Below are 57671 nucleotides of genomic sequence, written 5' to 3'. Positions count from 1 at the left end.
AGCGCCACAGCACGCTCACCGGCGCGGTCGAGGAGCAGCGCGCGGCCGTCGACTCCGGATTGGAGCAGGCCCGAAACGAGCTGGCCGAGCGGGTGGACCGCCACCTGGAGGCGATCAACAGCCAGTTCGAGCGCGGGCTGGGCCGCCTCACCGACCGGTTCGACACCTTCGAGGGGCACTTCGACGGCAGCTTCGAGGGCGTCGAGGGCAAGATCGACGGGGTCGGCGGTCGGCTCGACGGGATCGAAGGGCGGGTCAACGGCGTCGAGGGCCAGTTCGAGGGCGTCAACGGCAAGATCGACGGTGTGGACGGCCGCCTGGAGGCAGTCGACGACCGCATGGAGGCGCTCAACCAGCGCCTCGCCCAGCTCCCGGCCACCCTGGAGTTCAGCGAGGTGCACCGCCGCCTGACCGAGCTGTTGGAGCGCCCGGCGGTCGACCCCACCGAGAAGCTGGACGGCCTCGAAGGCCGGCTCAAGGAAGGCTTCGACCCGCTGCTGCGCGAGGTCCAGGCCCGCCCCGACCGCCACGAGTTCGACGAGGCCATCACCGAGGCCGTCGAGACCTCGCACGATGACATCACCAAGCGCCTGGCCGCGCTGGAGGAGACCATGCTCGCCCTCGCCGAGGCTCTACTGCGCCCCGGCCGCGACGGCAAGAAGAAGCGCCGCCGCGACGAGGACGACGAGGACGAGTAACCGCCGCCGCAGCGAGGAAAGGGGCGGGGCGAGCGCCGGTCGGGCGCTCCCCCGCCCCTTCGCCGTCGTCGGGGGCGCTGCCGGCTACGCCGCCAAGGGTCGGTCCACCGGGAGGGACGTGTCGGTGGCCAGGTGCAAGGAGGACGGCGGGAGGTCGGCGGCCACGAGCTCCGCGCCGAGCGCGGCGATCATGGCGCCGTTGTCGGTGCACAGGCGGGGCCGGGGCACGCGCAGGGTGATGCCTGCGTCGGCGCAGCGCTCCTCGGCGAGCGAGCGCAGGCGGGAGTTGGCCGCCACTCCGCCGCTGATCACCAGGTGCTCCACACCGTGCTCCAGGCAGGCGTCGACGGCCTTGCGCGTGAGCACGTCGACCACCGACTCCTGGAACGCGGCCGCGATGTCGGCCACCGGGAGGTCGCGCCCCTCGCGGACCCCGTCCTCGACCCAGCGGGCGACCGCGGTCTTCAGCCCCGAGAAGGAGAAGTCGTGGGTGCCGTCGCCCCACTTGCCGCGCGGAAAGCGGATCGCCCGGGCGCTTCCCTCGCGCGCGGCCCTGTCGATCGGCGGGCCGCCCGGGTAGGGCAGGCCGAGCAGCCGGGCGACCTTGTCGTAGGCCTCCCCCGCCGCGTCGTCGACGGTGTCGCCGAGCTGCTGCACGTCGGTGGCCAGGTGGCGCACCAGCAGCAGCGAGGTGTGCCCGCCCGATACCAGCAGCGCGATGGCGGGCTTGGGCAGCGGCCCGTGCTCCAGTTGGTCCACGGCGACGTGGCCGACGAGGTGGTTGACGCCGTAGAGGGGCTTGCCCAGGGCCATGGCGTAGGCCTTGGCCGCCGAGACCCCCACCAGCAGCGCGCCGGCCAGTCCCGGGCCGGCGGTGACCGAGACCGCGTCCACGTCGGCGAGGGAGACCCCCGCCCTGTCGAGGGCACGGTGCACGGTCGGGGTCATGGCCTCCAGGTGCGCACGGCTGGCGACCTCGGGCACGACGCCTCCGAAGCGGGCGTGCTGGTCGACGCTGGACGCGACCTCGTCGCTGAGCAGCTCGCAGCCGCGCACCAGGCCGACCCCGGTCTCGTCGCAGGACGTCTCGATCCCCATGACCAGGGGCAGGTCCCCCGCACTCATCACGCCTTCTCCTCTTCGCCGGACCCGTCGTCCCCATCGGCGGCATCGCCGAACTCCAGGGCCTCGCCCTGCTCGCCGCCGTGCGTGCCCGCGATCGCCGCGGCGGGCTCCTGGCAGCGCATCACGAGGGCGTCCACGCCCTCCCGGTAGTAGCGGCGCCGCACCCCGATCTCGGTGAAGCCGAACCTGCGGTAGAGCTCCTGGGCGCGAGGGTTGTCCGAGCGGACTTCCAGGAACACCTCGTCGACCCCGCGGCTGTAGGCGTGGCCGAGCAGCTCGGTCAGGAGCGCGCGGCCGATCCCGCGGCCCCACCACCGGCGGTCGACCGCGATGGTCTGCACGTCGCCCTGCGGCGGCACCGCGCGCAGGCCCGCGTACGCCACGACCGGGCCCTCGCCCTCGCCGCCGTCGCCCCGGTGATCGCTGCGGCAGGCGACGAAGTAGTGGCGGCTGGGCTCGGCCAGCTCCGAGCGGACCATGCCCTCGGTCCAGGCGTCGTCGGGGAACACGGCGCGCTCCAGGTCCATCACGGCCGGAACGTCGAACTCGGTCATCGGCCGGATGCGGTATCCGGCGTTCACGCCTGCCACTGGCGCACCTTCTTCGGCGCGCCCGGCTCGGCGGCGTCCGGGCGCCGCAGGTAGAGCGGGCGCGGTTCGGCGAGCTCCTCGCCCGCGGCCAGCCGGCGCAGCGCGACCTCGCCGAGGGCCGCAGCGGTCGGGTAGTCCGGTGCGGACTCAGCCGCCTGGGGGCCGAACACGTCGGCGTAGAGCCGGGCACCGTGGCCGATCACCGGCAGCCCGCCGGTGTCCACGGCGGCCGGGACGTCCACGGCGATCTCGCCGGTGCGGGTCCGCGCGTCGGCGTAGCGCGCCCAGAACACCTCCTTGCGGCGGGCATCGGTGGCGGCGACGAAGGGCTTCTCGCGCCCGGACGCGAACGCGACCGCGTCCAGCGTGGCGACGCCGTGGCAGCCGATGCCCAGAGCCTCGGCCAGGGCGTGCGCGGTGGCCAGGCCCACGCGCAGGCCGGTGTAGGGGCCGGGACCGATTCCCACGGCGATGTGTGTGAGGTCGCCGAAGGCGGCGCCCGCCTGCGCCAGCACGTCGTCGATCTGAGGGCTGAGCAGCTCGCCGTGGTGGCGGGCGTCCACGGTGGAGGCGGCGGCGCGCACGCGCACCCCGTCGTCACCCGCTTCGCAGACGGCGCTGGTGATGGCCGGAGTCGCAGTGTCGAAAGCCAGGAGGAGCACGGTGATCCAGCCTATTCCGCATCCAGGGCGACATGGGCCCAGCGCGAGCCGACCCCGGTCAGCGTCACACCGCGGGTGTCGTCTGGGCGGCGGGAGATGGTGATCTCCAGTCGGTCGTCGGTCAGGCGCTCGGCGATGCCCTCGCCCCATTCGACGGCGGTCACGGATTCGTCGAGCCCGGTGTCGAGGTCGAGGTCGTCGAGCTCGTCGACGCCGCCGAGGCGGTAGGCGTCGGCGTGCACGAGTGCGGGCCCGCCGGTCAGCGACGGGTGCACGCGCGCGATGACGAAGGTCGGCGAGGTGATGGGACCGCGTGCGCCCAGCCCTTCGCCGATCCCCTGCGTCAGAGTGGTCTTTCCGGCACCCAGGGGACCGCTGAGGATCAGCAGGTCGCCGGCGTGCAGCTGTGCGGCGAGGCGGCGGCCGAGCGCGCGCATGGCGGCGTCGGTCTCAGCCGTCACGAACGCCGTGTTCGGTGCGGCCGCGGATTCGGCGCGGGTGGTTTCGGTCATGGGCTCGCAGCGTCGTCTCGGTGGGATGCGGTGGTGGCGTCCACATACCCAGGGTAGGCGGCCCGGGCGAGCGGGTCGGACGCCGTCGGCCGCAGGTCTCAGCGACTGTAGGACGGATTTCACCGTTGATCTTGTAGCTATCGCAAATGGAAATCGCTTGCATTCACGATAGCTACAAGATCGGCGGAGTTCTGTCAGCGCGCATCATAGACGCGCGGAACGCGCGGGGAGATCCGGGTGACGATCTCGTAGGGGATGGTCCCCAGCACGTCGGCCCAGTCCTGCGCGGTGGGCTCGCCGTCGCCGCCCGGTCCGAAGAGTACGGCCTCGGCGTCGGTTCCGAGGGTGTCGTCGCCGATGTCGACCATGAACTGGTCCATGCACACGGTTCCCGAGACCGTGCGGCGCCGGCCGCCCACCTGTACCGGCCCGACGTTGGTGGCGGCCCGGGGCACGCCGTCGCCGTAGCCGAGCGGTACCAGCGCCAGACTGGCCGCGCGCTCGGTGGTGTAGCGGTGCCCATAGGAGACCCCGCTGCCGGCGGGCACCCGCTTGACCAGGGCAACCGCGGCGCGCAGGGTCATGGCGGGGCGCAGGCCGGTGCCGGCGAGGCCCGGGATGGGGCTCAGCCCGTAGCTCGCGATGCCGGGGCGGACCAGGTCGAAGTGCGTCTCGGGCAGGGTGAGGGTGGCCGCGGAGTTGGCCAGGTGGCGCACCTCGGGCTCCAGTCCGGCCTTGCCGGCGATCTCCAGCGCCTCGTGGAAGGCGGAGGTCTGCGCTGCGATGGAGGGATGGCCCGGCTCGTCGGCGCAGGCGAAGTGGGAGAACACGCCGCTGACGCGGATGAGCCCGTCGGCTTCGGCGCGTGCGGCCGCGGCGACGGTCTCGGGCCACTGGTCGGCGGTGAGGCCGCCGCGGTTGAGTCCCGTGTCGGCCTTGAGGTGCACGCGCGCCCTGCGGCCGGTCTCGGCGGCGGCGGTACGGATGCCGGCGACCAGGCCGGGCGTGCTGACGCCCAGGTCGATGTCGGCGGCGACGGCGGCGGAAAGCGGCGCGTGCGGCGGCAGGATCCAGGCCACGACGGGGCAGGAGATTCCCGCGCCGCGCAGTTCCAGGGCCTCCTCGATGAAGGCGGTGCCCAGCCACTCGGCGCCGCCGGCCAGCATGGCGCGGGCGGCGGGCAGCATGCCGTGGCCGTAGCCGTCGGCCTTGACCACGCCCATGACCCCGGCGCCGGGCGCGCGCCGCGCGAGGGCGGCGGTGTTCTCACTGATGGCGCCCAGGTCGACGCGGGCTTCAGCGAACGAGGATGGCATGGCCCAAGTCTGGCACGCCCGCGTCGGCGCCGCCGCGCTCCCGTCCCGCGCGCCCCGCGGCGCGCAGCGGGACCGCGGTCCGCCGCACCGCGGATGCGGCCGCCTACTCCGCGCTCCCGACCGCGCCGTCGTCCGGCGTGGGCTCCTCGGCCAAGCGCTTGAGGCGCGGCAGCGTCTGCTCGATGCCGCGGGCGTTGCGGGCCGGGTAGCCGATGAGGATGTAGGCGGCGGACATCCGGGTGTAGTCGAAGGTCTCGGTGACCCGGGTGGTGCCGTCGTCCAGGGGCTCCAGGCGCCAGCGCCAGATGTGCGTGCCGGCGTGGCGCCACGCGATCAGCCGGTTCTCCTCGTATTCCACGACGCGGTTGGCGGTGCGGTACCGCAGGCCCATGCGCATCTCCATGCCGAAGCGCGAACCGGGGCCCAGCGGCCCCGCGTCGCACCGGGCCCGCTGGACGGTGCCCGAGCCGTCGAACTCGTGGTGGCGTCGGGGGTCGCTGATGATGCGGAAGATCCGCTCCGCCGAGGCGTCGATCACCACACTGCGCGATACCTGGTGTTTGGCCATGGCCGAATCCTCTCAGCTTCGGGCGGAGCCCAGAATCCGGGCTGTGCTGCGGCTCCCGCCTCCTGCGGCGCGCGCTCGAACACCGTTGATCCGCGCGGCCGCCCGGTTGCCCCGCGGTCTCTCAGCCGCGGGCGGCGTGGCGCTCCATCGCGGCCAGGCAGCGGTCCGCGCGGGACACGTGCAGCACCCAGAGGGTGCCCTTGCGCAGCGAGAGCTGCTGGGGCGCGGGGGCGCCGAGCCGGGCGAGGGCGGCGCGCAGCAGGGCCGCGACCACCTCGCCGTGCGTGCACACCACGGTGGGCAGCCCGTCGTCGATCAGGGCCGCGAAGGCCGCGTCCGCGGCCGCGGCGTCGGCGAACGTCTCGTCGCCCGCGGTCTGCAGGGTGAAGGCGCGCTCGGTGCGGATCCCGGTGCCGTGGGCCGCCGCGTAGGGCATCACGGTCTCGGCGCAGCGCACCGCATGCGAGGTGACGACTCGCGGGGTGCCCAGCGCGGACAGGACGCGGACGAGCTCGTCGGCGTCGGCGCGGCCGGAGGGGTCCAGCGGGCGCAGCAGGTCGTCGCCGTTCCAGCCGCCCTTGCTGCCCGCCGATCCGTGCCTGAGTACGACCAGCGGGAACGTCTCGGCGGGGCCGCTGGCGAAGTTGTCCAGCACCTGGATGTCGTGGCCGTAGGTGACGCGGCGCCGGGCCGCCTCCAGGGGCAGCCACTCCAGCGCGTCGATCTCGTCGTTGGGCTGGAAGCCGGAGGTCGGGGCGCCGGCGCCGGTGTCCGGCGCGGGTGTCGCGGCCCACCATTCGACCTGCTTGGGCCAGCCGTCCTTGAGGTAGCGCTGCGGCGGCAGGCGCCGCCCCAGTACCGGGCGCACCCCCGTCTCCTCCAAGCCCTCGCGCACGGCGGCGCTGAAGAGGTGCTCGCTGCTCTTGAGCTTTCCCTTGGGCAGGCTCCAGTCGGCGCGGTCGGGCCGGTGCACGAGCGCGACCTCGCGCTCCTCGGGCGTTTCGCCGCGCCACAGCACGGTTCCGGCGGCGCGGATGGGCTCCAGGTAGCCGCCGGGGGCCGTGTCGCGCGGGGGGAAGGCGCTGGTCGTGGTGATCGGGTCGTCCGGGTGGTCAGCCATCTGCTACGGACCGCAGGCGGCGGTCGCTGCGCAGCGCACTCTGCGGTTCCAGGAGCCGCTCGCCCGCGCCGTCGCGGGTGGCCCGGTCCCAGGTGCCGTCGGACGCCATCCGCCACGAGGCGGTGCCGTCGGCCATGGCCAGGTCCATCAGCTCCACCAGGCGGGCGCGCTGGGCGGGATCCTCGATCCTGATCAGCGCCTCGACCCGCCGGTCCAGGTTGCGCGGCATGAGGTCGGCGCTGCCGATCCACACCTGCGGTTGCCCTCCGTTCTCGAAGACGAAGATCCTGGAGTGTTCCAGGAATCGTCCGAGGATACTGCGCACCCGGATCGTCTCGGATACCCCCTCCAGGCCGGGCCGCAGGACGCAGCTGCCGCGCACCCACAGGTCGACGGGCACGCCCGCCCGCGAGGCCTCGTAGAGGGCGTCGACGATCTCCTCGTCGACCAGGGAGTTGACCTTGATCCGGATGCGGGCGGGTGCGCCGTGCGCGTGGCCGGCCATCTCACGGCGGATGCTGCGCAGCAGTCCCTCGCGCAGTCCGGTGGGCGCCACCATCAGCCGGCGGTACTCGGACTTGCGGGAGAAGCCGGTGAGGTGGTTGAAGAGGTCGCTGAGGTCCTCGCCGACCTGGGGTTCGGCGCTGAGGAGCCCGAAGTCCTCGTAGACGCGGGCGGTGCCGGGGTTGTAGTTGCCGGTGCCGACGTGGCAGTACCGGCGCAATACGCCGTCGTCGTCGCGGCGCACGACCAGGGCGAGCTTGCAGTGGGTCTTCAGGCCGACGACGCCGTAGACGACGTGGCAGCCCGCCTCTTCGAGCTTGCGCGCCCAGCGGATGTTGTTCTGTTCGTCGAACCGCGCCTTGATCTCGACGAGGACCACGACCTCCTTGCCGGCGCGGGCGGCCTCGATGAGGGACTCCACGATCGGGGAGTCTCCGCTGGTGCGGTAGAGGGTCTGCTTCACCGCGACCACTTCGGGGTCGGCGGCGGCCAAGGCGAGGAACCGCTCGGTCGTGGTGGTGAAGGACTCGTAGGGGTGGTGGATCAGAAGCTCGCCGCTGCGGACGGCGTCGAAGAAGCCGTCCTGGGCCAGGGCGGGGGGCTCGGCCGGCGCCACCGGGGGGAACCGCAGCTCCGGGCGCGGGAGGTCGGCGATCTGATCCAGCCCGGCGAGGTCGAGCGGTCCCGGCACCCGGTAGACCTCGCGCTCCTCGGCACCCAGCTCGCGGCGCAGGATGTCCAGGACGTCCTCGGAGATGGTCCGCTCGACCTCCAGACGCACGAGCGGGCCGAAGCGGCGCCGCCGCAGCTCGTTCTCCAGGGCCTGCACGAGGTCGTCGGCCTCGTCCTCGTCGACCTCCAGGTCGGCGTTGCGGGTCACGCGGAAGGCGTGGTGCTCCATCACCTCCATACCTTCGAACAGCACGGGCAGATGGCCCGCGACGACGTCCTCGGTGGGCACGAACCGGTCGCCGCCGAGGTCGATGAAGCGCGGCAGCGCCGAGGGCATCTTGACGCGGGCGAACATCGTCCGCCCGGTCCGGGGGTCGCGGACGGTGACCGCGAGGTTGAGCGAACGGCCGGAGATGTAGGGGAAGGGGTGCGCGGGGTCGACGGCGAAGGGGGTGAGCAGGGGGTACACAGAGCTGTGGAAGAGGGTCTGCATTCGCGTCCGCTCGTCGGCGCCGAGCTCGTCCCAGCGCACGATGCGGATGCCGGTGTCGGCCAGCGCGGGCGCCACCGAATCGTGCAGGCACCGCGCCTGGCGCTGCATCAGCTCGCGGGAAGCGTCGGAGACGCGCTGAAGCACTTCGCCGGGGTGGTGGCGGGTGGCGGAGGTGACGGCCACGCCGGTTGCCAGGCGCCGCTTGAGCCCGGCGACGCGGACCATGAAGAACTCGTCCAGGTTGCCGGAGAAGATCGCCAGGAAGCGGGTGCGCTCCAGCAGTGGGATCTGCGCGTCCTCGGCCAGTTCCAGGACCCGCTGGTTGAACCGCAGCCAGCCCTCCTCGCGGTCGAGGAAGCGATCAGCGGGAAGATCGCCGCTTTGTCCCGTAGCAACCGGTTCAGCACTCACGCCGGCAGGTTCCCCCATTCCGCTGAATGCGGGTCGGCCACCCGGTGTCCGCGCGGTGACGCGGACCGGCAGGCCGCTGCCCGCGCCCGTACCGATCTCGGGATTGTTCCCGCTCAGGACGTCGCGAACGCCGATATGAGGACGTAAGTGGAAATCTCCGTCACATGGGGCGACGCGGGACGCAACGGCGCCCGCGCGTCAGCTTCCCCCTCCGGCGGCCGCCCCGCCGGCGGCGACCGCGGCGACGACGGCGCCCTCGATCGACTGGATCACGTCGCGCACCGCGCGCCCGATGTCGTCGCCCGCCATGGCCGCCTTGATGCGGCGGCGCCGGTCGCCGCCCGGGATGTCGGGGAACAGCTTGGCGTCCAGCCTGACAGCGCCGACCAGCGCGACCAGTGCCGCCGAGCGGGGGTCCGGCCTGCTGCGGCCCGTCAGCACCGAGCGGAGCCGTTCGACGGCCTCCTCGCGGCTTCCCGGCCGGGCCGGGCGGTAGTCGTCGGTCGGGAAGATCCCCAGGGCGCGGCCCTGCTCGTGCGCCAGGGCGCCCACGGACACGGCGCGGCCCAGGAGCCGCTTGCGCAGCGCGCCCTTGTTCATTCGCTGCACCCACCACTTGGCCTTCCGCGCCTTGGGCTGGGAGGCGATCTGCTCGACGGCGCCGTCGACATCGGGGTCGCCGGTGCGGTGGCGGCCGGACGCGCGCAGGTGCCCGCCGTCGTCGAGCGAGGCCGTCCCGGCCAGCACGGTCTCGGCGATCAGGGCGCCGGCCAGACCGCACTGCAGCCGGTTGGCGTCGACCATGGGGCGCCCCGTGTCGGGCCGGTAGGCGAGCAGCAGCAGGTCGTCGGTGAGGATGCGGGGGTGGGCCGGCGGGTTCATCGTCCTCCTGCCGTAACGGGGTCTCCCGGCCATTGTCCCAGCGCGCAACCGCCTGTCCGGGGCCGGATCCGGCCACCCGGTACTACGCCGCGCGCGGTCGCTACATGAGCTGCAGCGCCGGCAGGACCCGGAGCAGCACGATGGCGCTGCGCAACAGGATGTTCAGCCAGATATTGCGGTACGACGCCCAGATGTAGCTCATCAGCAGCCCGACGACCGTGTAGAACACCGCGGCGTGCCCGACGTTGAAGTCGACCAGCTCGGACTCGGACGAGAAGTCGCCGTACTCCGACAGGAACACGCTGACGGTCGTAAACAGCGCGACCGACAGCAGGATTCCGGGCCAGCGGCCGACCACGCATTCCAGGCGCGTCTGCACCAGAGCGCGGAAGAAGATCTCCTCGGGTACCGACACTGCGGCCACGATCGCCAGCACGGCCGCGGCCGCGACCACCGGACCGGGCACCGGGGACTCGACGAACCGCGATGTCGCGAATACGGACAGGGCCACCACCACGGCGCCGGGGACGAGCCCCATCCACCGCCAGCCCTCGGTCACCCGCATCGCCACCGAAGGCATCACCGTGCTGTAACCGGTGATCGTGAACCCGCCGAGGTCCACCACGATCAGCGGGAGCACGAACAGGAACAGGATGCGCACGGGAGGCATCATCACCTCCCAGCTCACGCCCGGTAAGAAGATCTCGGCGAAATAGGAGACCCCGAGGGTGGCCACGAGGAAGACGGCGAGCAACAGGAAGAGCCAGGTCAGCTCGTAGGGCATCGAATGCCCTTCCAGGGACGCCCGCACCCGCTTGTCGAGCCTCCTGCGCTGGGTCCCGTCGGCGAGCAGCGCGGCGACCGCGATGCCGGTCACCATCGGGGCCAGTAGCGCACCGTGCGTGGCCGCCCCGACTGCGCCGCCGTGCAGCGGCGTGGGCCAGACGGCGACGGACACGGCAGCCAGGGCCGCCACCCCCGCCGCGGCGAGCCACCTCAGCAACCGTCCGAATGCCTTCGCCACCGGCCTCCCCCCAGTTCAGGCCTTCAGTCTCTCCTCTATGGAGGGAAAGGTGACGCAATGGCAACGGTATGTCGTTACTCTCCGTTTTTTTACTTTCCGCTGAGGAAAGTCGCGGTACGGCAGCCGCGGAAGCGCTGACGCGGCGGCGCGCGAGGAGGAGTCGAACGCCGGCGGGAGGGCGGGGGAAAGGCAGCGCAGAGCAGCCGCGAGGCGCAGGGGGCGCCGCGGAACCGCCGCGGCACGGCTCCCTGCAGGGAGGGGGTGCAGGGAGCCGCGCCGGGTCGGGCAGGGTCAGCCGTGTTCGAGCACGGCCTTGAGGAACTGCTTGGTGCGGTCCTCCTGGGGGTCGCCGAAGATCTGGTCGGGCGGGCCCTCTTCTGCGACCTGGCCCTGGTCGAACATCAGCACCCGGTGCGAGACGTCGCGCGCGAAACTCATCTCGTGGGTCACGCACAGCATGGTGATGTCGGTGGTCTGCGCGATGTTGCGCAGCACGTCCAGCACGCCGGCGACGAGCTCGGGGTCAAGCGCCGAGGTGACCTCGTCCAGCAGCAGGATCTGCGGCCGCATGGCCAGAGCGCGGGCGATCGCCACGCGCTGCTGCTGGCCGCCGGAGAGCTGCGTGGGGTGGGCGTCGATCTTGTCGCTCAGCCCCACCAGGTCCAGCAGCTCCTCGGCCCGGTGGTTGGCCTCGGCCTTGTCGACGCCGAGGCTGTGCACGGGGCCTTCGGTGATGTTCTTGCGCACGCTCATGTTCGGGAACAGGTTGAACTGCTGGAAGACCATCCCGATGCTCTGGCGTGCGCGGCGCAGGTAGCCCTCGTTGGCCTTCACCAGCCTGCCGCCGCGCTCCATGTGCGACAGCGGCCGGCCGTTGACCCAGATGACGCCGCCGTTGATGTGCTCCAGCGTCATGAGCAGGCGCAGGATCGTCGTCTTGCCCGACCCGCTGGGGCCGATGAGCGTGACCCGCTCCCCCGGCTCGACGCGGAAGTCCAGCTCGTTGAGCACGACATTGCTGCCGTACTGCTTGACCACCTTGTCGAACCGGATGATCTCCTTGCCGGGTGCCTCGGGTGCCTCGGGTGCCTCCTGCGCGGACTGCACGCCGGCGGTCTCCGTACTCTCAGACTGCTGCATATCGGCGCTCCAGACGTCGGATGATGACCGCGGAGGGGATGCTCACGGCCAGGAAGAACAGTCCCGCCAGTGTGTAGGCCTCCATGCTGCGGAAGGACTCGGTGCCGATCGCCTTGGCCACGAACATCATCTCGGGCACGGTGATGGCGAACAGGTAGGGCGTGTCCTTGAACATGGAGATGAGGTAGTTGCCCAGGGCCGGGATGACCTTGCGGATGGCCTGCGGCAGCACTACGGCGCCCCACACCCGGATCGGCGGCAGGCTCAGCGCCCGGCAGGCTTCCCATTGGCCCTTGGCCACGCCCTCGATCCCCGAACGGTAGACCTCGGCGGTGTAGGCCGCGTAGTGCACGCCCATCACCGTGATGCCGATGGTCAGCGGGGTGATACTCGGCGGTGCCAGCGCGAACACGAACAGCAGCTGCACCAGCAGCGGCGTGGTCCGGATGAACTCGAAGACCGCGAAGACCACCGGGCCGACGTAGTCGACCCTGCGCAGGACGGCCACGAGCAGGCCCAGGATCAGCGCCACGACGTAGCCGATGACCGTCGCCTGGATGGTCACGACCAGCCCTTGCAGCAGCTGCGGGATGATGCCGATCGCGAACTCGGTGTCCCAGTTCACTTGGCCGCCCCCACTTTCGTTCCGGGTGTCGGCGGGCGGATCAGGGAAAGCAGACCGCCGCCGGCCGGCGCCCGGCCCAACCGCCGGTTGGCCTGGCGCTCCAGCATCCGCATTCCGAAGATCAGCACCTGGGCGATGATGAAGTACATGACGAGGGCGCTGACGAAGGCCGGAATGGTCTCACCGGTGGTCTGCCGCAGCTCGTCGGCGACGTGGGTGAGGTCGACGACGTTGATCAGCGACACGATCGCCGAGGCCTTCATCAGCTCGATGACCAGGTTGCCGAAGGTGGGCAGCATCTGGGCCCACGCCTGCGGCAGCAGCACCAGCCACATCCGCCGAGGCCACGACATGTTCAGCGCGATCGTCGCCTCGGTCTGGGCTCTGGGCACCGCGTTGATCGCCGCCCGGACGACTTCGGCCCCGTAGGCGCCCACGTTCAGCCCCAGCGCCAGGATTCCGGCGAACATCGGGGACAGTTCGTAGGCCGTGATCTGCGGGATCGCGTAGGCGAACCAGAAGAGCAGCACCAGCGCCGCCACACCGCGAAACGCCTCGGTGTAGGCGGTGGCGACGGCGCGCGCCGCCGCATTGCGCGTCGTGCCCAGGATGCCGACCACCATCGCCAGGACGAACGCCAGCAGCGAGCCCAGGACGGTGATCAGCAGAGTCGTGAGGGCCCCGTCAAGGAAAAGCGGGAACCTGTTGAAGAAGAGTTCCACGGGGCGGCCCTACTCCGCGCACAGCTCTTCGGTGGTGAGGTCGCCGGGGTGGGCGGCCTCGTCGAACCCGAACTCCTTGCCGATCTCGGTCAGCCGGCCGCTCTCCTTGAAGTCGGCCAGGACCTTGTTGAACTCCGCGAGGAACTCCTTGTTCTCCTTGCGGAAGGCGAACCCGCCCGCGGGCTTGACCTCCTCGCCGTCGACCACCGGGGTGAATCCCTCGGTGACCTCGTAGCCGTCCTGCATGCCGCGCTGCTCCATCTGGTAGTTCAGCGAGAACGTGCTCAGCCCCACGGCGTCCACGCGGCCGTTCTCCAGCAGGTCGAGCATCTGCACGGCGTTGTCGCCCAGGGTCATCTGGTTCTTCTTGACCCCCGCTCCCTCGGCGTAGTTCTGCTCCACCGAGGCGTTGAGCACCGCGACCGTGACGTCGGGCTTCTCGGCGATCGACTGGTAGGTCTCAAGCTTCTTGGGGTTGCCCTTGGGCACCATGAACGCTTCGAGGACCTTGTAGTCGGGCTCCGCGAAGGCGACCTCCGCGCAGCGCTCCGGCGTGATGTACATGCCGGCGGCGACGACGTCGTAGCGGCCCGCCTTCAAGCCGGGGATCAGCCCGTCCCAGCTGACCGTCTCCGCTTCGATCTTGTCGATGCCCATCTCCTTGGCGATGGCCCGCAGCAGCTCCGGCGCCTCGCCGGTGACCTGGCCGTTGTCGTCCTTGTAGCCGAAGGGGGGCTCGTTGTTGATCGCCGCCTTGATGGTGCCCTTCTCGCGCAAGCTCTCCAGCAGGGTCTGACCCTCGGCGGGCTCGGTGCGTGAGCACGCGGCAAGCCCCGGCCCCGCCGCCAGCGCTGCGGCGGTGACGCCGCCGGCGCGGAGCAGGTCGCGGCGGCCGAGGGGCCCCAGGGGACTGCTGTTGCTCATAGCTTCTCTCCTCGTCGCGAAACTAAGGGGTAGGCGAACAGCGCGGCGCTCCCTCCCGTGCGGGGAGAGAGCGCCGTGCGGTGGTACGGACATGCGTGGCCCAGAGACGGATCCCGACCGGGTCAGGGGGGCGGCTCCGTCTCAGTACCCCCGGTCACGCGGGGCGCCCGGCACCAACCGGCGCCTGCGTCTTCCGTGCCCATGATCGAGCAGGGCTAACAGCGTCGGAATAGCACGTTATGCACTGGTTATCGCTGCGCGTGGCCGGGTCCGGCCCCGTAACGATCGGGCCACGGAGGCCGCGCCCCGCCCGCTTCGGCCGGCCCCGCTATTCCACCGGGGTGAAGTCGCGGGAGCCCAGGTAACGCGGCCGCGGCTCGGAGGCGGCGAACGGCGCCTCGCACGCGTTCTCGACGCTGTTGTAGACGACGAACACGTTTGAGCGCGGGAACGGCGTGATGTTGCCGCTGGAGCCGTGCATGCAGTTGGCGTCGAGGATGTGGGCCCCGCCCGCCGGTCCGGTCAGCACGTCGATGCCGTGCTGTTCGGCCAGGATCGACAGGCTGTTCTGGTCGGGCGTGCCGATCTCCTGCTGCTTGGGCGGCTCCCGGTAGTGATCCCCGGGGGTCTCGCCGACGCAGGAGACGAAGGTCCGGTGCGACCCCGGCATGACCATCGGCGAGCCGTTGTGCCCGTGGGCGTCGTCGAGCGCGACGGAGAAGCCCACTGCCCGCATCCGGGGCATGCCGTCCTCGGCGTGCCAGGTCTCGAAGTCGGAGTTCCAGAAGGCGCCGGTGCCCGAGAACCCGGGCTCGTGGTTCAGACGGCTCTGGTGGATGTAGACGTCGGAGCCCAGGATCTGGCGCGCGCGGTCGACGAGCCGCGGGTCGCGCGCCAGTTCGGCGAAGACCGGACTGATCCTGTGCACCTCGAAGACGGACCGAACCTCGTCGGAGGCCTGGTCGACGACGACGCGCTCATCCTTCTTCAGCTCGTCGTCGGAGCCGATCCGTGCCAGCTCGGCGCGATAGGCCTCCAGCTCGTCCCGGGTGATCAGGGACTCGATCTGCAGGTAGCCCTTCGCGTCATAGGAGGCCAGCGTCTCGGTGTCGATCGGGCCGCTCGCCGCGTCGCCGTAGACGGCGGGGTCCTTGCGGTAGAGCAGCGCCGGAGTCTGCTCCTTGCGGGTCGGGTAGTCGTCCATGGTCGGCTGCTCGATTTTCGACGTCAACGCACTCATGGCCATACCCCGGAGGGATTCGCTCCTTTCCTGGCTGCGCGGCGTTCGGTGGCCGCGTCACCTTCGCTGTCGTGCTCGTCTGGCTCCTTTGCGACGTGCCGCGGGCGCTCGCGGTCCGAGCGCCCGCCGTCCGGGCCGCCGCTCGCGCGGCCGGGCCGACGAAGCCGGGGCCGGTGCGGCGCGCGTACCGGCCCCGGAGGCCGGGTGCGGGGGACGCGCGCCGGCCGGGTCTGCGGCTACGGGGAGGGGGTCTCCTCGGTCAGCAGGGGGTACACACCGTTCTCGTCGTGGACCTCGCGGCCGGTGACCGGCGGGTTGAACACGCACAGCACCCGGAAGTCGGTCTTGGGGCGAACCGTGTGGTGCTCGTGGCCGTTGAGGAGGTACAGCGTGCCCGGTGTGATGAGGTGCGTCTCACCGGTCTCGTCGTTGGTGACCTCGGCCTCGCCCTCGATGCAGTGGACCAGCTCGATGTGGTTGGCGTACCACATGCTGGTCTCGGTGCCCGCGTAGAGGACGGTCTCGTGGAACGAAAACCCGACCTTGTCCTTGGCCAGGACGATCCGGCGGCTGCGCCAGGTCTCGGTCTTGATGTCGGCGTCGGTTCCGTCGACGTCGCTCATGCTGCGCACGATCACGGTGCATGCTCCTCTTGCTTGCTCGTGTTGGCCGAAGTGCGGGGTCCCGGACGGGCCGTCCGGGACCCCGCTGTGCCTTCACAACCAATTGTGGGGCCGCCGCGCCCCTGATACCACCGCTGGTCAGGCGAGCTGGGGGGCCTTCATCGCGGCGCGGGCCGCCTCGGCGATGATCTCCAGGCCCTGCTCCAGCTCCTCTTCGGTGGTGGTCAGCGCCGGCAGCAGCTTGGCGACCTCGTCCTCGGGACCGGAGGTCTCCAGCAGCAGGCCGCGCTCGAAGGCCTCGCTGCTGAGGACATTGGCCGCGCCCGGGCGCTCCAGCACCAGGCCGCGGGCCATCCCGCGGCCGCGCGTGTGGGCCTCGTCGGGGCCCAGCTCCTCGGCGAGGGCGCGCAGGCGGCGGTCGATGAGCCGGCCCTTGGCCTCGGTGGCCTTCTGCAGGGAGTCGTCGCTCCAGTAGGTGCGCATGGCGGCGGTTCCGGTGACGAACCCGGGGTTGGGCCCGCGGAAGGTGCCGTTGTGCTCACCGGGCTCCCACACGTCCAGCTCGCGCTTGAACAGCGTGAGCGCCATCGGCAGGCCGTAGCCGCTGATGGACTTGGACAGCGTGACGATGTCGGGCTTCACGCCGGCGTGCTCGAAGCTGAAGAACGGGCCGGTGCGGCCGCAGCCCATCTGGATGTCGTCGACGATGAACAGCATGTCGTACTCGTGGCAGACCTCCTGGAGGCCGCGCAGCCACTCGGCGCTGGCGACGTTGATGCCGCCCTCGCCCTGCACCGTCTCGACGATCACCGCGGCGGGCGCGTCGAGTCCGCTGCCGCTGTCCTCCAGCATGCTGCGGAACCAAAGGAAGTCCGGCGTCTGGCCGTCCATGTACTTGTCGAAGGGCATGGTGGCCGAGTGGCTCAGCGGGACGCCGGCGCCGCCGCGCTTCATCGAGTTGCCGGTGACCGCGAGCGCACCCAGGGTCATGCCGTGGAAGCCGTTGGTGAAGCTGATGACGGTCTCGCGGCCGGTGTACTTGCGGGCCAGCTTGAGCGCCGCTTCGACGGCGTTGTTTCCGGCGGGGCCGGGGAACTGCACCTTGTAGTCGAGCCCGCGCGGTTCGAGGATCGTCTCGCCGAAGGTCTCCAGGAAGTCGCGTTTGGCGGTCGAGTACGCGTCGAGGCTGTGCACGATCGCGTCGCTCATCAGATAGTCGATGAGTTTGGATTTCAGCTCCGGGTTGTTGTGCCCGTAGTTGAGGGAACCGGCACCCGCGAAGAAGTCGAGGTAGGGTCGCCCCGACTCGTCGTAGACGTAGCTGCCCCGCGCCTCGTTGAAGACGACCGGCCAGCTACGGCAGTAGCTGCGGACTTCGGATTCGAGGCGTTCGAAGATCTCCATCGTGAGTTCCTTGAGTCCTTTCCCCAGTTCATGGGGTCACTGTGGTGACGCGTGGGGGTCGGGGTCGGTCAGGATCGGGTGTCAGGTCGGATGTCAGATTCCGGCGGACGGCTTGCGGTCGGTGTCGGTGCCCGGTAGGCCCAGCGGGCCGATTCGGACCAGGTCCTCCGGTTCGTGTCCGTCGCCGTCATCGGGGAAGTGCTCCCGGCCGAACAACGGGCTCCACTCCGCTGAGCATCCCCGGGACCGGGCAAAGGATTCGAACAGCGCGCGCGAGGCGGCGTTGTCCGGCGTCACCGTGGCCTCCAGGTTCGACAGCCCGCGTGCGGCGATCCGGTCGCCGATCTCGTCGAGCATGCGGCGTGCCAGCCGCCGACCGCGGAAGCCTGGGTCCACGCCCACCTGCCACAGGAAGTACGTGTCGGGATGGTCGGGCCGGATGAACCCGGTGACGAAGCCGCGCGCCCGCCCTTCACCGTCGCGGGCGACGACGCTCGTCGAGGCGAAGTCCCGGCTCCACAGCGTGTACGCGTAGGGCGAGTTGACGTCGAGTCCGGAGTCCCGGGCCAGCCGCCACATGTCGGGGCCGTCGGCTGCGGACGGCTGTCGCAGGCGGACGCCGTCGGTCGCCGCCGGGCCTCCGACTACAGCGGGCTTATCCCCGGAGCCGGAATCGGCGCTGGTGTCGTCGTCGGTCTGTTGGTCACGCACGTCGATGGAACATAGCGAACGTTCCTGAGCAGCGTTTCCGGGCGTCGGACGGCGTATGTTTCAGCCCTGATTCACGGGGTATGACTCGCCTATTTTGCCCCGGTCGTCACTTTGCGTCGCCATGAGCGGGGACCGGGCGCCTGCCCGATCGGCGCCGCATCCGCCATGCTCACCAGGAAGTTCGAACAACCGCCCGAGATCAGCTGAGGGCAGGGTCGGCGGGAGCCGGTAGAGGCGATTGTGCCTGCTGGCAGGCAAACATAGGGAGACTGCGAGCGGATTTTAAGGGTGTTTTAAGTCACACGAATTCGGATGAATCCTCGCGACACAGCGCCCCGGACGACCCCCGCGGGCACTGCTCTCCTGCGGCGCCGCGGGGAGAACGCCGCGCTCCGCCGTGTTCGCGGGCTTCACCGCTGAACGCTTCGCACCGGCGCGGCTGTGCCGCAGCCGGACGCGGCTCCGCGCGAATCGGGGTACCCCCATCCTCGGAGCGGGCCGCCCTCCCGGTCTCGGGGGGCGGCGAATCCGGGATGCGTGCGGACTTGAAGCGAGCCGAAGAATTTTGGCAGACTTTTCGTAGTACGACTATCCGTAGTACTACGATGGGTCGCATCGCGATGGAGCGGCGGCGACCGCCCCTCCGCCTCGCGACCAGACACGTCCGCCGCGCGCCATCCGGCCACGGGCGCCCCGCGCGAAGGACCGGCCAGGGAACGGAGGCTCCTGGTGAACCGCCTTTACCACGACAGCGAAGACTGGGTCGAGCAGGGCGCTTGCCGCCAGTACGACCCGGAACTCTTCTTCCCCGTCAGCACGACGGGCCCCGGGCAGACCGACGCGGAGCTGGCCAAGGCCGTCTGCCGCACCTGCGCGGTGCGCTCGGAGTGCCTGAGCTGGGCCCTGCGGGCGGGCGAGCCGCACGGGGTCTGGGGCGGCACGACGCCCGAGGACCGCCGCTACATGCGCCGCCAACCCCTGCCCGTGGCCTCGTAGACAGCCCTGCTCCGGACACTCCCCTCATCGGTGGCGCCTACCGACCGACCTGCCCCGGATGGGAGGGCGGCGGACGGCGGCCGCCCGACGGCGGGGTGCCGTCGGCTAGGTTGTGGAGTCGCGCGGCCCCGCGAGAGCCGGCTGCGCGGTGTCGCGTGCGCCGCCGGGCGCCCGTGCGCCGGGCGGCGCACTGCACTCCGGGCGCGCTCCCGCCACACCGCACCCCCACCCTTGAAGGGACCCCGCCGATGAACCTGGCCACCCACGCAGCGCCCGCACCGGACGGCCGACGGCACCCCTCGGCAGCACGGCGCCCGGCGGTCGTCGCCGCCGCCCTGCTGGGATCTCTGGCGCTCGCTACCGCGACGGCACCCGGCGCCCTCGCGCACGACTCCCTCATCGACTCCTCGCCGAAGGACGGCGCCGAGCTGGACACCGCGCCCGGCGAGGTGGTGCTGACCTTCAGCAGCGACATGGGGCAGGGCTCCAACGCGATCGTGGTGACCGGCCCCGAGGGCGAGAACCACGAGGAGGGGGAGGTCGAGGTCGACGGCGCCGAGGCCGCGATCGGCGTGGGCGAGCTGCCCGCCGCCGGCGAGTACACCGTCGCCTACCGCACCGTGTCCTCCGACGGCCACACGCTGGAGGACGAGATCACCTTCTCCCTCACCGAGGAGGCGGTGCCGGAACCCGACCCCTCGCCCGAGGGGGAGGCCTCGGCCCAGGGCGGCGACGGGAGCACAGGCGGCGCCGAGGCCGAGGAGCCGCCCGCGGCCCAGTCGCCGACCGACCCCTCGAATTCCCTGCTGGGGCCGGTCGGCGCCGTGGTCGCCGGGATCGCCGTCCTCGCGCTGATCGCGATCCTGCTCATCCGAATGCGCAACCGCCCCGGCTCGGGTGGCGGGAACGGCTGAGGCCCGCGCCCCGCCCGGGGGCGGTCGGCGGCCGGCGTCGCGGCGCGCGTGCGCACGTGGCGCCGGCCACCGGATCAACGGTCCGCAGGCGGCCGTCCGCCGCCGTCGATCAGACGCGGCGGGCCAGCAGGATGCTGATGTTGTCGCGGCCGGAGGCCTCCATGGCGGCCTGCCACAGGCCGTGCACCGCGCCCTCGTCGCTGCCCGCCTCGGCGATGATGCGCTCCATCTCCTCCAGCGGTACCAGGTCGGAGAGGCCGTCGCTGCACATCAGCCAGGCGCTCGGGTCCGGCTCGTTGTCGCGGCCCACGTGCGGCACCATCGCGGTACTGCCGCTGCCGCCCAGCGACTGGGTGATGAAATTCGTTGTAACGGGCTTGCCGTCGTCGGAGGGCGGCAGCGGCGGGGAGTCGTCCTGGGAAAGCTGGCGCAGCCGGGTGCCCTCCAGCCGGTAGGTGCGGGAGTCGCCGACGTTGAACCAGAAGTTTCCGTCGGTGTTGAGGAGCAGGCCCGCCACCGTCGTGCCCATCCCGGAGAACTCCGTGTGCTGGGTGGCGTGGTCCTTGATCTCCTCGTCGATGTTCTTGAGCAGGACGTCGACGTCGTCCGGGCTCGCCAGGCGCGGGCTCATCTCCGCCATGCGGTGCACCGCGTGCTCGGAGGCGATCTCGCCGGCGGCGTGCCCGCCGAGCCCGTCGGCGACCGCCAGGATCACCGGCTCGCCCACCGGCAGCACGCACCGCACCGGCATGGTCATGTTGGCGCTGGCGATGGTGAGCGCACCCATGACGACGGCGTCCTCGTTGGCCGTGCGTACAGCGCCCCGGTGCGTGAGGGCCGTGACCGTGACTTCCCCACCAGCGACACCCATACGCCCAACCTCCTGTTTCAACGGCAGTACCTGCCGAACAGTCCCAAGCGGCGCCTGGCCGTACGGGAGGCCGCGGCGCGTAGATCATGCAACCGTATCGGGGGACCGCTGATCGTGGTCAAAATCCGCCTACATCATGGCGGAAATCGCCCTCATACGCAGTTCCCGATCCGTTCGCCGCCCCCAACGTACGGGCGCGCCCACCGCTTCGGCGAGTATGCGTCGGCCGGATGCGACGAACAACCGGGAAAACGTCCGGCTCCGCCGCTGCTTGGAAACCGCTACTGCGGATGCGGAACGTGGGCCACTCCTACCACTTCACCGGTGCGCCCGCCGTCGGCCGCCAGTTCGACCACGGCGGCGGCGACGGCCGCGTCGGTGTCGGCGGCACGCGGCACCAGGCAGTTCAGCCGCATCCGGCGCCCGCTGAGCGATCCGGCGAGCGACCGCAGCTCCGCGCGCACCTGCGGACCGCCGCCCGGCGCTCCGCGCTCTCCCACGACCACCGCCCCCGCGCCGTCGCCGAGGAACGGCCGCGCGCCGCGCACCGCTCCCAGTGCCGGCCCGATCCCCGAGCCGCGCTGCCGGTCGGCGGGCGCCGCGGCCGCCACGGCCGCGCCGAGCCCGCCCGTGCGGTGGGCCTCGCGAGCGGCGCCCACCGCGGCCCCATGGACGACCAGCAGGTCCACCGCACCGAACTCCAGCGCCGTGTAGGCGACCGCCGCCCGGCCGTCGCTCTCGCTCGCCGGGTCGCAGTGGATCGGCAGCGACCAGGCGCCCAGCGACGAAACGAGCCCCGCCGCCTGCAGCACCGGGTCGTCGCCCAGGCGCTGGCGCGGCACCGGCCGCGCGCCGGGCGCCTGTCCGGCCAGCCCGGTGGTGTCGGCGAGCGCGACAGCGGCGCCCTCCTTGGCCAGCGCCGCCGCCACGACGCGGCCGGAGCCGCCGCCGGCCAACCCGCCGAGCACCAGTGCCCGGCGCCCGCGCAACGCGTCGCGTTCCGTGTAGCCGGGCAGGGGGTCGCGGGGTGCTCGGGCGGTCGCTCTCCCGCGGTCGCCTCCCGTGATCCCGGGTGGCCGCGCAGTCATGGGTCCTCGCTACTTCTCGGCAACAGGCGACTCCTACGCGGCCAAACGTGCCCGAGGGAACACCCGCCAAACGCGCCCCCGATGTCCCCTCACGCCACGGCCGAACGACGTCGCAGGTGAGACTTTCCTTGTTGAGGCGGTAGCGGCTCTGGCATAATCAGGGCCGTTGGGTGTCTAAGACGCAGACACACCGACGTTCGCGCGCTCGCCGCGGCGCTTTCCAATCGCGCCTGCGTTCCCAGCGAGCGCTTTTCGTCTTCCGCGAACGCTCGAAGGTGTGATCTCCATGCGTCTGCCCGGTTGCCGCCGTCATCCGGCCCCTCCTACCCATTCCCGCCCGTCGCCCGCCGCCTCCGCCCCGCGTGGAGACGCCGCGCACCGCTGCGGCCGCCGTCCTTCGCTCGCCGGCTCGAGCCGCGGCGCCGCCGGTCCCCCCTCCGCCGCCCTGCGCGCGGACGCGCCGCTGCGGAGCCCCGGCGAGTCCGTCCCGCCGGCACCGCGGCTTCGCGCGCCCGCCGACGCCGCGACGTGCGCTGCAACGCCATCCTGCGGCCCTGTTCCTGCATTCGCACCGGGTCGTCGTCCCGCCGTGAGGAGTCACACGTGAAGATCGCCATGGTCGCCGAGCACGCCAACCCGCTTCCCGCGCACAAGGGCGAACCCGCCTGCGGCGACAGCGTTCAGATCGCCGCGCTCTCCCGCCAGCTGGCGAAGGCCGGGCACCGCGTGACCGTCTACGCGCGCCGGCACGCCCCCGACCTGCCCGAGCGCTCGCGCATGGGCCGCGGCGTCGCCGTCGAGCACCTCGCGGCCGGACCTCAGCGCCGCCTTGAGGAGGACTCCGCCGCCGAGCACACCGGCACCTTCGCCCGGGAGCTGGGCGAGCGGATCGCCGAGGACCGCCCCGACGTGCTGCACGCCTTCGGCTGGACCAGCGGACTCGCCGCGGTCTCGGCCGCTCGGGCCGCCGGCGGCGACGGCGGCGGCCCGCCTCTCGTGCAGACCTTCCACGCGCTCAACGCCGCGGAGCAGCGCGCCGGCCTGCCCGAGCGGGCCGACCGCGCCCGGATCGAGGCCGCGGTCGCCGGGCACGCCGACCACGTGCTGGTCGCCTCCGCCGATCAGCGCTTCGAACTCGCGCGCATGGGCCTGCCGCGCGACCGGGTCAGCGTCGTGCCCTCCGGCGTGGACACCGACCACTTCAGCTCCGAGGGCGGGACCTCGGCCGACACCTGGAGCCCGCGCAAGAACGCCCGCCTGCGCATGGTCTCGGTGACCGACCTGGCGGCCGGGGGCGCTGAGGTGCTGATCTCCACACTGCGCCGGCTTCCCGACGCCGAGTTGACGATCGTCGCCGGACCCGCGCAGGTCGAGCTTCCGCTGAACGACGACGCGCGTCGGCTGGAGCTGCTCGCCAAGGAAGCGGGGGTGGACGACAGACTCAGCCTCACCGGCCCCCTGGACCGCAAGGAGCTGCCCCGGCTGCTGCGCTCCGCCGACGTCTACGTCTCCGGCGCCGCCTACGAACCCTGCGGCGGCGCAGTGCTGGAGGCGATGGCCTGCGGGCTCCCGGTGGTGGCCCGCGGAGCCGGGATCGTCAACGAGGCCGTGCTGCACGGCACGACCGGCACGCTGCTGCGCCACGCCCGGCCCGACGCGCTGGCACGCGCGGTGCGCTCGCTGACCGCCGAGCCCACCATGGCGACCGCCTACGGCATCGCCGGCTGCGACCGAGCGGCCTCGCGGTTCACCTGGGATCGGGTCGCAGCCGAGACCGAGCGCGTCTACCAGCGGGCCTGCCCCGCGGCGGAGGGCGAGCTGCCCTACGCCGCGGGTGATGGTGCACACTAGTGGCGATCGGGCGCCGGCTCTGCGGCCGGTGCCCGATGCGGACCGGACGGGGCGGCGGCTGCGGCTGGGAGGGCTGCCGGGGTGAGACCATGACGTCGCACGCTGAGACGGCCGGAACCCATGCGGACCGGACCGGGGACTTTCAGCACCGCGGTGTGTTCTTCTCTTCCGCGGAGGACCTGCGCTGGCGCGTGCTGCCCAGGCTGCGCGCGGCGCTGGACAGCGGGGACCGCGCAGTGCTGGGTGTCGCGGAGTCCACCCGGGCCGCGCTGCTGGCGGGTCTGCCACCCGCCGACGCCGCCGCGCTGGAGTGCGTGGAGCGCGACGAGCTCTACGCCGCGCCCGGCCGCACACTGGCGACCCTGTACGGGCGCGCCCGCACCGAGCATCCCCGCCCGGTACTCGTCGTGGGCGAGCCTCCGCTTCCGGTGGACGACCCGATGCGGCTGCGGGAGTGGCACCGGCTGGACTCGGTGCTGGTTCGCGCGCTGGCCGGGACCCGGCTGCGGCTGCTGTGCCTGCATGAGAGCCGCGCCCTACCCGCCCGCGTGCGGCGCGACGTGCGGCGCACCCACCCCGTGCTGGTCGCCCAGGGCGACGAGCACGGCAGCCCCGACTACGTCGAGCCGGACGAGTTCAGCGCCCCCGACATCGCGCGCCTGCTGCCCGCGCCCGACGGCGAGCGGCGCAGCCTGGAGATCGCCCCCGACCTCGCCTCGCTCCGCACGGCGGTCAGCGAGCTCGCCGAGAAGGCCGAGGTGCCGCCCGCGCGGCTGGGGGACCTGGTCCTCGGGGTCAACGAACTCGCAGCCAACGCCGTGGAGCACGGAGGCGGCGGCGGGACCGTCACGCTGTGGCGCAGCCCCGGCTGGGCCGTGTGCGACGTCGCCGACCGCGGTCCCGGCCTGCGCGACCCGCTGTCCGGCTACGACCCGGCCGACCCGCGCAGCCCGCGGGGATACGGCCTGTGGATCACCCGGCAGGTCTGCGACTTCATGGAGGTCACCGCCGGCGCCGACGGCACGCTGGTCAGGCTCCACTTCCGCCTCTGACGCCGCGGGCGGTGCCGGGCCAGAGGGCTCGCGGCCGATTCCGGGGTGCCGCGGCCCCCGACCCGCCCCGGCCCGTCGATCTTGTAGCCATCGTCACTGGCAATCGTTTCCTTCACGATGGCTACAAGATCGACGGTGTTCGGTGCCCGACGGAGTCCGATCAGGCGAGGACGGTCTCCACCGCGTGGCCGGTGTCCTCTTCGATGCGCAGGACCTGATCGATCCCGGCAATCACGAACAGCCGCAGAACGCTGCGCTGCGGGGCCGCGACCGCCAGGCCGACGCCATGGTCGCGGGCCTGGCGGTAGGCGGAGACGAGGACGCCGATGCAGCGGGAGTCGCAGAAGCCCACGCGCGAGAGGTCGATCACGATCCCGCGCCACCGGGGCTCGGCCGTCAGCAGTTCGTCGAGCACGTCGGCGAGGCCGGGCGAGGTCACGGCGTCGAGCTCGCCCTCGGGGGCGATCACGACGACGTCGCCCTCCGCCCGGACCGGGATGTCCGTCACCACAGTCGCGTTCCTCGATTCCCGCTGGAGGCGCTGCGCGCCGCGGACCGTCTCTCCCCGCACCGCCCTCGACCGGCGGCGCCGGGCGCCGCCTTCGCGGCCGTTCCCCCTGCAACGACGGGAGGCGGGCCCGCGGTTCCCCGGGCCGCTTCCGGCGAGCCGGGGCGTTCGGCGTGCGCTCAACACTAGCCGCATGACAGCGGTCGACACAGACCGAGTCGCACAGCGTCATAACACTGATACCCGCCGGTCCCCGCACGTCCCCCCGTTCGCGGCCGGTCCGTGACACGCGGCCCCGGCCCGCCCGAGACCGGCGCGGAGCGGGTCTACCGCCCGGTGTTCTCGGCGTGCTCGGCCACCAGGCTGCGTGCGACGTCGGCGACCTTCATCCGATTGCGCTGGGCCACCCGGCGCAGCTCGGCGAACGCCTCGTCGGCGTCGCAGCCCCGAGCGTGCATGATGATGCCCTTCGCCTGGTCGATGACCGCGCGCACCGACATGGCGCGGCGCATGTGGGCGGCCTCCCGCGCAACGTCGGTGTAGCGGCCGGCGCTGTGCAGCGCGACGGCCGCGTGCTCGGCGAGCAGTGCCATCAGCGGAGTGACCGCGGCCTCGTCGAACGCGTCGGCCCGGCCGGCGTGCACGCCGAAGGTCACCACTTCGCCCTCCAGCTCGCAGGGGAAGGTCACCGAGGACCGGTCGCCGCACTGCACGGCCATGCTGGTGTAGGAGGGCCAGCGCTCCTCGCGCAGCACGTCGCCCACGGCCACCGGGCGCATCTCCCGCACGGCCTCGACCGTGGGCCCCTCGTCGGTGGTGTACTGGTGCTCGAAGGCCGTGGCCAGGTCGGAGTGGGAGGCGCCGTAGTCGACGACGACGTGCCTGCCGGCGACCCGCTCCGACTCGTCCGAGCGGTCGTCGCCCGGCGCGATGTCGTGCCAGATGACGACGATCGCCGCGGAGCAGCCGGGGACCTCGCGCGCGGCCGCCGCGCTCATCCGGTCCAGCGCGCGCTCCGGTGTGGCGGTCTCCGCCTGGCCCAGCGCACCGATCTCGCGCGCGAGGCGGTCGACCCACATGGACACCGTCCCCCTTTCCGGTCCGATGCCCCGCCGCGGCCGGGTGCGGCCGGGTGCAGCCGGGAAGGGCATTCGGGGCGGACCGTGACTCCACGGTAACCGTGATCTCACCGGGACCGTTCCATGCGCTAGCGTCATGCTGTGGGCCGGGCACGCCCGGCAGCCCGCCAGTCCCACGTCAGGAGTGCCAGCGTGCCGGAGAACCTCGCCGACCTGCAGCGCGAGATCGCCGAGCTGAGCGGTCGCGTGGCGGCGCTGCGCAGCACGCACGCGATGTATCCCGACGACTCCGCCGACACCGCCGAGGCCGCCTTGGCCGAGCTCGGCTTCGCCGAGCAGCTCCTCCAGGACTGCGGTCGGCGCCTGGCCGCGGCCGAGTCGGCGGCACCGCGACGTTCCAACGGCGACGACGAGCGGTCGGTGCTGCGCGCCGTGTTCAGCCAGCTGAGCGTGCCCGTGGTGCTGCTCGACCACGAGGGCTACATCCGGCGGATCAACGCCATCGGCGCCGACCGCCTGGGCAGCTCCCCCGGCTACCTCTCCGGCAAGCCGTTCGCCAACTTCGTGGACCTGCGCCGCCGGGCCGCGATGCGCTCTCGGCTTGCCGCGGTCCTGCGCAGCGGGGAGTCGGCGTCCTTCGAGTCGCGGCTGGCCCAGCGCGGGTGGGCCGAGGACGTGCACATGACGCTCACCCGGCTGGACGTACCCACCGAGGCGGCTCCGCTGGTGCTGGTGGCGCTGTCGCCGCCGCTGGAAAGCGGCGAGGACGAGGGCCCCGCGCCGTTGGAGCCCGAGGTGGAGGACCAGGTCGTCGTGCTGGCCGCCCGCCGGCTCGACGTGCTGACCCGGATGACGCGCCTGCTGTTGGCCAGCGCGGGTCCCGGCGGAGCGGGACGCCCGCTGGCGCTGGACGACGCGGCCGCGCTGCTCGCGGACTCCTACGCCGACTGGGTCGTGGTCGACGTGTGCGACCTGCCCGACAGCGCCGAGCAGGCGCGCCGCGCGGTCGTCGCCGGCCCGTCCGGCGAGGACGCGCAGCGGCGGATGGTGGAGTCGCTCGACCCGCTGCGCTCGGAGATCCCGCGCGAGGTGCTCAAGAACGGCGAGTCGGTGCTCAACCAGCTCATCGACGACGAGGCGGCGCTGGGCGAGGCCGCGGGCGGTGCGCCGGTGCTCAGCGCCCTGAGCGCGGGTTCGCTGATGTGCGTGCCGCTCAAGGGAAGCCGCGGCGTGCGCGGCGCCCTCACCCTCATCCGCCGTAGCAACCGCGGCAGCTTCCGCCTGGCCGACCTGGGCCTGATCGAAGAGATCGGCGAGCACATCGGGCTGGCGCTGCCGCCCCGCACCGCGGAGTGAGGGCCGCCCGCCCATCAGCGCCGATCTTGTAGCCATCGTGAAGGAAAACGATTGCCAGTGACGATGGCTACAAGATCACCGGGGTTCGGCTCACAACCGGACGATCATCTTGCCGACGTTGCCCCCGCGCATCATGTCGAGGAATGCGCCGGGCGCGTTCTCGATGCCGTCGACGACGGTCTCGTCGGCGCGGATCGAACCGTCGGCCAGCCACCGGCCGACGTCGTCCAGGAACGCGGGCATCCGGTCGGTGTGGTCCATGACGATGAAGCCCTGCATCCGGACGCGGCGGGAGACGGCCTGGAACATGTCGCGCGGGCCGGGCGCGGGCTCGGTCGCGTTGTACTGGGAGATCATCCCGCACAGCGCGATCCGCCCGTGGTTGCGCATGGAATGCAGGGCGGCCTCCAGGTGCTCTCCGCCGACATTGTCGAAGTAGACGTCGATCCCCTCGGGGGCCGACGCGGCCAGCAGGTCTGCGACCGGACCGTCGTGGTAGTCGAACGCGGCGTCGAACCCGAGGTCGTCGCGCACGTAGTCGACTTTGCTCCTGCTGCCGGCGCTGCCGACGACCCGGCCGGCTCCCCGGAGCCGGGCCATCTGGCCTGCGACGCTGCCGACCGCTCCGGCGGCTCCCGAGATGAAGACGGTGTCGCCGGGCCGCATCTCGGCGATGTCGAAGAGGCCCACCCACGCGGTCAGGCCAGTGGTCCCCGCGACGCCCAGGTACGCGGTCTCGGAGGGCACCCGGCCGGGGTCGACCGTCCGCGCCTCGGCCTCGCCCAGAGCGGCGTACTCGCGCCATCCCTTGTTGTGCAGCACGAGGTCGCCTTCGGCGAACATCTCCGACCTGGAGACCACGACCTCGCCGAGAGCGCCGCCCTCCATCGGTGCGTCCAGCCGGAACGGAGGGATGTAGGACTCGGCGTCGCGCATGCGGCCGCGCATGTAGGGGTCGACCGAGATGTAGCGGTTGCGCACCAGGATCCCGCCGGGCGCCGGTTCGGCGACCGGCTCCTCGACGACGCGGAAGTCCCGCGGCTCCGGCTCGCCCTGCGGGCGCGAGACGAGATGGACGGAGCGCGCCGTCTGCGGTGTGGTCACGTTGCCTCCTCGTTGTTCCCCTGCGTCCGCTTGCTGCGGATCGGGTAGGGAGAACGCCCGCGGTCCGCAGGTGCTTCCCGCTCCTGGCGTAGGTTGGCGGTCGGCGGAGCTCCGGCCCCGCCGACCGCTGTGCTGAAGACGTCACGAAAGGTCGCCGACCATGGACTATGCAGCATTGGGCCGCACCGGCGTCAAGGTCAGCCCGCTCACCCTGGGGGCCATGAACTTCGGTTCCTGGGCGAACACCGACCACGACGACGGCGTGCGGATCATCCATCGGGCGCTCGACGCCGGGATCAACGTAATCGACACCGCCGACGTCTACTCCGCCGGAGAGTCGGAGAAGGTGGTCGGCAAGGCGCTCGCGGGGCGCCGCGACGACGTCGTCCTCGCCACGAAGGCCCACGGCCCCATGGGCGAGGGCCCCAACATGCGGGGCAACTCGCGCCGGTGGCTCGTCCGCGAGGTGGAGAACAGCCTTCGCAGGCTCGACACCGACCACATCGACCTGTACCAGATCCACCGGCCCGACCCCGACTGCGACATCGACGAGACGCTGGGCGCGCTCACCGACCTGGTGCGCGCGGGCAAGATCCGCTACGCAGGATGCTCGACGTTCCCGGCGCACCGGATCGTGGAGTCGCATTGGGTGGCGGAGCGCCGCGGCCGGGAGCGGTTCGTCACCGAGCAGCCGCCCTACTCGATCCTCGCCCGCGGCATCGAGGCCGACGTGCTTCCCGTCGCACGCGAGTACGGCATGGGTGTGCTGCCCTGGAGCCCGCTCGCGGGCGGGTGGCTCTCCGGCAAGTACCGCAAGGGCGTCGAGGTCGACAGTCCGCGGATGAACCGGATGCCGGAACGCTACGACCCGGCGAAGCCGCAGAACGCGGCCAAGCTGGAGGCCGTCGAGCAGCTGGTGGGCCTGTCCGAGGACAGCGGACTGACGCTGATCGAGCTGGCCTTGGCCTTCGTGCTGGAGCACCCGGCCGTCAGCTCGGCGATCATCGGCCCGCGGACCATGGAGCAGCTGGAGTCGCAGCTGAGCGCCGCCGAGGTGCGGCTGCCGGCCGAGGTCCTGGACCGTATCGACGAGATCGTCCCGCCGGGGGCCAACCTCAACCGGGCCGACGCGGGCTGGTCCCCGCCGGAGCTCCAGGCGTCCGCACGCCGCAGCCACACCTCGACGATCTTGTAGCTATCGTGAAGGAAAACGATTTCCAGTGACGATAGCTACAAGCTGTGTGGGGCCTCCCTAGCGGTCGGCCGTACCGGAGGAACAAAACGAGGGTGAACCGGGCCGCTCCAGACCCACTCCAGGGAATGTCACGGAACGATAACGGGATTTCGTGGACGTCTCGCGATGGAGTTCGTTTGCCCAGGTCAGAGGCACCAGCTCCGCTGTTTTGGGAATAGATCAACGGTGATGTGCGGCCGCGGCCCTTTACACGGCGGATGCGACGGTTTAATTTTACTGTCTAGTAACTTACCGCTGAGTAGTCGCGCGGCTGCGGGAGGCGTGCCCGCCGCCGCGCACTCCGACACCCGCCCAGCAATCCCCCGCCCCTCCCGGCCCACGCGGCCGGACGTCGCGTCCGAGGTCAGCATGCACGCACCCCGCACACTGTTGGCGACCGCGCTCGCCTCGATACTCCTCGTGTCCAACCTGACACTGCCCGCGTCGGCCGACAGCACCGGTACCGGTGCCGAGGTCGCCTACCGCACCATCCCCGGCCACGGCGGGATCGACCTGAAGGCCATGGTCATCACCCCCACCGGCTACGAGGGCCCTCGGCCGCTGCTGGTCATGCCCGCGGCGTGGTCCACCAGCAACCTGCTCTACGTCGGAGCCGCCGAGCGCCTGGCCTACGAGTCGGGCTACCAGGTGGTCAGCTACACCTCCCGCGGCTTCTGGGACTCCGGCGGCGAGGTCGAGGTCGCCGGGCCCGAGGACGTCGCCGACGCGAGCATGGTCATCGACTGGGCCCTGCGCGAGACGGACGCCGACCCCGAGCGGATCGGCATGGCCGGCATCTCCTACGGCGCCGGGATCAGCCTGCTCACAGCCGCCGCCGACGACCGCGTCCGCGCCGTGGGCGCGATGAGCGGGTGGACCGACCTCGCCGAATCCCTCTACACCAACGAGACCATCAGCTATCAGGCCGTCGAACTGCTGCTCACCTCCGCGCACCTGACCGGGCGGCCCGGCGACGCGCTCCTGGAGATGGAGTCGGAGTACCGCAAGGGCAACGTCGGGCCCGTGCTGGAACTGTCCCCGGAGCGCTCGGCGATGGCCAAGCTCGACGCCCTCAACGCCAGCGGGCCCGCCATCATGATCGGCCACGCCTGGAACGACGGCATATTCCCGGCGAGCCAGCTCACCGACTTCTACAAGGCCTACACCGGCCCCAAGCGGCTGATGCTCTCCCCAGGCGACCATGCCACCTCCGAGGCCTTCGGCGCATTCGGCCTGCCCAACGAGACCTGGAGATCGCTGACGCGCTGGTTCGACCACCATCTGCGCGGCGCGGCCAACGGCGTCGGCAGCGAGGACCCGGTGCGCGTCAAACCCAACAGCGGCGGCGACTGGGCGTCCTACCCCGACTGGACGTCGGTGAGCGAGCACGAGACGGCGCTGCACCTGGGCGAGCCCAAGCGGTCCTGGACCGACTGGCAGCGCACCGGCGGCCTCATCGAGGACGAGCCGCGCACCGGCTGGGAGTACCAGGTGCGGGCCGGGATCGGAACCACCGCCGAGAGCGGGACGCTCCTACTCAGCGGCGCGCTCCAGCAGTTCGCCGACATCCCCACCGGCGTCGCGCTGCCGCTGGTGGACCGGCGCCGCGCGGGGGTGTGGACCGGCGAACCCCACCCCGGCGGCACGCGGATCAGCGGCGCACCCCGCGTCCGGCTGACCGTGACGCCCACCGACACCGAGCAGTCGCTCTACGCCTACCTCTACGACATCGACCGGCACGGCATCGGGTCGCTGGTGACCCACAAGCCCTATACGCTGCGCGACGTCGAACCGGGGCAGCCTGCGAGCGTGGACCTGCGCATGGAACCGGTGGTGTGGGACGTGCCCGCGGGGCACCGGCTGGCGCTGGTCGTCGACACGCGCGACGCCCGCTACACCGGCGAGTCCGCGCTCGGCGAGCGCGTCGCCTTCGGCTCGCCCGCAGGCGACCCCTCCACGCTGACGGTGCCGACCGCCTGAGGGCGGCGCACGGCCCGCGACGGCGAGAAGCGGGGGTGGCGCACCGGCGGACTCCCCTCGGCACCCCCGCTCGTGCGCCGGGCGGACGGGCGCCGCGGCGGCCGGTCTCAGGAGCGGCGCATGAAGAAGAACATCAAGCCGAAGAACGAGATGCCGACGATCACCAGCAGGCCGCCGGCGACGGCGCCGCCGACCAGCAGGCCCTGCGGCGGGCCGTCGTCCGCGGCGACGGGCTCCTCGGAGGAGTCGCCGCCCGCGCCCTCGTCGGCGGGGGTCTCGGTGGCGAGCGGCTCGCCGGTCACGTTGACCGTCGCGAGCGCGTCGGTGGTGCTGTCCGGCGAGCAGACCGTGGTGGAAGGGCCCTGGCTCTGCTCGACGTCGATGGTGATGTCGCCGGGCGACACGGTGACCTCGCCCGGTGCGGACGGGGTGAACGTGCCGAACAGCGCGGACTCGTCGAAGGTCTCCTCGTTGTTGCCGCCGAACCCGCCGGAGGACTCGGTGGAGGCGCTGGCGGTCGGGGTCGGCGCGGCCTCGCCGCCCAGTTCGACGTCGACGGTCAGGGTTCCCGAGGTGATCTCGCCGCCGTCGGTGTAGGAGTAGTAGTTGTAGTCGTTGGGCTCCATCTGGAACTCGATCTCCTGGCCGACTTCGGCCTCGGCCGGAGCGCCCACGTAGAGTTCGATGTTCATCGTCTCCGACAGGTCGTCGACCTGGTCCTCACACGTGTAGCTGTAGGTGGCCGACGACCCCTCCAGGCTGTCCGCCCAGGCGGGCGTCGTGCCGAGCGAGCCGAAACCCAGGCAGGCGGCGGCCAGCCCGAAGGCAGTGCGGGTCATCGTACGGGACACGGTTGTCGCTCCTATGAGTCCGAGGGAAGAGGCAACTGGATGCCGCGCCGCATCACATGTGGCGACTCGATCAGGGGGAGGCCGAGCAGATCCTGGCAGTGGCGGCGGAGTATGCGGATTGTGGCGAAGGGGCCGGGGGGCGAACCGCCGCGGGACCACCGCGGACGCCGCGGCACGAGTAGGCATCGTAGGCGAAGCGTTCGTCCCGAAACGGGACGATTCACCCTTTGTTACACACACGAGACCGCAGGTCCACGGGGCTTCCGGGGCGGCCGCACCGCTGCTGCGCCCGGCCTTCCTTCACTCTGACGCCGCCCGGCCCGTCCCGGTTCCGACCGTTCGGGGAAACCGGCGGGCCGATCGTCGCCTACTCCGTCCCGCGGATGGCGTCCACCAGGGTGGTGAGCTGGGCCACCGACCGGTCGAGGTCGCGCACCGCCTCGACCGTGTTCGGGTCGGTCTCGTGGTCGTCGGTGACGATCCGCTCGCGCAGCGACTCCAGGTTGGTGTTGATGTCGGCGACGCGACGGGACAGCTGGTCGGACACCGGCACAGCGGACTCCCCCGACGCCGCGGCCAGCTCCCGCTGGAGCATCTGCGACTGCGTGCGCAGCCGCTGCTTCATCTGGTGCAGCTCGACGAACACCTCGACCTTGGAGCGCAGCACCCACGGGTCGAACGGCTTGGTGAGGTAGTCGATCGCCCGGGACGCGTAGCCCCGGAAGACCCGGTGCCGGTCGATGCCGGCACCGGTAAGGAAGATGATCGGGACGTCCTTGGTCTTCTCGCGCTGCTTGATGTGCGAGGCGGTCTCGAAGCCGTCCATACCCGGCATCACGACGTCCAGCAGGATCACCGCGAACTCTTCCTCGAGCAGCGCCTTCAGTGCCGCCTCGCCCGAGTTCGCGCGCACCAGGTTCTGGTCCAGCGAGGTGAGGATGGCCTCCAGCGCGGTGAGGTTCTCGTCGCGGTCGTCGACGAGGAGGATGTTGGCCTTCTGCGGCACGTCTGCTGCTCCTGCTCCTAGTCCGTGCTGTCCGGGCTGTCGTCGCCGTCGGGGGCCTCCGGACCCTCGCCGTCCTCGGCGCCGCCGTCCAACCACGTGCGGATGACGTTCAAGAGGTGGTCGATGTTGACCGGCTTGGTCACGTAGTCCGAGGCGCCGGCCTCCAGACTGCGTTCGCGGTCGCCCTGCATCGCCTTCGCCGTCAGCGAGATGATCGGCAGGTCGGCGAACTGCGGCATCTCCCGGATGGCCCGGGTCGTGGCGTTGCCGTCGAGCTCGGGCATCATGATGTCCATCAGCACCAGCTCGACGTTCTCGTTGGCCTCCAGCTTCTCGATGCCCGAGTGGCCGTTGTCGGAGAAGTGCACTCGGAGCCCGTGGGCCTCCAGCGCGCTGGTCAGCGCGAACACGTTGCGGATGTCGTCGTCGACGATGAGCACCTCGCGCCCGGCCAGCACCGCGTCGCGGGCGGGGTCCTCCGATGCGCCGGTCTCGGCCGACCCGCCCTCCTGGGCGCCTTCGACCTGCTCGGCCAGGGCGGGCACCGGAGCGGGCTCGGCCGCCTCATCGGGCTGCTCGGCCTCCTCGTCGGGGCCGGTGGGCTCGACGGTCTCCAACGGCCCCAGCTCGGCCGGGGTGTCGGGCACCCGCACGTCGACCTCGGTCAGCGGCTCGATGTCGGAGCGGGAGCCGGTGACCTCGGGCGGGGACTCCAGCGACGCGTCCAGCCTCTGGGCCGTGCCCTCGGGCACTCGCACCGGCAGCAGCAGGGTGAACGTACTGCCCTCGCCGTGCACGCTCTGCACCCGGATCTCGCCGCCGAGCAGCCGCGCGAAGTTCTGGCTGATGGAGAGCCCCAGCCCGGTCCCGCCGAAGCGGCGGCTGGTACCGCCGTCGCCCTGGTGGAACGCCTCGAAGATCACCTGGAGCTTGTCGTCGGGGATGCCTATGCCGGTGTCGGCCACCGAGAACGCGATGATCTCGTCGTTCTCGCCGAACATGTCCAGGTCGGCGTCCTCCAGCGCCCAGGCCGGCTCGATGAGCAACCGGACCTCGCCGGAGCTGGTGAACTTCATCGCGTTGGACAGCAGGTTGCGCAGGATCTGCTGGAGCCGCTGCTCGTCGGTCCACAGGTAGCTCGGGATGTCCGGCGACACCTCGACGCCGAAGGCCAGGCCGCGCTCGGCGGTCATCGGCCGGAACGACGCCTCGACGTAGTCGACCAGCTGGCTGATCGACACGTCCGAGGGCTGGACCTCGGCACGGCCGGCCTCGACCTTGGCCAGGTCCAGGATCTCGTCGATGAGCTGGAGCAGGTCGTTGCCCGCCTTGTGGATGGTCTGAGCGAACTCCACCTGCTTGGAGGTCAGGTTCTGCTCACTGTTGTCGGCCAGCAGCCGCGCGAGGATGAGCAGGCTGTTCAGCGGGGTCCGCAGCTCGTGCGACATGTTCGCCAGGAACTCGGACTTGTACTTGGAGGAGATCTGCAGCTGATGGGCGCGGTCCTCCAGGGAGCGCCGCGCACGCTCGATCTGGCGGTTCTGCAGCTCGATCGCCCGGTTCTGGCTGGCGAGCTGCCCTGCCTTGCTGTGCAGCTCGGCGTTCTTGCGGCGCAGCTCCTCCTGCTGGCGCTGCAGCTCGTTGGAGCGCTCCTGCAGCGCGTTGGTGAGCTGCCGGGACTGCAGCAGCAGGTATTCGGTCTTGGAGTTGGCCAGGATGGTGTTGACCGTGGTGCCCAGCTGGGCCATGAGCTGGCGCAGGAAGTCCAGGTGGACCTCGCGGAAGTGCCCGTAGGAGCCCAGCTCGACCACGCCCAGGACGCGGTCCTCGGAGATGATCGGGAAGATCGCGATGGTCAGCGGCGCGGCCTCGCCCAGGCCGGAGCCGACCTTGACGTAGTCCGGCGGCACGTTCTGGATGATCATCTCGCGCTTCTGCGAGATGACCTCGCCGATCAGGCCCGTGCCGGAGCGCACGCGGCGGCGGTCCTCGTCGGGCTGGTAGCCGAAGCCGCCGAAGAGCAGGAAGACCTCCTCGTCGTCCTTCTCCTCCGGCAGGTAGCAGGCGCCGTGCTGGGCCTCGACGAGCGGCGTGACCTCGGTCATGATCAGCCGCGCGAGCTCGTTGAGGTCGCGGTGGCCCTGGATGCGGCCGGAGATGCGCGCGAGATTGCTCTTGAGCCAGTCCTCGTCGCGCTGGGAAGCGGTGGTCTCGCGCAGATTGCTCACCATCAGGTTGATGTTGTCCTTGAGCTTCTGCATCTCGCCGCGGGCGTCGACCTGGATGTTCTGGGTGAGGTCGCCGCGGGTGACCGCACTGGCGACCTCGCCGATCGCGCGCACCTGCGTGGTCAGGTTGCCGGCCAGCTCGTTGACGCTGTCGGTCAGCTGCTTCCAGGTGCCCGACACGCCGTCGACCTTGGCCTGGCCGCCCAACTGCCCCTCACTGCCGACCTCGTGGGCCACGCGCGTGACCTCGGTGGCGAACGCCGAGAGCTGGTCGACCATGATGTTCACGGTGTCCTTCAGCTCCAGGATCTCCCCCTGGGCGTCGACCGTGATCTTCTTACTCAGGTCGCCCTTGGCCACCGCCGAGGTGACCTGGGAGATGTTGCGCACCTGTGTGGTCAGGTTCTGCGACATGGAGTTGACGTTCTCGGTCAGGGCGTTCCAGATGCCCGAGACGCCCCTGACGTCGGCGCGGCCGCCCAGCTTGCCCTCGGTGCCCACCTCGCGCGCCATACGGGTGACCTCGTCGGCGAACGCCGAGAGCTGGTCGACCATGACGTTGATGGTGTCCTTCAGCTCCAGGATCTCGCCCTTGGCGTTGACGGTGACCTTCTTGGTCAGGTCGCCGCGGGCGACCGCCTGGGTGACGATGGAGATCTGGCGCACCTGGTGGGTCAGGTTGTTGGCCATGGAGTTGACGTTGTCGGTCAGGTCCTTCCAGACCCCCGACACACCGCGCACGTGCGCCTGGCCGCCGAGCGTCCCCTCGGTGCCCACCTCGCGGGCCATGCGGGTGACCTCGTTGGCGAAGGACTCCAGCTGGTCGACCATCGTGTTGACCGTGTCCTTGAGGTCGAGCATCTCGCCCTGCGCGTCGACCGTGATCTTCTTGGACAGGTCGCCCTTGGCCACGGCCGTGGTCACCTGCGAGATGTTGCGCACCTGGTAGGTGAGGCTGTTGGCCATGGAGTTGACGTTGTCGGTCAGGTCCTTCCAGATGCCCGAGACGCCCTTGACGTTCGCGCGGCCGCCCAGCTTGCCCTCGGTACCGACCTCGCGGGCCACCCGCGTGACCTCGTCGGCGAACGAGTCCAGCTGGTCGACCATCGTGTTGACCGTGTCCTTGAGCTGGAGCATCTCGCCCTGGACGTCGACCGTCACCTTGCGGCTCAGGTCGCCGCGCGCGACGGCCGTGGTCACCTGCGAGATGTCGCGCACCTGGTTGGTCAGGTTGTCGGCCATCGAGTTGACGTTGTCGGTCAGGTCCTTCCAGATACCCGACCCGCCCTTGACGTTCGCGCGGCCGCCCAGCTTGCCCTCGGTACCGACCTCGCGGGCCACCCGCGTGACCTCGTCGGCGAACGAGTCCAGCTGGTCCACCATGCCGTTCACGGTGTCCTTCAGCTGGAGCATCTCGCCCTGGACGTCGACCGTCACCTTGCGGCTCAGGTCGCCCTCGGCCACCGCGGTGGTCACCTCGGAGATGTTGCGCACCTGTGCGGTCAGCCGCGAGGCCATCTGGTTGACGGACTCGGTGACGTCGCGCCAGGCTCCGGAGACGCCCTCGACCTGGGCGCTGCCGCCCAGCTTGCCCTCGGTGCCCACCTCGCGGGCCACCCGCGTGACCTCGTTGGTGAAACCGTTCATCTGGTCGGCCATGCGGTTGACCGAGGTGGCCAGGCGCAGGAGGTCGCCGTGCAGCGAGCCGTGGCGGCTGGTGAGGTCGACGCGCTGGGACAGATCGCCGCCGGCGACCGCGTCGAGGATCTGGGCAACGGAGGTCACCGGCTCGCTGACCTCGTCGAGCAGCTGGTTCAGCGACCGGACGCTCTTGCCCCAGGCGCCGCGGGCGGGGCTGACGGCGATACGCTCGTTCAGGCGGCCCTCGGTGCTGACGACGCCGCCCACGCGCTGGAGCTCGCTGCTGAGCTGTTCGCAGTGGTCCAGTACTTGGTTGAATACAGAGGCGATCTCACCGGACCGGCCCTCGCCGCGCGAGTCCAGTCGTACACTGAAATCGCCGTCTCGCATGCTGTAGAGCGCGCGGAGCAGCTCGTCGAGCTGCGCGTCGTGCTTGTCCGGCGCCCGTGTGGCCTCGGGCATGGATCCCCTCCTCAAACTGCTCACTACGGGCATCTCGGGCCCGTCGGGGGCCGGGGCCGCCTGGTCGGCACGTGATCCCACCTGGCAGGATCGACGTCCGTGGTCATCGACGCACCGTACCGTGATGGTCGACAGCCGTACCAGACGCCAGTCGAGATGGACCGCGATGCTCCAGGTTATGCGGCTTGACCGCGCACTAGACGAACGTTGCTGAAATCATGTCTTGGTTGCTTTACCCACTGTGCCCGCTTCCGGGGGGCGATGCGGTCACGGCGGGACGTCGCCGCTCGAAGGGAAGATCGTAGAAATGGTGGCCGGTACCGCTCCGCTCAGCTCGGAACCGAATTTCTCCCGCAACCGCGAAACCGTACGGCTATACGATGCCACATGACACGGGTGAGCCGATGAAAGTCGCCCGCCGGGAGTTCTCACCCACCCCCGCCACCGCGGCCGAGGCGCGCGACTTCGTGCGCGACACTCTCACCGAATGGAATGCCGGCCAGGCCGTCGACGACGTCGTCCTGCTCGTCAGCGAGCTGGTGACCAACGCGGTCGTGCACGCCGAGAGCGTCCTCGAGCTGGTCGTGCGCCGCCTGCAGGGCGCCGTCGAGGTGGTCGTGGCCGACCGCGTCCCCGAGCGCGCCGTGCCGCAGGCGGGCCCCCTCACCGTGGACACCGCCCCCGCCGCCGACCCCGGCCGCAGCGGCGGGCTGGGGCTGGCTCTGGCCTCGGCGATCGCGACCAGCTGGGGCGTCAGCTACAGCAAGGACGACAAGGCCGTCTGGTTCCGCATCCAGGACGAGGCGGCCGAAGGCGAGGCCGGACAGGACGAGGCCCCCGGCGCGGCGCTCGGACCGCCGGCTCCGGTGCGCCAACCGCGGCGCCGCCCCTCGCGGCCCAACCCGTGGGCCGCGCTCGACGCCGCCCTGTCGGCGCGGCTGCCGCTGCCGGACCTGCTCGAGCGCACCGTGGAGTACTCCCGGTCCGCGCTGGGTGGCGACGCCGCCTACATCGCGCTGGCCACGACCGACGAGACCGAGTGGGACCTGCGCGCGGCCACCGGGCTGACCGACGAGCCCTGGCGCCCCTTCCGCAGCCGCACCGAGGAGACGTTCCCCTCCGTGGCGCCCGCGCCGGGCGCCATCATCAACGACGACCTGATGATCGCGCGCGCCCACCGCGGCAAGCTGGCCCAGGCCGGCATGCGCTCGCTGGTGACCGCGCCGCTGATCGTCGACGGCCGCATCACCGGCCTGATCGGCGTGGCTTCGCGGCGGATCCGGCACTTCGGCGACACCGCCGCCAAGCGGCTCCAGGACGGCGCCGACCGCATCGCCCTGCCCATCGAGCGCGCCCGTCTGGCCGAGGTGGAGCTCGCCCGGCGCGCCAGCCTGAGCTTCTTGGCGGAGGCCAGCGACCTGCTCACCGGCACGCTCAACGAGCACATGACGGCCGCTCTGGCCTGCCAGCTCGTGGCCTCGCGGCTGGGCAGCTGGTGCGCGGTGCACTCCACCAGCGAGCTGGGCACCACGCGGCTGACGCACACCATGCACCGCAACGAGAACTACAACGACGTGCTGCGGACGCTGCTGACCGAGCTGCCGCCGCCCGTCCAGCGCGAACCGCGCCCTTTGTGGAGCCGCGAGATGCTCTCGGCGGCCGGGCTGGTCGACGAGCTGCTGCTGGAGCTGGCCGAGGGACCGGCCATAAGCGTTCCGCTGGTGGCGCACGGCCAGACGCTGGGCCGGATGACGCTGGGCAAGGACGCCGACGCCGACTTCACCCGCGACGACGTGGACGTGGTCGACGACCTCGCCCGCCGCGTCTCCTCGGCGATGGAGAACGCGCGGCTGTATGCCGGCCAGACCTCGATGAGCGAGGCGCTGCAGCGCAGCCTGCTGCCCGCCAAGGAGAAGGAGCCGGCCATCCCCGGCGTCGACCACGCGGTGTTCTACCGCTCGGCCGACGAGCGCACGGTGGTCGGCGGCGACTTCTACGACGTGTTCGCGACCGACGGGCGGTGGTGCTTCGCGATCGGCGACGTGTGCGGCACCGGGCCCGCCGCGGCGGCGGTCACCGGCCTGGCCCGGCACACCCTGCGGGCCCTGGCCCGCGAGGGGTTCTCTCCCGCGCACATCATGGACCGGCTGAACAAGGCCATCCTGGACGAGAACACCAGCACGCGGTTCCTCACCATGCTCTACGGCGAGATGACACCGCTGGGCGCGCCGGGCCAGGGCATGCGGCTGCGCCTGGTCTCGGCGGGGCACCCGCTGCCGCTGCGCCTCAACCAGAAGGGCGAGGTCGACGCCGTCGGTGCGTCGCAGCCGCTGCTGGGGGCGTTCGAGGACGTGGACTTCTACACCGAGACCATGGAGATCCACTCGGGCGAGGTGCTACTGGCGGTCACCGACGGCGTGACCGAGCGCCGCAACGGCCCCGACATGCTCGGCGACGAAGGGCTCAAACGGATCTTCACCAACTGCTCGGGGCTGACGGCCCAGGCGGTGATCGTGCGGATCGACCGCGACTTGGAGGAGTTCGCCCCGGGCGGGCACACGGACGACACGGCGATGCTGGTCCTGCGGTTCCTGTAGCGCCTGTCCCGGGCGGCCCCGCGGCCGCCGGCGGATGGCGGCCGCCACGGGGTGCCGACGGGGCGCGGACCCGTCAGAGCCAGCCCATCTCCTGGGCCGTTCGGATGGCGGCCATGCGGTTGGCGGCGCCGGTCTTGGCGATGGCGCTGGACAGGTAGTTGCGCACGGTGCCCTCGCTCAAGTGCAGCGTACGGGCGATCTCGCCGACCGCCCTGCCCTCGGCGGCCGAGCTGAGCACCTCCCGCTCGCGGGCCGTCAGGGGGTTCTCGCCGGAGGCCATCGCGGCGGCGGCCAACTCGGTGTCGATGTAGCGGCCGCCCTCGTGCACCTTGCGGATCGCGCCGGCGAGCTGGTCGACGGGGGCGTCCTTGGCCAAGAACCCGCGCGCGCCGGCGGCCAGCGCGCGGCGCAGGTAGCCGGGGCGGCCGAAGCTGGTCAGCATCAGCACGCCGCATCCGGGCGCCGCCTCGCGCAGCTCGCCGGCGACCTCCAGCCCTCCGCTGCCGGGCATCTCGATGTCCAGCACGGCGATGTCGGCACCGGTGGCCGTCACGGCGCCGGCGACCTCGTCTCCGCGCCCGACCTGCGAGACCACCTCCAGGTCGGGTTCCAGACCGAGCAGCGCCGCGATCGCGCCGCGCACCAAGTGCTCGTCGTCGGCGAGTACGACTCGGATCACGCGGTCACGTCCTTCATCCCCGAATCCAGACCCGTCGGACGGCCGGGCGGCGCTGCGGCGTCGGCCCCGCCTCCGCGGGTGCCCGCCGGCAGCGGCAGCACGGCGCGCAGCAGGAAGCCCTCGCCCCTGGAGGCGGGGCCGGCGGTGAGCGCTCCCCCGGAGCTCGCGACCCGCTCGGCCAGCCCCGACAGGCCGTTGCCGAAGGGCGGGCCGTCGCGGCCGCCCGCTTGCGTACCGTCGTCGAACACCTCGGCGACCAGGGCGCCGCGGTCGCGGCGCAGAGTCACGGCGCAGCGCTTGGCGGAGCTGTGCCGCAGGACGTTCGTGGTGCCCTCGCGCACCACCCACGAGGCGAGGGAGCGCTGCTCCGCGGGGAGGTCGCTGTCGGCGCCGACGACGGTGCAGCGCACCCCCGCGGCGGCCAGGACCGCCCGGATGCCCTCGGCCTCGGCGGCCAGGTTGACGTCGCGGTAGCCGGACACGGCCGTGCGCACCTCGCGCAGTGCGTCGCGGGCGAGGTGCTGCACGGCGGTCATCTCGCGGCCGGCGGCCTGCGGGTCGGCCTCCACCAACCGGGCCGCCAGCTCGCTCTTCACGGCGAGCGCGGAGAGGCTGTGGCCGAGCAGGTCGTGCATGTCGCGGGCGAAGCGCAGCCGCTCCTCGGTCACCGCCAAGCGCGCCTGGGCGTGGCGTGCGGCGTGCGCCTCGGTGACCGCGTCCCACAGCACGATGATGGCGACATTGCTGAAGAGCATGACCAGGAACACGAACACGTGGAAGATCGCCAGCAGGACGGCGATCGTCACCAGGGCCGGCGCGTCCAAGCCCCACGCGAACGCCAGCACCGGGGTGACGCCCGCGGCCAGCATCAGCGCGGCGTAGCCGGTCTTGTTCCGGATCCGGCCGGTGACGGCGACGCTGGCGGCCCAGAACTGGGGGACGCTCAGGGTGGCGGGGTTGGGGCCCAGCAGTCCGACTGTGACCAGCAGCGCCAGGTAGGACAGCGCCACGTCGCGCCGCAGCGTGGCGCTGGGGCGGTCGATGCGGGTGCGGATGACCCGCATGGACAGGTAGGCCACCAGCACCGAGCACAGTACGCCGACCGCCGACAGCGCGAGGTCTGCGGGGAAGGGGCCCCGGCTGGCGAAGGTCCGGGTCACCTCGCCGCCCCCCATGAGGTTGCTCGCACCGATGACCGCGCTGAACACGCAGAAGAACGGGGTCGTCGTCGACAGCGAGAGCACGATGAGGCGCGCGCGGTCCAGCCTGCGGCCCGCCCGGCCGCCAGGGCCGCTCAGCGCCGCTTGCCCGCCGTCCGTGTCGGTCTCGGCCACCTGCGCTCCTTTCCGCCGGGCCCACCGCTGTGCCCGTCGCCGCTGCTCGCCGCGCCGATCAGCCTAGACGCACGGCGCACCCGGTGGGAGCGCCGACGCCGCGGCGGGGCCGGCCGTCCTCCGGCCACGCCGCCGCCGGGTCGCCGGCGGGAGCGCGCCCGCGACCCGCCGGCGGAGCCGGCTGTTCAGCCGGGCTGGCGGGGGTCCCAGCGGAAGGAGCGCAGCGACAGCACCGCGAGCGCCGTCCAGACCAGCACGACCGCCAGCGACGGCAGCCCGGCCGTCCACAGCTCCACGACCGATGCCGGACGCGCATCCGCCAGCCCGCCGAACACGTCGTAGCCGAGATAACCGCTGCGCAGCAGGTCCACCGCCGGAGCCATCGGCAGCAGACGGCACACCGTCGCGAGCCAGTCGGGCAGCATGGCCAGCGGCACCATCATGCCGCTGGAGGCGTAGAAGAACAGGAACGGCACCATGCTCATCATCTGCGCGCTCTCGGCGTTGCGCGCGAAGCGGCTGGACGCCGCGCCGATCAGCACCATGGTCACCGTGGCCAGCACCGCGGTCAGCACCACCATCACCGGGTCGTTCGGCAGCTCGCCGACTCCGGCGGCGAGCACCGCGTACACCATGGCGCTGAGGACGGCCACCGCCGCGAGCACCGAGAGGGTCGTCGCGCCGAACAGCGCGAACGGCGGGACGCCGCTGGCGCGGAACCGCTTGAGGATGAGCTGTTCCCGGCGGGCCGCATAGAGGTTGGAGGCGTGCATGACGCCGATCATCATCGCGATGACGGCGGGGGTGCCGGAGAGAGCGATCGCCTCGGTTCTGACACCGCGGATGGCCGACTCGCCCTGCGTGACCATGGCGATCCCGACGAAGAACAGCGGGAACAGCACGTAGAACAGCGCGGTGCGATAGCGGTAGATCAGCGTGAGCTCGGTGCGGGTGAGCCGCAGAGCCTGGCGGACCGGATGGACCGGGCGGCGCAGGCGCGCTTCCGGGGAACCGCTGCGCGGCAGCGTGTCGGTGGGGGTGGTCATCAGTACGTGTCCTCTGCGGTCGTGCGCGGCGGAAGTGGTGCGGGGCCCTCGCGGGCCGCGGGCGCCCGGCGGGCTCAGTCGGTGCCCGAGGGTGCCGCGGCGATGCCGGAGGCGCCCTCGGCGACGCTGAGGAAGACGTCCTCCAGCGATGCGCTGCGCAGCTCCAGCCGGCCCAGGGAGGTGCCGCGTTCGCGGGCCCAGTCCAGCAGCGGCTCCATCGCCCGGTGGGCGCGGCCGTCGGCGTCGTCGCCGCGCACGGTGTAGCGGACCCAGGCGTCGCCGCCGCGGACCTCGGCGGCGGGCGTCGCGCCCGGCAGCTCGGGCAGGTCCTCGAAGCGGACGTCGGCGGGCATCCGGAAGGCGATGCGGTCGCCCCATTCGACGACGACGTCGCGTAGTGCGCCCTCAGCCCGGAACTCGCCGTGGTGCATGATGGCGAGACGGTCGGCGAGGTGCTCGGCCTCCTCCAGATGGTGTGTGGTGAGCAGGACGGCGGTGCCCTGGCGGACCAGGTCGCCGATGAGCGTCCAGGTGGCCCGCCGTGCCTCGGGATCCATGCCGGTGGTGGGCTCGTCCAGGAACAGCACCTCGGGGCGCGAGAGGACCGCCAGCCCGAGGTCGAGCCGGCGCTTCTGGCCGCCGGAGAGCTGGCGCACCTGGACGCCGGCCTTGTCGGTGAGGCCGGTCAGCTCCAGCACATCGGCGCGGTCCATCGGGTCGGCGGCGAGGTCGCGGGAGAGGTCGATCGTCTCGGCTGTGGTCAGCTCCGGGAACAGGCCGCTGTGCTGGAGCACGGCGTCGACGCGGTCGCGCAGGCCGGGCGGCTGCCCATAGGGGTCGGCACCCAGCACGCGGACCGAACCGGCGCTGGGCCGGCGGAAGCCCTCCAGGGTCTCCACGGTCGTGGTCTTGCCCGCCCCGTTGGTGCCCAGCAGGGCGAACAGCTCTCCCGGCCGGACGTCGAAGGAGATCCCCCGGACCGCCTCGAAGTCGCCGTAGCTCTGCCGCAGCTCGCGGACGCTGATCGCGGGTTCGCCCGCGCCGTGCTCGGCTGCGGGTGGTTCTGCTGTGCTCATACCCCCGATTCTTCCGGACGGACGCGGTGCGCCCAAGAAGCCGTTGTCACCAGCCGCTCGTGAGAACCGCCCGGCCACGCACATGACAGCTGTCATACCCGCGCGGCCCGGGTGTTTCGGCCCAAGCAGTGCCCGCCGAGCGCGGAACGCCCTCGTGCCACGACCGTGGAGCCTTAGGGTGACAAAGGGCGCGATTCGCACTATGACTACCGTCGAATTCGGTATTCGGGCGCACTTCAACAGGTCCGGATAAGCCGATGACCGGGAATCCAGCAGCGTTTTCGCCCTAGCGCCCGCAGCGCCCCGATAGCTTTCCGCTATGCCCTCGAACGCCCACGAGATACCGATCGAGTTCGTCAAGAACCGCCCCCGGTTCGTCATGCGCCTACTGGAAGACGTGTTCGATGTCGCCCTTCCCCGGTACGACTACGCCGACATGGCGTCGGAGAACTGCACGAAGTTCAAGACCGCAAACTTCTACAGCGACCGCGTCGTCGCCCTTCGCCGGGGATCGCGGGTGTGCATGGCGGTGATCGCCGAAGTCCAGCGCAGGCGGGACAAGCGCAAACGCTACTCCTGGCCGGTCTACCTCGCGACGGTGCACGAGAACCTGAAGTGCCCCGTGCTGCTGCTCGTCTTCTGCCCCGATGAGAAGACGGCGGTGTGGGCACGCAAGCCCATCGAACTCGGCCAACCCGGCATGCGACTGGTTCCGTTCGTCGTCGGTCCCGATCAGATTCCGGTGGTCGTCTCGGTAGAGGAGGCGAGGGAGCTCCCCGAACTCGCGGTGCTCTCGGCGCTGGCCCACGGGGGCGAGGAGGAGAAGATCCTGGTCGCCTGCGCGGAGGGGCTGAATGCCCTCGGCGACGAGGAATTCTCCGTCTATCATGAGTATGTGGTGTCCGCGCTCACGGGAGCGGCACGAGAGAACTGGGATGCACTGATGGCCGATCCGACGTTCACCTACCGGTCCGACTTCGCCCGCAGGTACATCAACGAGGGGAAGGCCGAGGCCAAGGCCGAAGCGAGGGCCGAGGCCAAGGCCGAAGCGAGGGCCGAGGCCAAGGCCGAAGCTGTGGTCGCTGTGCTCGGGCACCGCGGGCTGCACGTCTCCGGCGAGGTCGAGGGGCGCATCACCGCCTGCACCGACCTCGACCGGCTCGACACCTGGATGGAACGCGCCTTCAGCGTCGACGCCGCGGAGGACATCTTCGACTGACACGTTCGGCGGGCACCGACCACCGGGGCCCGCCGCGGTCAGCTGTCGAAGCCCATGCCTACGGCGTCGAGGGTGCGCAGCCAGGCGTTGCGGCGCCCGCCGTCGCGGTCGGCGGCGGCGATGGCCCGCTTGGTGGCCTGGATCCCGGCGTAGCGCAGCGGCTCGGGCGGGAAGGGGACGGGTTTGGCGCGCACCATGGCCAGGCGGGTCCGCTCGGTGTCGGCGCCGTCGAGGCGGTCCAGCATCACCTGGGCGCCGAAGCGGGTGGCCCCCACGCCCAGGCCCGTGTACCCGGCGGCGTAGGCCAGGCGGCCGCGGTGGGCGGTGCCGAAGAACGCGCAGAACCGGCTGCAGGTGTCGATCACCCCGCCCCAGCTGTGCGTGAAGGACAGACCCTCCAGCTGCGGGAACGTCGTGAAGAAGTGGCGCGCGAGGCGGTGGAAGGTGTCCGGGCGCTGGTCGTAGGCGGGGCGAACCCGGCCGCCGTAGTGGTAGACGACGTCGTAGCCGCCCCACAGGATGCGGTTGTCGGCGGTGAGCCGGTAGTAGTGGAACCGGTTCCCGGAGTCGCTGAGGCCCTGGCGGTTGCGCCAGCCGACGGCGGCGAGCTGGTTGGTGCTCAGCGGCTCGGTGACCAGCGCGTAGTCGTAGACGGGCGCGACGAAGTGCCGGACGCGCCGCAGCGGGCCGGGGAACCCTCCGCCGCCCCAGGCCACGCGCTCGGCCGCGACCGATCCGCCCCGCGACTCCAGCCGCAGGCCGCCGCGCTCGGGGCGGATCGCCCGCACGGGGGTGTGCTCGCGGATGCGCACGCCCAGCCGGAGGCACGCCTCGCGCAGGCCCCACGCCAGTTTGGCCGGGTGCACCATCGCCACGCCGTCGGGGTCGAAGAGGCCGCCCAGGTAGGTGGGCGAGTCGACCTCGGCGCGAGCCTGGGCGCCGGTCAGGGTACGCACGCGCTGGCCGAGGGCGCGCAGGTCGGCGGCCTCGTCGGCCAGGTCGTCGACCTGCCACGGCTCGGTGGCCACGGCCATCTCGCCGGTGCGCTCGAACTCGCAGTCGATCCCGTGGCGCTCGACGGTGCCCTGGATGTCGTCGAGGTTCTCGCGGCCCAGCCGCTCCAGCTCGGCGATCTCCTCCGGCCAGCGCTGAGCACCGTTGCCGTGGCCGTGGGTGAGGCTGGCGGCGCAGAACCCGCCGTTGCGGCCGGAGGCCGCCCAGCCGACCGTACGCGCCTCCAGCAGCACGACGTCGCGCCCGGGGTCGCGCTCCTTGGCGATGAGGGCCGCCCACAGTCCGCTGAAGCCGCCGCCGACGACGGCGAGGTCCGCGCGCTCGGCACCCGACAGGGCGGGTGCGGCCTCGGGGACGGCGTGCCCGTCCACGTCGGGGTCGAGCCAGAAGGTGCGCGGGCGCGCCCCCGCCAGCGCGCGGGAAACCTGTGCAGTGCGGAAGGGGTCCCGATCGTGGGCGGACGCGGATGCGGTCGCGGGGGCGGACACGTGGATCAACTCCGTTCGCGGATGCTGCGCATGCGGGGTGTGCGGCGGTCCGGGCTGTTCGGGCTCTGCGGTAGGTCCGGCGCGGTTCCGGGCCCGGTCTCCGCCCGGCGGCGGCGCGGGCGCGCCGCCGCCGGGCGGATCTCAGCGGCTTCGGCGGCGGGCCAGCACCATGTTGCCGATGGCGAGCAGCACGCCGACGCCGAAGATCAGCGTGCCCATCACGTTGACCTGCGGCGGGATTCCCACGCGGGTGGCGCCCCAGATCCACAGGGGGAAGGTCTGGGTGCTGCCGGAGACGAACGACGTGATGATGTAGTCGTCGACGGAGAGCGCGAAGGCGATCAGCCCGCCGGAGGTGATCGCCGGCACCAGCAGCGGCAGCGTGACCAGTCGGAACGTGGTCAGCGTGCCGGCGCCGAGGTCGCGTGCGGCCTCCTCGATGCCGGGGTCCATGGTCAGCACCCGGGCCCGCACGGTGATGGCCACGAACGACACCGAGAACATCACGTGGGCGATGAGGATGGTCCAGTAGCCCACGGCGATGTTCATGGTCAGAAACATCGACAGCAGCGACGCGCCCAGCACGACCTCGGGCGCTGAGATCGCCGAGAACATCACCAGGTTGGTGGCCGACTGCCCGAAGAACCGGTAGCGCCCCAGGGCCAGGCCCAGCAGAGTGCCGAGGAACCCGGCGATGAGCATGGTCAGCACCGCGATGGTGACGGTGTTCAGCAGCGCGACGTTGAGGTCGGGGTAGGCGAAGGCGTCGGAATACCAGCGGAAGGTGAAGCCCTCCCAGGTGACGTTGTGCCGCCCCTGGATGTCGTTGAAGCTGAACACGACCATGAACACGATGGGCGCGAACAGCCAGAACAGCACGCCCCAGGTGAAGTACTTGCCCCAGTCGGGCCGGCGCCTTTCGCCGCCCCGGCGGCCGCGGGCGGGCTCGGCCGCACCGGCCGCTCCGGAGGAGCCGGACGCGCCGGCATCGGTCGCGGTGGTCATCCCGCCTGCACCTCCATCACCTGCTCGGTTCCCAGCGCCTTGGCGTAGCTGAAGATCCCGACCAGCAGCACCGCCATGAGGATGAAGGTGATCGCCGCCGCCAGCGGGTAGGCGTTGTTCACCAGGTACTGGGTCTGGATCACCTTGCCGATCATGGTGTTGCCGGTACCGCCGAGCACCGTCGCGTTCACGTAGTCGGCGCTGGTGGGGATGAACACCATGATCACACCGGCGAACACACCCGGCAGCGACATGGGCAGCACCACCCGCACGAACGCCTGCACCCGCCCGGCGTAGAGGTCGTAGGCGGCCTCGACGACGCGGTGGTCCATCCGCTCCAGCACCGCGTAGATCGGCAGGACCATGAACGGCAGGAAGTTGTAGGCCAGGCCGAAGACCACCGCCGTCGCGGAGTTGAGTACCCCGAACCCGCCGGGCAGCAGGCCCAGGTCCTTCAGCGTGCCCAGCACGATCCCGTTGTCGGAGAGCAGGAACCCCCACGAGATCGTCCGCAGCACGAAGGACACGAAGAACGGCAGCAGCACCAGCAGCAGGTAGGTCGACTTGTAGGCGCCGCCCTTGAAGGCGATCCAGTAGGCGACCGGGTAGCCGATGGCGATGCACAGGACCGTGGCCAGGCCGCCGTAGACCAGGGACCGCAGGATCTGCTCCCAGTACATGCCGACGGCGCGGGTGTAGTTGCCGACCTCGAAGGTGAACGCGTAGCCGGCGCCGAGGCTGCCGGTCATCAGCGACATCGACACCACGCTGGCGATGGGCGCTACGAAGAACAGCGCCAGCCACAGCCAGCCGGGCAGCACCAGCGCGTAGGGCGCCAGCCTGCGTGTGCGCCCCCGCGCGCCTGTTCGTGCGGCCGCCATGGTCAGGACTGCGAGATGGCGAGGAACAACGGGGAGAAGTTCTCCTCGTTGTTGCTGGTCACCGGGACGTAGTTGTGCAGCTTCGCGTAGTCGTCGTCATCGGGGAAGACCAGCGGGCTGTCGACGATCCGCTCCAGCGTCTCCTTGTCGTCGCCGGAGGCCTCCTCGGCCTTGCTGCGCAGCAGGTCCCGCGCTTCCGGCACCGGGGTGATGTAGTTGATGTACTCCGTCAGGTCCGCCGCGATCTCGGGGTCGTAGAAGAAGTTCATCAGCATCAGGGCGTCCACCGGGTTCTTCGCGGTGAAGGGGATCATCATGTTGTCGCTCCACAGCGTGGCGCCCTCTTCGGGGACGACGAACTTCAGGTTGGTCCCCTCCTCGGCGTTCTGCTGGAAGATGTCGCCGGACCAGGCCATGGACAGCCACACGTCGCCGTTGCTCAGCGGCTGGATGTAGTCCTGGGAGTAGTAGCGCCGCACGAGCCCCTTGTCGCGCTGCTCCTGGAGCGCGTCGGCGGCGTCGATCCAGTCCGACTCCTCGGAGTCGGCCGGCTTGACCCCGTTGTAGAAGAGCCCGAAGTTGGCCAGCTCCTGGGGGTCGGCGAACATGCCGACCTTGTCCTTGAAGGCGGTGTCCCACAGGTCGGCGATGCTGGTGATCTCCCGGTCGACGTACTCGGGGTTGTAGGCGATGCCGGTGATGCCCGAGGCGTAGGGGATCGTGTAGCGGTTGCCGGAGTCGTAGCTGGTCTTCTTGTAGATGTCGGCGGCGTGGTCGGCGAAGTTGGGCAGCTTCGAGTGGTCCAGCGGCGCCAGGTAGTTCAGCTCGATGAGCTTGTTCAGCTCGATGCCGTTGGTCAGCACCATCAGGTCGTAGCCGATGGGCTCGGCCTGGGCAAGCATCGGCTGGATCTTGCCGAAGAACGACGGGTTGTCCTGGACGGCCTCGTCGTAGTTGACCTTGATTCCGGTCTCTTCGGTGAAGGCCTTCAGCTCGGGCCTGCCGGGGTCCATGTACAGCGGCCAGTTGGCGAAGTCGAGGCGGCCGTTGCTCTTCTTGCCGTCCCAGAAGCCCTTGGCGCTGGTCGATTCGCCGCCTTGGCCTTCCACGCCGCAGGCGGAGAGGCTGAGGCCTGCGGCGGTCAGTCCGGAGAGTCCGAGCATGCCGCGTCGGCTGAGTCGGGGCTGGGTGAGCCCGCGCGCGAGGGCTGCCTGCGCGGGGGTGAGGCGTCGGGTCACGGCGGTCCGCTCTTTCCTGCTTGGGGGGTGGGACGGGGGGAGGGGGCGGCCGGACGGCAGGTGTCCGGCGCCACCGGTTCGGCCGCGGGGGCCGTGCACCGGCGGATCGGTGCGCGGCCCCCGCGGCCCCTAGCCCGGAAGGGCGTAGGCGTGTTCGGGACGCCACGACACCCAGACGGTGTCGCCGCGCTCGGCGGCGCTCGCGGCGTCGGCGGAGTTCTGCCGGAAGACGACCATCTCGGTTCCGTCGCCGAGTCGGACCGTGTAGTGCGTGGCTGAGCCGAGGTAGACGACCTCGGCGACCATTCCGCGCAGCCGCGCCCGGTCGCCCGGCGGCTCCGCGGCCTCCAGCGCGATCTTCTCCGGGCGGACGGTCAGGTCGACGCGGGATCCGGGCGCGGCGTCGCCGACGGCGGGGATCTCGCCGGCGCCCTCCACCCGGACCGTGGCCTGCTCGGCGCTGCGGCTCGTGACCGTTCCGCTCAGCAGGTTCGAGGTGCCGATGAAGCCCGCGGTGAAGCGGGTGGCGGGCCGCTCGTAGATCTCGGCGGGGGTGCCCAGCTGCTCGACGCGGCCGCCGTTCATCACCGCGATGCGGTCGGACATGGTCAGTGCCTCGCCCTGGTCGTGGGTGACGTAGACGAAGGTGATACCGACCTCGCGCTGGATGCGCTTGAGCTCGATCTGCATGGCCTGGCGCAGCTTGAGGTCGAGGGCGCCCAGCGGCTCGTCGAGCAGCAGCGCGCTGGGCCGGTTGACCAGGGCCCGGGCGAGGGCCACTCGTTGCTGCTGGCCGCCGGAGAGCCGGCCGGGCTTGGTGCGCTCGCGCCCGCTCAGCTCCACCAGCTCCAGAGCCTGGGCCACGTCGCGCCGGATGTCGTCGCCGGCGGTGCCCTTGCGCCGCAGGCCGAAGGCGACGTTGTCGAAAACCGTCATGTGCGGGAACAGCGCGTAGCTCTGGAAGACCATGTTGACGTCGCGCCGGTTGGGCGGGACACCGGTGACGTCGTCGCCGTGCAGCAGCACCGTGCCGGACGTGGGGTCCTCGAAACCGGCGATCATACGCATCGTCGTGGTCTTGCCGCAGCCCGAGGGGCCCAGCAGGGAGAAGAACTCGGCCTGCTCGATGCGCAGGTCGACGCCGCGCACCGCTTGCACGTTCTCGCCGCCCGAGCGGTAGGTCTTGGAGATCTGCTCCAGGCTGATCGCCGGCGTGCCGGCGCGGGCCCCGGCGCCTCGGGGGGCGCGTGTCGCCTCGGTGGCTGTGGCCATGGGGCGGCTCCTCATGGAAGTGCTAGTCACGGCCGATATAGCTCATGACGTGCTTGACGCGGGTGTACTCCTCCAGGCTGTAAAGCGAGAGGTCCTTACCGTAGCCGGAGTGCTTGAACCCGCCGTGCGGCATCTCCGCGATCAGCGGGATGTGCGTGTTGATCCAGACGCAGCCGAAGTCCAGGCGGCGCGAGACCCGCAGCGCGCGTCCGTGGTCGCGGGTCCACACGCTTGACGCCAGACCATAGCGGACGGAATTGGCCCATTCGACAGCCGTGTCCTCATCGGCGAACCGCTGCACGGTGATGACCGGGCCGAAGACCTCGTCGGTGACCAGCTCATCGCCCTGGCGGAGGCCGGAGACGACCGTGGGCGCGTAGAAGTATCCCTTGCCGCCGAGGCGCTGCCCGCCGGCCATGACCTGCGCATGCCCGGGCGCGCGGTCGACGAAGCCCGATACGCGCTCCAGCTGCGCGGCGTTGTTCAGGGGCCCATAGGCGGCGTCGGCGTCGTCGGGCCCGGCGGTCCTCGTCCGGGCGGCATGCTCGGCCAGCGCTGCGGCGAGGTCGTCGTGCACGCCGGGGGCGGCGATGACGCGGGTGGCGGCGGTGCAGTCCTGGCCGGCGTTGAAGTAGCCGGCCTCGGCGATGCCGGCGGCGGCCTTCTCGATGTCGGCGTCGTCGAAGACGATGACCGGTGCCTTGCCGCCCAGCTCCAGATGCAGCCGCTTGAGGTCCTTGGAACCCTGCTGGGCGACCTCCAGCCCGGCGCGCGTGGAGCCGGTCAGCGAGACCAGCCGCGGCACGGGGTGGTCGACCAGGGCGCGGCCGGTGTCGCGGTCGCCGGTGACGACGTTGAAGACGCCGGGCGGCAGGAACTCCGCGGCGATCTCGGCCAGCAGCAGCGTGGAGGCGGGCGTGGTGTCGGAGGGCTTGAGGACCACCGTGTTGCCTGCGGCCAGCGCGGGGCCGATCTTCCAGGAGGCCATGGCCATGGGGTAGTTCCACGGCGTGATCTGGCCGACGGGGCCGATGGGCTCGCGGCGGATCCAGGAGGTGTGGTCGGCCATGTACTCGCCCGCCGCCTTGCCCTCCAGGTTGCGGGCGGCGCCCGCGAAGAACCGGAGGGCGTCGGTGACCTGCCACAGCTCTTCGTCCCGGGTGAGCTGGACCGGCTTGCCGCAGTTCTCCACCTCGGCCGCGACGAGGTCGTCGGCGCGCTCCTCGACCGCGTCGGCGAAGCGGTTGAGGGCGATCTGGCGCTCGGCCGGGGTGCTGTCGCGCCAGCCGCCGTCGAAGGCGGCCTGGGCCGCGGAGAAGGCCGCGTCGACGTCCGCTGGGCCTGACAGGGCCGCCTGCGCGAACACCTCGCCGGTCACCGGGTCGACGAGGTCTCCGGTCCGCCCGTCGGCCGCGTCGACGTACTCGCCGTTGATGAAGTTGCGGAGCCGCCGGGGGCGGCTCGACTGCTCTTGCACGGGGGGTTCCTCCCGGTGGAATGGGGACGCACGGCTCGTGCCTGCCCCGTACGATGACAGACCCCTTTGACCTGCTACAAGGGATTCCGTTGTAAAGATCGCATTTCTCAGCGGATACTTGACAGACTTTCTGACGATGCGACTATTTCACTGGGTCGACCAAACGGTCCCCGCACATCACGACCCTTCAGGGGGAGCCAAGTGACAGCCCGGCAGCACGACACGCCCGGCCTCCAGCAGGCGGCCAGGGACCACCTGTGGATGCACTTCACCGAGATGGCGGCCTACACCGACTCCGATATCCCGGTCATCGAGCGCGGTGAGGGAGCCTACGTCTACGACTCCCGGGGGCGCCGCCTGTTGGACGGGCTCTCCGGGCTCTTCGTCTCGCAGGTCGGCCACGGCCGCGGGGAGATCGCCGACGCCATCGCCGCGCAGGCACGCGAGCTGGCCTACTTCCCCATCTGGACCTACGCCCATCCGACGGCGGTGCGCCTGGCCGAACGGCTCGCCGGCATGGCGCCGGGCGACCTGAACCGCGTCTTCTTCACCACCAGCGGCTCCGAAGCCGTGGAAAGCGCCTGGAAACTGGCCCGCCAGTACTTCAAGGCCGTCGGCCAGCCCACCCGGCACAAGGTCGTCAGCCGCGAGGTCGCCTACCACGGCACCACCATGGGAGCGCTGTCGATCACCGGTGTGCAGGACCTGAAGACGCCCTTCGAGCCGCTGGTGCCGAGCACCGTCCAGGTGCCCAACACCAACCTCTACCGCGCCCCGGCGCACGGCGACGACCCCGAGGCGTTCGGCGCGTGGGCCGCCGACCGGATCGAGGACGCCATCGTGCAGAACGGCCCGGAGACCGTGGCCGCCGTATACGTCGAGCCGGTGCAGAACTCCGGCGGCTGCTTCCCGCCGCCCCCCGGCTACCTGCAGCGGGTCCGCGAGATCTGCGACCGCTACGGTGTGCTGATGGTCTCCGACGAGGTCATCTGCGCCTTCGGCCGCCTCGGCGAGTACTTCGGCGCCGAGCGCTACGGCTACCTGCCCGACATGATCACCTTCGCCAAGGGCGTGACCTCCGGCTACGTGCCCATGGGCGGCGTGATCGCGCGGGAGCGGCTGATGGAGCCCTTCCAGGAGCCCGGCGGCATGTTCACCCACGGCATCACGTTCGGCGGCCACCCCGTCGCCGCCGCGGCCGCCATGGCCAACCTGGACGTCTTCGAGGACGAGAAGCTGCTGGACAACGTGCGCCGCAACACCCCGGTTTTCCGGGCCGCCCTGGAGCGCCTGTACGACCTGCCCATCGTCGGCGACATACGCGGCGACGGCTACTTCTACGGCATCGAACTGGTCAGGGACAAGGAGACCCGCGAGACCTTCACCGGCGACGAGGCCGCCCGGCTGCTCAAGGGGTTTCTCTCGCCCGCCCTCTTCGAGGCCGGGCTGATCTGCCGCGCCGACGACCGCGGCGACCCGGTCGTCCAGCTCTCCCCGCCCCTCATCTGCGGGCCCGAGCACTTCGACGAGATCGAGTCCGTCCTGCGCCGGGTGCTCACCGAGGCCTGGCAGCGGATCTGACCCGGGGCCCGGAACCGGCCGCAGCCTTTCCCCGGCGCGCGGGGGCCGCCGCGGAGGGGCGGCGGCCGGCCGCGGCATAATCGTCGGATGCGCCATGGCCGGATCCACTGGTACTCCCCCGACGAGCTCGGTCCCGAGCAGCGGGCGATCTACGACGGCGTGGTGGCCAAGTACGGCAGCGAGCCGGCCTTCGCGCTGTTCGACGAGCAGGGGCGGCTGCACGGCCCCTTCAACGCGATGCTGGCCGCCCCGGGCGTGGGAGCGGCGCTGCAGCGGCTCAGCGCGGCCGTGGGGGCGCAGACCACCCTGTCGGCGCGCGTCCGCGAGATCGTGATCCTGTCCGTTGCCACCGCGCGCGACAGCGCCTTCGAGTGGTCGGCGCACCGGCGGCTGGCCCGCGAGGCGGGTCTGGCCGAGGCCGAGATCGCGGCGCTGGGCGGCGACGCCGTACCCGGAGGCTTCGGCCCCGCCGACCGTGCCGCCCTCGACTACGCCCGCGCGCTGCTACGCGACCGCGACGCCTCCGAGTCCTGCCACGCGGCCGCCGAAGAGCACTTCGGCGAGGTCGGCGTGGTCGAGCTGATCACCCTGGTCGGCTACTACGACATGCTGGCGACGATGCTGCGTGCGCTGCACGTCCCGCTTCCGCCGGACTGAGGCCGCGCCGCCTGCCCGCTCCGGACTATTCGCCCTTCCACCGGGGCTCGCGCTTCTCGGCGAAGGCGGCGGCACCCTCCATGGCGTCGTGGCTGACGAAGACGGGGCCCGCGATCTCGTCCTGGCGCTGCCACATCTCACCGCTCGCCCAGTCGCCGGACTCGCCGATGACGCGCTTGGACACCGCGACCGCCATCGGGGCGTTGGCCGCGATGCGCCCCGCGAGCTCGCGGGCGCCCTCCAAAGCGACACCCGGCGCGGTGACCCTGTTGACCAGGCCCAGCTCGGCCATGCGCGGCGCCTTGACGAAGTCGCCGGTCAGCGCGAACTCCATCGCGATGTTGCGCGGGATGCGGTGCTGGAGGCGCAGCAGCCCGCCGCCGCCGGCCACCAGGCCGCGTTTGACCTCGGGAATGCCGAACGTGGCGTCCTCGGCGGCGACCACCAGGTCGCAGGCCAGCACCGCCTCGAAGCCGCCGGCCAGCGCGTAGCCCTCGACGGCCGCGACCAGCGGCTTTCGCGGCGGGCGCTGGGCGAACCCGGCGAACCCGCGCCCTTCGACCGTGGGAACCTCGCCCTGCATGAACGCCTTGAGGTCCATGCCCGAGCAGAAGGTCTGACCGGCGCCGGTCAGTACACCGGCGACCAGGTCTTTGCGGGAGTCCAGCTCGTCCAGCGCATCGGCGACGCCCTGGGCGACGGCGGCGTTGACGGCGTTCTTGGCCTGCGGGCGGTTGATGGTGATGACGGCGACGCCGTCCTCGGCGGTGAAGCCCACCTCGTCGCTCATCGCGCTCCTAACTCGTATCCGGCCGGGCTGGCCCGGGGCGGGGCTGCCGGCGTGACTGGGGTCGGCGGGAGGCGCGCGGTCCCGCCCGCGCCGCCCGCCGACCGCGGACTGCACTACTTCGGCGGCATGCGCAGGCCGCCGTCGATCCGGACGACCTCGGCGTTGATGTAGCCGTTCTCCAACAGGGCCCGCGCCAGCCTGCCGAACTCGCCGGGCGTGCCCAGGCGCTTGGGGAACGGCACCGGGGCGGCGAGGCGCTGCTTGAACTCCTCGGACTCGGGGCCCTGCCCGTAGATGGGGGTGTCCAGGATGCCCGGTGCGATGGTGTTGACCCGGATGCCCGCCGCGGCCAGGTCCCGGGCAGCGGGCACGGTCATGCCGATGATGCCGCCTTTGGAGGACGCGTACGCGATCTGGCCGATCTGGCCCTCCAGCCCGGCGACCGAGGCGGTGTTCACGACCGCGCCGCGCTCGCCGTCCTCGTTGGCGGGCTCGGTGGCCGCCATCGCCGCGGCCGCGAGCCGCAGCACGTTGAACGTGCCGATGAGGTTGACGTCGACGACCTTCTTGTAGGCGGCGAGGTCGTGCGGCGCGCCCTGCCTGTCGACGGTGCGGGTGGCCCAGCCGATGCCCGCGCACGACACCGCCACCCGCAGGGGGCGGCCGGTGCCCACGGCCGCGTCCACGGCCGCCTGCACCTGGGACTCGTCGGAGACGTCGGTGGCCGCGAAGACGCCGCCGACCTCCTTTGCCAGCGCCTCTCCGCGCTCGGCGTTCAGGTCGGCGACGACGACCGTCGCCCCCGCCGACGCCAGTTCCTTGACGGTGGCCTCGCCCAGCCCGCTTGCGCCGCCGGAAACCAGGGCGGCAACTCCATTCAGCTCCATGGGCGGCACTCTACAGACCCCGGACCCCCCGCACTAGAACGAGGTTCGGTAATGCCCCGCACCCCCCGAACCCCGTCGATCTTGTAGCTATCGTGAAGGAAAACGGTTTCCCTATACGATAGCTACAAGCTGTGTGGGGCCTCCCTAGCGGTCGGCCGTACCGGGGGAACAAAATGGGTGCGTGGTTCCCGGGCTGACGCCGCTTGATCTTGGTGCGTACAGCCCGTCTACAAGCTTGGTGCG

The 57671-nt window shown here is 71.5% G+C and carries 50 protein-coding genes (1 of these 50 running past the window's edge); 12 read left to right on the top strand and 38 right to left on the bottom strand.

Annotation, left to right across the window (positions count from 1 at the left end; translation table 11 throughout):
* A protein-coding gene (locus RM446_RS19870; protein WP_311546877.1) for an apolipoprotein A-IV repeat region-like domain-containing protein crosses the window boundary here: on the top strand, window positions 1-698 show its end. The gene continues 1420 nt to the left of window position 1, outside the view; 698 of the gene's 2118 nt are visible here — the last part of the coding sequence; the start codon falls outside the window, past its left edge; the stop codon is at window positions 696-698.
* An 84-nt stretch (window positions 699-782) separates the two neighbouring features.
* Here the strand turns inward: RM446_RS19870 and tsaD are convergent, their stop codons facing one another.
* The 18 genes from tsaD to ectA all read right to left on the bottom strand — a co-directional run bounded on the left by tsaD (window position 783) and on the right by ectA (window position 17867).
* The gene (tsaD, locus tag RM446_RS19865; RefSeq protein WP_311546876.1) at window positions 783-1823 is read right to left on the bottom strand and encodes a tRNA (adenosine(37)-N6)-threonylcarbamoyltransferase complex transferase subunit TsaD; all 1041 of its coding nucleotides are present in this window, start codon (window positions 1821-1823) and stop codon (window positions 783-785) included.
* Complete coding sequence (rimI, locus tag RM446_RS19860) at window positions 1823-2413, bottom strand: ribosomal protein S18-alanine N-acetyltransferase (protein ID WP_398695544.1); 591 nt, start codon at window positions 2411-2413, stop codon at window positions 1823-1825. The genes tsaD and rimI overlap by 1 nt, the downstream gene beginning before the upstream one ends.
* Window positions 2401-3075: a tRNA (adenosine(37)-N6)-threonylcarbamoyltransferase complex dimerization subunit type 1 TsaB gene (gene tsaB, locus RM446_RS19855; RefSeq protein ID WP_311546875.1), complete on the bottom strand. Its 675-nt coding sequence runs from the start codon at window positions 3073-3075 to the stop codon at window positions 2401-2403. The genes rimI and tsaB overlap by 13 nt, the downstream gene beginning before the upstream one ends.
* A gap of 11 nt (window positions 3076-3086) precedes the next feature.
* Window positions 3087-3587 (bottom strand): tRNA (adenosine(37)-N6)-threonylcarbamoyltransferase complex ATPase subunit type 1 TsaE, encoded by a 501-nt coding sequence (gene tsaE / locus RM446_RS19850; protein ID WP_311546874.1) that lies wholly within the window; start codon window positions 3585-3587, stop codon window positions 3087-3089.
* Between the two features lie 194 nt (window positions 3588-3781).
* A complete protein-coding gene (alr, locus tag RM446_RS19845) occupies window positions 3782-4903 on the bottom strand; it encodes an alanine racemase (RefSeq protein WP_311546873.1) in 1122 nt (373 codons plus the stop codon).
* 103 nt (window positions 4904-5006) lie between these two features.
* Window positions 5007-5471, bottom strand: coding sequence for an SRPBCC family protein (locus tag RM446_RS19840; RefSeq protein WP_311546872.1), 465 nt, complete (start codon window positions 5469-5471; stop codon window positions 5007-5009).
* Window positions 5472-5592: 121 nt separating this feature from the next.
* On the bottom strand, window positions 5593-6591 hold the full coding sequence (locus RM446_RS19835; RefSeq protein ID WP_311546871.1) for an NUDIX hydrolase: 999 nt from the start codon (window positions 6589-6591) through the stop codon (window positions 5593-5595).
* Window positions 6584-8671: an RNA degradosome polyphosphate kinase gene (locus tag RM446_RS19830; protein WP_311546870.1), complete on the bottom strand. Its 2088-nt coding sequence runs from the start codon at window positions 8669-8671 to the stop codon at window positions 6584-6586. The genes RM446_RS19835 and RM446_RS19830 overlap by 8 nt, the downstream gene beginning before the upstream one ends.
* 198 nt (window positions 8672-8869) lie before the next feature.
* The gene (locus RM446_RS19825; protein ID WP_311546869.1) at window positions 8870-9553 is read right to left on the bottom strand and encodes a GOLPH3/VPS74 family protein; all 684 of its coding nucleotides are present in this window, start codon (window positions 9551-9553) and stop codon (window positions 8870-8872) included.
* A gap of 100 nt (window positions 9554-9653) precedes the next feature.
* Entirely contained in the window at window positions 9654-10577 is a 924-nt protein-coding gene (locus RM446_RS19820; protein WP_311546868.1) for a CPBP family intramembrane glutamic endopeptidase, read from the bottom strand.
* A gap of 291 nt (window positions 10578-10868) precedes the next feature.
* Window positions 10869-11717: an ectoine/hydroxyectoine ABC transporter ATP-binding protein EhuA gene (ehuA, locus tag RM446_RS19815; protein ID WP_311546867.1), complete on the bottom strand. Its 849-nt coding sequence runs from the start codon at window positions 11715-11717 to the stop codon at window positions 10869-10871.
* Window positions 11704-12342, bottom strand: a complete 639-nt coding sequence (gene ehuD, locus RM446_RS19810; protein ID WP_311546866.1) for an ectoine/hydroxyectoine ABC transporter permease subunit EhuD — start codon at window positions 12340-12342, stop codon at window positions 11704-11706. Before ehuD ends, ehuA begins: the two co-directional genes overlap by 14 nt.
* Entirely contained in the window at window positions 12339-13064 is a 726-nt protein-coding gene (gene ehuC, locus RM446_RS19805; protein ID WP_311546865.1) for an ectoine/hydroxyectoine ABC transporter permease subunit EhuC, read from the bottom strand. Before ehuC ends, ehuD begins: the two co-directional genes overlap by 4 nt.
* Window positions 13065-13073: 9 nt before the next feature.
* On the bottom strand, window positions 13074-13988 hold the full coding sequence (gene ehuB, locus RM446_RS19800) for an ectoine/hydroxyectoine ABC transporter substrate-binding protein EhuB (RefSeq protein WP_311546864.1): 915 nt from the start codon (window positions 13986-13988) through the stop codon (window positions 13074-13076).
* Window positions 13989-14316: 328 nt separating this feature from the next.
* The gene (gene thpD / locus RM446_RS19795) at window positions 14317-15228 is read right to left on the bottom strand and encodes an ectoine hydroxylase (RefSeq protein WP_398695538.1); all 912 of its coding nucleotides are present in this window, start codon (window positions 15226-15228) and stop codon (window positions 14317-14319) included.
* A 236-nt stretch (window positions 15229-15464) separates the two neighbouring features.
* Window positions 15465-15866, bottom strand: coding sequence for an ectoine synthase (locus tag RM446_RS19790; protein ID WP_311546863.1), 402 nt, complete (start codon window positions 15864-15866; stop codon window positions 15465-15467).
* 123 nt (window positions 15867-15989) lie between these two features.
* Window positions 15990-17255, bottom strand: a complete 1266-nt coding sequence (gene ectB, locus RM446_RS19785; RefSeq protein WP_311546862.1) for a diaminobutyrate--2-oxoglutarate transaminase — start codon at window positions 17253-17255, stop codon at window positions 15990-15992.
* A 93-nt stretch (window positions 17256-17348) separates the two neighbouring features.
* On the bottom strand, window positions 17349-17867 hold the full coding sequence (gene ectA, locus RM446_RS19780) for a diaminobutyrate acetyltransferase (RefSeq protein ID WP_311546924.1): 519 nt from the start codon (window positions 17865-17867) through the stop codon (window positions 17349-17351).
* A gap of 828 nt (window positions 17868-18695) precedes the next feature.
* Between ectA and RM446_RS19775 the strand changes: the two genes are divergently transcribed.
* Entirely contained in the window at window positions 18696-18962 is a 267-nt protein-coding gene (locus RM446_RS19775) for a WhiB family transcriptional regulator (RefSeq protein WP_311546861.1), read from the top strand.
* A gap of 248 nt (window positions 18963-19210) precedes the next feature.
* Window positions 19211-19876, top strand: a complete 666-nt coding sequence (locus tag RM446_RS19770; protein ID WP_311546860.1) for a copper resistance CopC family protein — start codon at window positions 19211-19213, stop codon at window positions 19874-19876.
* A 109-nt stretch (window positions 19877-19985) separates the two neighbouring features.
* On the opposite strand, the gene RM446_RS19765 is transcribed toward RM446_RS19770, so the two are convergent.
* A complete protein-coding gene (locus tag RM446_RS19765; protein WP_311546859.1) occupies window positions 19986-20747 on the bottom strand; it encodes a PP2C family protein-serine/threonine phosphatase in 762 nt (253 codons plus the stop codon).
* 281 nt (window positions 20748-21028) lie between these two features.
* A complete protein-coding gene (locus RM446_RS19760) occupies window positions 21029-21835 on the bottom strand; it encodes a Rossmann-fold NAD(P)-binding domain-containing protein (RefSeq protein ID WP_311546858.1) in 807 nt (268 codons plus the stop codon).
* A gap of 603 nt (window positions 21836-22438) precedes the next feature.
* Between RM446_RS19760 and RM446_RS19755 the strand changes: the two genes are divergently transcribed.
* The gene (locus tag RM446_RS19755; RefSeq protein ID WP_311546857.1) at window positions 22439-23686 is read left to right on the top strand and encodes a glycosyltransferase; all 1248 of its coding nucleotides are present in this window, start codon (window positions 22439-22441) and stop codon (window positions 23684-23686) included.
* Between the two features lie 35 nt (window positions 23687-23721).
* The gene (locus RM446_RS19750) at window positions 23722-24738 is read left to right on the top strand and encodes a sensor histidine kinase (RefSeq protein WP_311546856.1); all 1017 of its coding nucleotides are present in this window, start codon (window positions 23722-23724) and stop codon (window positions 24736-24738) included.
* A 160-nt stretch (window positions 24739-24898) separates the two neighbouring features.
* Here RM446_RS19750 and RM446_RS19745 read toward each other — a convergent pair whose 3' ends face one another.
* The gene (locus RM446_RS19745; protein ID WP_311546855.1) at window positions 24899-25249 is read right to left on the bottom strand and encodes an STAS domain-containing protein; all 351 of its coding nucleotides are present in this window, start codon (window positions 25247-25249) and stop codon (window positions 24899-24901) included.
* 323 nt (window positions 25250-25572) lie between these two features.
* A complete protein-coding gene (locus tag RM446_RS19740) occupies window positions 25573-26325 on the bottom strand; it encodes a GAF and ANTAR domain-containing protein (RefSeq protein ID WP_311546854.1) in 753 nt (250 codons plus the stop codon).
* Window positions 26326-26517: 192 nt separating this feature from the next.
* On the opposite strand from RM446_RS19740, the gene RM446_RS19735 reads away from it, so the two are divergent.
* The gene (locus RM446_RS19735; protein WP_311546853.1) at window positions 26518-27681 is read left to right on the top strand and encodes a GAF domain-containing protein; all 1164 of its coding nucleotides are present in this window, start codon (window positions 26518-26520) and stop codon (window positions 27679-27681) included.
* Between the two features lie 90 nt (window positions 27682-27771).
* On the opposite strand, the gene RM446_RS19730 is transcribed toward RM446_RS19735, so the two are convergent.
* Complete coding sequence (locus tag RM446_RS19730) at window positions 27772-28785, bottom strand: NADP-dependent oxidoreductase (RefSeq protein ID WP_311546852.1); 1014 nt, start codon at window positions 28783-28785, stop codon at window positions 27772-27774.
* A gap of 160 nt (window positions 28786-28945) precedes the next feature.
* Here RM446_RS19730 and RM446_RS19725 point away from each other — a divergent pair, with 160 nt between their 5' ends.
* Together RM446_RS19725 and RM446_RS19720 are read left to right on the top strand one after the other, a co-directional pair.
* Window positions 28946-29980 carry an aldo/keto reductase gene (locus RM446_RS19725; protein ID WP_311546851.1) on the top strand — a complete coding sequence of 345 codons (1035 nt, stop codon included), beginning with the start codon at window positions 28946-28948 and terminating at the stop codon, window positions 29978-29980.
* A 408-nt stretch (window positions 29981-30388) separates the two neighbouring features.
* Entirely contained in the window at window positions 30389-31999 is a 1611-nt protein-coding gene (locus RM446_RS19720; RefSeq protein ID WP_311546850.1) for a CocE/NonD family hydrolase, read from the top strand.
* Between the two features lie 107 nt (window positions 32000-32106).
* Here the strand turns inward: RM446_RS19720 and RM446_RS19715 are convergent, their stop codons facing one another.
* From RM446_RS19715 to RM446_RS19705, 3 genes are all read right to left on the bottom strand, one after another.
* Window positions 32107-32850, bottom strand: coding sequence for a hypothetical protein (locus RM446_RS19715; RefSeq protein ID WP_311546849.1), 744 nt, complete (start codon window positions 32848-32850; stop codon window positions 32107-32109).
* A 367-nt stretch (window positions 32851-33217) separates the two neighbouring features.
* Window positions 33218-33856, bottom strand: coding sequence for a response regulator (locus RM446_RS19710; protein WP_311546848.1), 639 nt, complete (start codon window positions 33854-33856; stop codon window positions 33218-33220).
* 17 nt (window positions 33857-33873) lie between these two features.
* Complete coding sequence (locus RM446_RS19705) at window positions 33874-38187, bottom strand: HAMP domain-containing protein (protein WP_311546847.1); 4314 nt, start codon at window positions 38185-38187, stop codon at window positions 33874-33876.
* 404 nt (window positions 38188-38591) lie between these two features.
* Here RM446_RS19705 and RM446_RS19700 point away from each other — a divergent pair, with 404 nt between their 5' ends.
* Window positions 38592-40784: a SpoIIE family protein phosphatase gene (locus RM446_RS19700; protein WP_311546923.1), complete on the top strand. Its 2193-nt coding sequence runs from the start codon at window positions 38592-38594 to the stop codon at window positions 40782-40784.
* 73 nt (window positions 40785-40857) lie between these two features.
* On the opposite strand, the gene RM446_RS19695 is transcribed toward RM446_RS19700, so the two are convergent.
* From RM446_RS19695 to RM446_RS19680, 4 genes are all read right to left on the bottom strand, one after another.
* The gene (locus RM446_RS19695) at window positions 40858-41463 is read right to left on the bottom strand and encodes a response regulator transcription factor (RefSeq protein ID WP_311546846.1); all 606 of its coding nucleotides are present in this window, start codon (window positions 41461-41463) and stop codon (window positions 40858-40860) included.
* The gene (locus RM446_RS19690) at window positions 41460-42797 is read right to left on the bottom strand and encodes a sensor histidine kinase (RefSeq protein WP_311546845.1); all 1338 of its coding nucleotides are present in this window, start codon (window positions 42795-42797) and stop codon (window positions 41460-41462) included. Before RM446_RS19690 ends, RM446_RS19695 begins: the two co-directional genes overlap by 4 nt.
* Window positions 42798-42982: 185 nt before the next feature.
* The gene (locus tag RM446_RS19685; RefSeq protein WP_311546844.1) at window positions 42983-43843 is read right to left on the bottom strand and encodes an ABC transporter permease; all 861 of its coding nucleotides are present in this window, start codon (window positions 43841-43843) and stop codon (window positions 42983-42985) included.
* Window positions 43844-43917: 74 nt separating this feature from the next.
* Window positions 43918-44919 carry an ABC transporter ATP-binding protein gene (locus RM446_RS19680; RefSeq protein WP_311546843.1) on the bottom strand — a complete coding sequence of 334 codons (1002 nt, stop codon included), beginning with the start codon at window positions 44917-44919 and terminating at the stop codon, window positions 43918-43920.
* A 319-nt stretch (window positions 44920-45238) separates the two neighbouring features.
* Between RM446_RS19680 and RM446_RS19675 the strand changes: the two genes are divergently transcribed.
* A complete protein-coding gene (locus tag RM446_RS19675) occupies window positions 45239-46138 on the top strand; it encodes a hypothetical protein (protein WP_311546841.1) in 900 nt (299 codons plus the stop codon).
* A 38-nt stretch (window positions 46139-46176) separates the two neighbouring features.
* Here the strand turns inward: RM446_RS19675 and RM446_RS19670 are convergent, their stop codons facing one another.
* From RM446_RS19670 to RM446_RS19645, 6 genes are all read right to left on the bottom strand, one after another.
* The gene (locus RM446_RS19670; RefSeq protein ID WP_311546922.1) at window positions 46177-47565 is read right to left on the bottom strand and encodes an NAD(P)/FAD-dependent oxidoreductase; all 1389 of its coding nucleotides are present in this window, start codon (window positions 47563-47565) and stop codon (window positions 46177-46179) included.
* A 216-nt stretch (window positions 47566-47781) separates the two neighbouring features.
* Window positions 47782-48645 (bottom strand): ABC transporter permease, encoded by an 864-nt coding sequence (locus RM446_RS19665; RefSeq protein ID WP_311546840.1) that lies wholly within the window; start codon window positions 48643-48645, stop codon window positions 47782-47784.
* Window positions 48642-49526: an ABC transporter permease gene (locus tag RM446_RS19660; RefSeq protein WP_311546839.1), complete on the bottom strand. Its 885-nt coding sequence runs from the start codon at window positions 49524-49526 to the stop codon at window positions 48642-48644. The genes RM446_RS19665 and RM446_RS19660 overlap by 4 nt, the downstream gene beginning before the upstream one ends.
* 2 nt (window positions 49527-49528) lie before the next feature.
* Window positions 49529-50689 carry a polyamine ABC transporter substrate-binding protein gene (locus RM446_RS19655; protein WP_311546921.1) on the bottom strand — a complete coding sequence of 387 codons (1161 nt, stop codon included), beginning with the start codon at window positions 50687-50689 and terminating at the stop codon, window positions 49529-49531.
* Window positions 50690-50893: 204 nt separating this feature from the next.
* Window positions 50894-52036 (bottom strand): ABC transporter ATP-binding protein, encoded by a 1143-nt coding sequence (locus RM446_RS19650; protein WP_311546838.1) that lies wholly within the window; start codon window positions 52034-52036, stop codon window positions 50894-50896.
* Window positions 52037-52058: 22 nt separating this feature from the next.
* Entirely contained in the window at window positions 52059-53513 is a 1455-nt protein-coding gene (locus RM446_RS19645) for a gamma-aminobutyraldehyde dehydrogenase (RefSeq protein WP_311546837.1), read from the bottom strand.
* Window positions 53514-53714: 201 nt separating this feature from the next.
* On the opposite strand from RM446_RS19645, the gene RM446_RS19640 reads away from it, so the two are divergent.
* Window positions 53715-55094 carry an aspartate aminotransferase family protein gene (locus RM446_RS19640; RefSeq protein ID WP_311546836.1) on the top strand — a complete coding sequence of 460 codons (1380 nt, stop codon included), beginning with the start codon at window positions 53715-53717 and terminating at the stop codon, window positions 55092-55094.
* An 87-nt stretch (window positions 55095-55181) separates the two neighbouring features.
* Window positions 55182-55751: a carboxymuconolactone decarboxylase family protein gene (locus tag RM446_RS19635; protein WP_311546835.1), complete on the top strand. Its 570-nt coding sequence runs from the start codon at window positions 55182-55184 to the stop codon at window positions 55749-55751.
* Between the two features lie 25 nt (window positions 55752-55776).
* Here RM446_RS19635 and RM446_RS19630 read toward each other — a convergent pair whose 3' ends face one another.
* Both RM446_RS19630 and RM446_RS19625 read right to left on the bottom strand, forming a co-directional pair.
* Window positions 55777-56541, bottom strand: a complete 765-nt coding sequence (locus tag RM446_RS19630; protein WP_311546834.1) for a crotonase/enoyl-CoA hydratase family protein — start codon at window positions 56539-56541, stop codon at window positions 55777-55779.
* A 113-nt stretch (window positions 56542-56654) separates the two neighbouring features.
* Window positions 56655-57428: an SDR family NAD(P)-dependent oxidoreductase gene (locus tag RM446_RS19625; protein WP_311546833.1), complete on the bottom strand. Its 774-nt coding sequence runs from the start codon at window positions 57426-57428 to the stop codon at window positions 56655-56657.
* Window positions 57429-57671: the final 243 nt, after the last annotated feature.

The sequence above is a fragment of the Streptomonospora wellingtoniae genome, from assembly GCF_031845375.1.
In the GTDB taxonomy this organism is placed as follows: Bacteria; Actinomycetota; Actinomycetes; order Streptosporangiales; family Streptosporangiaceae; genus Streptomonospora; species Streptomonospora wellingtoniae.
The sequence above is the reverse complement of the archived record's forward strand: the minus strand, read 5'-3'. Positions and strand labels throughout refer to the sequence as shown.

Bases quoted from the DNA above. Each gene is read 5' to 3' on its own strand.
- RM446_RS19770 (WP_311546860.1), top strand. From the start codon at position 19,211: ATGAACCTGGCCACCCACGCAGCGCCCGCACCGGACGGCCGACGGCAC.
- RM446_RS19660 (WP_311546839.1), bottom strand. From the start codon at position 49,526: ATGGCGGCCGCACGAACAGGCGCGCGGGGGCGCACACGCAGGCTGGCG.
- ehuA (WP_311546867.1), bottom strand. From the start codon at position 11,717: ATGCAGCAGTCTGAGAGTACGGAGACCGCCGGCGTGCAGTCCGCGCAG.
- thpD (WP_398695538.1), bottom strand. From the start codon at position 15,228: ATGAGTGCGTTGACGTCGAAAATCGAGCAGCCGACCATGGACGACTAC.
- RM446_RS19700 (WP_311546923.1), top strand. From the start codon at position 38,592: ATGAAAGTCGCCCGCCGGGAGTTCTCACCCACCCCCGCCACCGCGGCC.
- RM446_RS19725 (WP_311546851.1), top strand. From the start codon at position 28,946: ATGGACTATGCAGCATTGGGCCGCACCGGCGTCAAGGTCAGCCCGCTC.
- RM446_RS19635 (WP_311546835.1), top strand. From the start codon at position 55,182: ATGCGCCATGGCCGGATCCACTGGTACTCCCCCGACGAGCTCGGTCCC.
- tsaE (WP_311546874.1), bottom strand. From the start codon at position 3,587: ATGACCGAAACCACCCGCGCCGAATCCGCGGCCGCACCGAACACGGCG.
- RM446_RS19750 (WP_311546856.1), top strand. From the start codon at position 23,722: ATGCGGACCGGACGGGGCGGCGGCTGCGGCTGGGAGGGCTGCCGGGGT.
- RM446_RS19665 (WP_311546840.1), bottom strand. From the start codon at position 48,645: ATGACCACCGCGACCGATGCCGGCGCGTCCGGCTCCTCCGGAGCGGCC.
- RM446_RS19835 (WP_311546871.1), bottom strand. From the start codon at position 6,591: ATGGCTGACCACCCGGACGACCCGATCACCACGACCAGCGCCTTCCCC.
- RM446_RS19840 (WP_311546872.1), bottom strand. From the start codon at position 5,471: ATGGCCAAACACCAGGTATCGCGCAGTGTGGTGATCGACGCCTCGGCG.
- RM446_RS19650 (WP_311546838.1), bottom strand. From the start codon at position 52,036: ATGGCCACAGCCACCGAGGCGACACGCGCCCCCCGAGGCGCCGGGGCC.
- RM446_RS19740 (WP_311546854.1), bottom strand. From the start codon at position 26,325: ATGTGGGTCGACCGCCTCGCGCGCGAGATCGGTGCGCTGGGCCAGGCG.
- RM446_RS19765 (WP_311546859.1), bottom strand. From the start codon at position 20,747: ATGGGTGTCGCTGGTGGGGAAGTCACGGTCACGGCCCTCACGCACCGG.
- ehuB (WP_311546864.1), bottom strand. From the start codon at position 13,988: ATGAGCAACAGCAGTCCCCTGGGGCCCCTCGGCCGCCGCGACCTGCTC.
- RM446_RS19685 (WP_311546844.1), bottom strand. From the start codon at position 43,843: ATGACCACCCCCACCGACACGCTGCCGCGCAGCGGTTCCCCGGAAGCG.
- RM446_RS19720 (WP_311546850.1), top strand. From the start codon at position 30,389: ATGCACGCACCCCGCACACTGTTGGCGACCGCGCTCGCCTCGATACTC.
- RM446_RS19675 (WP_311546841.1), top strand. From the start codon at position 45,239: ATGCCCTCGAACGCCCACGAGATACCGATCGAGTTCGTCAAGAACCGC.
- RM446_RS19680 (WP_311546843.1), bottom strand. From the start codon at position 44,919: ATGAGCACAGCAGAACCACCCGCAGCCGAGCACGGCGCGGGCGAACCC.
- tsaD (WP_311546876.1), bottom strand. From the start codon at position 1,823: ATGAGTGCGGGGGACCTGCCCCTGGTCATGGGGATCGAGACGTCCTGC.
- ectB (WP_311546862.1), bottom strand. From the start codon at position 17,255: ATGGAGATCTTCGAACGCCTCGAATCCGAAGTCCGCAGCTACTGCCGT.
- RM446_RS19760 (WP_311546858.1), bottom strand. From the start codon at position 21,835: ATGACTGCGCGGCCACCCGGGATCACGGGAGGCGACCGCGGGAGAGCG.
- RM446_RS19625 (WP_311546833.1), bottom strand. From the start codon at position 57,428: ATGGAGCTGAATGGAGTTGCCGCCCTGGTTTCCGGCGGCGCAAGCGGG.
- alr (WP_311546873.1), bottom strand. From the start codon at position 4,903: ATGCCATCCTCGTTCGCTGAAGCCCGCGTCGACCTGGGCGCCATCAGT.
- RM446_RS19630 (WP_311546834.1), bottom strand. From the start codon at position 56,541: ATGAGCGACGAGGTGGGCTTCACCGCCGAGGACGGCGTCGCCGTCATC.
- RM446_RS19825 (WP_311546869.1), bottom strand. From the start codon at position 9,553: ATGAACCCGCCGGCCCACCCCCGCATCCTCACCGACGACCTGCTGCTG.
- RM446_RS19655 (WP_311546921.1), bottom strand. From the start codon at position 50,689: ATGCTCGGACTCTCCGGACTGACCGCCGCAGGCCTCAGCCTCTCCGCC.
- RM446_RS19705 (WP_311546847.1), bottom strand. From the start codon at position 38,187: ATGCCCGAGGCCACACGGGCGCCGGACAAGCACGACGCGCAGCTCGAC.